The sequence below is a fragment of the Massilimicrobiota sp. An80 genome (genome assembly GCF_002159255.1).
GTDB classification, from domain to species: domain Bacteria; phylum Bacillota_I; class Bacilli_A; order Erysipelotrichales; family Coprobacillaceae; genus Allocoprobacillus; species Allocoprobacillus merdigallinarum.
On sequence record NZ_NFHI01000020.1, the window covers coordinates 1 to 42,447 of the forward strand.

Below are 42,447 nucleotides of genomic sequence, written 5' to 3' on the forward strand. Positions count from 1 at the left end.
GCTCTGTAGTATACCACCTCTCTTATAGGATACTATAAAAACGATTGGAGGGAAATGATTTTAATAAAATGTTTGTGTCCGACCGACAAAGGCGGACGGAAATGGAGGGAAATATGAAAAAAATTAAATTTTCGCTTAAAAAATATTGACTATACTCCAAAAAATTGATATATTAAATAAGCACTGTTGGGATATAGCCAAGCGGTAAGGCAACAGACTTTGACTCTGTCATTGCGCTGGTTCGAATCCAGCTATCCCAGCCATGTTGGAGGTTTAGCTCAGTTGGGAGAGCATCTGCCTTACAAGCAGAGGGTCAGCGGTTCGAGCCCGTTAACCTCCACCATTTATTTGCCGGCTTAGCTCAATTGGTAGAGCAACTGACTTGTAATCAGTAGGTTGAGGGTTCAAGTCCTTTAGCCGGCACCATATACGGGGAGGTAGCGAAGTGGCTAAACGCGGCTGACTGTAACTCAGTTCCTTTCGGTTCGGTGGTTCGAATCCGCCCCTCCCCACCATCTTTTGACCCGCTAGCTCAGTAGGTAGAGCATCTGACTTTTAATCAGAGGGTCAGGCGTTCGAGTCGCCTGCGGGTCACCATTAAAAGCACATATGCCCAGGTGGCGAAATTGGTAGACGCACAGGACTTAAAATCCTGCGGACCTTAAAATCCGTGCCGGTTCGACTCCGGCCCTGGGCACCATTCTTTTGCGGGTGTAGTTCAATGGTAGAACTTCAGCCTTCCAAGCTGACTACGTGGGTTCGATTCCCATCACCCGCTCCATACGCTTGAATAGCTCAGTTGGTAGAGCAATCGGCTGTTAACCGATCGGTCGTAGGTTCGAGTCCTACTTCAAGCGCCATTTTTATGGCCTGTTGGAGAAACGGTTAACTCACATGCCTTTCACGCATGCATTCACGGGTTCGAATCCCGTACAGGTCACCATTTTTCAAACAAACGATCTTATGATCGTTTTTTTATTTATATAAGCACATAATTTGTGATATGTCTGATACATGTTATAATATGAAACAGAAAAGGAGTAAGATATATGATACTTGATACACTTAAACAATTTAAACCCTATTCGATCTCACCAGGATATCATAGTGACATGATTCTATATGGGACTGAAAGCACAGATGAGCTCATCCCTCACACAACATATCCTTATCAACATGATACTGCTAAAGCTATACAAGGTATTGTTCATAGTCACTATCAACATGATTTTGTTTTTGTTTTTATCCATGAGCATTCTCTTTTATTTCAAATCATTCATCAAAATAAAATAGAAGCTTATTTAGAATATTCTTTTCATGAGCATCGTTTTATTATGGCAACTATCAATGAAGAAAGCGATAGTCTATATCGTTTACTTTTAACAGCTATTAATTACTTATATAATCAATATCAGATTGAAGAATTTGCTGATATTTATGAAAATTGGCGTCATATTGATATGTCACAACATGAGCATGGTCAACAATGGGATGCCAATGAATATAAATATGTTTTACATATAGCAAATAGGCTCATTGAACTTGTAAAAGAAATGATGAATCAACCTGACTGTTTCTTATCTTTACATTATGATTCTGTTGAAGAATTTATGCAACATCAACATATTACATTTAACACACAATCATTATGTGAAACCTTTCTGTTTCAAAAAGATCCTCAAAATCTCTTACTTGATTTACAATCTCAAGAAAAAATTTATGAGTCTTTATCTACAGCTTCTTATACTATTTTAGATATCAATCCTCTTTATAGTGATCAGGAAAAACAAAAGCTTCCATTATTTTTACAGGAATCTATCAAAGATAATGAACGTTTATATATGCAAAATCGTCATTTTTTAGATCAAAATGATTTTGATTTAATCAAATCATTTCAAAGAGGAAAAACTTGGTCTTGTTTATACTATGGTCCTTCAGGAACAGGTAAAACAACAAAATTACTTTGTGTTGCTGGGGCATTAGGTTTACCGTCACTGAAAATGGTAGGAAGTCGTTCTATTGATGAATCAACATTATTTGGTAAATATGTCTTAAGAAATGGTGAAACTGTTTTTGAATATGGTCCTTTAAGTTTAATGATGAAATATGGTGGAATGTTTATTTTTGATGAAATTAATATGGTTGATAGTGATATTATTTCTTCATTAAATGATGTTCTCGATGGTACAAAGCAAAAAATATTAGATAATGGTGAAATTATTCATGCACATCCTTTGTTTAGATTTGCTGAAAGTATGAATATTGGTTATGCTGGAACGAATGAAATGAACCTTTCTCATAAATCACGTATTCAAAATAAAATAAAAATCAGTCAATTACCTATTGATAAAATGGCACAAATTATTGTCAAGGAAACAGATATCGACTTAAAAACAGCAACTCAAATGGCATCATTACTCGATGCTTTCAATAATGTTATTATAAACGAAGGAAATGAAACAACACAAAGAATTGACTTGAGAACCTTATTAAACTGGGCTAATAAAACAGTTGACTTAGATGGTGATGTATTACGTGCCAGTCTAGTCACTATTATTTCTGAATTAGCTGAGGAAGATGATGAAATTCTTAATCTGGAAGATGTTCGTCAAATTTTATCAACAAACGGTGCTGCTTCTTCAGTGATGTCATTAATCGTTCATGAATTTGTTGAACAGGAAGCATAAAGGTATAAAATATGTTATCACAAGATGAAAAAAGAAAACTTAAAAAAAATGCTGCTCTCTATGCCAGAATGCCTGTTCAATTACAAATAGATACAAGCAATCAGCATTATTCACAAATCCAAAATCAAAAAGCACTCATTATTTTAGGCGAACAAGCCCCTTATCGTTATTTTGCAAACTTTCATCCTCAAGGTTATGCCATGTTTATGGAAGGTCTGGAATTACACGAACTGGCTTCTTTGTTATATACTGATTTTCAAGTGCTATCCCATGTCTATCAAAAAGCCACTGAAGCTTTAGATATGGCCAATCAAAGTGCCAAAGCATATTTAAATAAAGAAATCAAATATCGTGATTTGAAAGACATTCTTTTCCATTATGTCTATCAAACCAATCTTCCATTAGTCTTAAAAGCCATTGAAGAAGGTGCAGTTGAAAATGCTATGGGAATAGAATATCCTGAAACATGGAATGCTTTAATGTATGCCAGACAAGCCATCATACTGGCTTTTATGAAAGAAAACCATAATCATCATGACACCTCATTTCTTATGGATAAAATCATTAAAGAAATAATGGCTATCTGCACTTATGGTTATCGCTTTAAATTAAATGATAGCATTGTTTATCTGCCACGCTATTTGCATCAGCATTTTACTGAAATAAGAAAGCTGGCTATTAAGGGACGTTTACAAACCCATAATACAACTGAGCGTTTAGAAATAGCTCAAATGATTTTACAGCTCTGTTCACCTATTATGGAAGAAACTGTCAAAGAAATCATTGATACTATTCAAAACGGCTCTAAAATATCTGGCATCTCTAACAGTCTTTTTTCACAAATATCCAGTGAAATTGCTGTTCAATTTCAAAATAACACTTCTAATGATACTCAGCCACAAGAAACACCAACAAAATACAAAATGAATCTTTCTGATGAAGAATTTCAACGTATTGAATCTCTAGAAAATGAAGCAGAAAAAACAAATAATCATCAAATTTTACAAGATATTCATAGACGTGAAGAAAAACAAAGAAAACAATCAGAAAAAAGGCTTCAAACCCAAACATATCAATCAACTATTGAACAATCTATTGTTTTATCTCCTTTAGAAAGAACAACACCAACTCAATATGGTATTATTGCTTTAAGAAGTCAACGTGAAAGTATAGTCCGAAGTAATAAACTGGCAAGACTTTTTAAACGTGAAAGAATGTATGCTTCTAAAAGTCGTACAAAACATAGATTAGAATATGGTAGACATTTAGATCAGCAAAATCTTTACCGTGCTACTTTAGATGGTCGTGTTTTTAAGGAACATAAACAAGGCCAAAAGAAAGATTTATGCGTTTATATTCTTGTCGATACAAGTGAATCAATGAGCGGAGAAAAAATAATCAATACTATGAAAGGCTGTTTTGAACTGGCAAGAGTATTACAAACTTTAAAAATCCCCTTTTGCATCTCATCTCATAAAGCTTTAGGACAAACCAAAGTACAACTCACTGAAATTGTATCTTTTCAAGACTGTCAAAAAAGATATATGTTAGATCGTATCTTTGCAATGCATACATCTGGTGGAACACATGAGGATATAGCTTTGGAATATGTATTAAAAAAACTAGCTGACTATAAAAGGCAAAGAAAAGGTTTTGTTTTTGTATTATCTGATGGTGATACTCATGGTGTTGAACATATTCATGAATTAACACATCTTTATAAAAAAGATAAGAATATAGATGTCATTGGAATTGGTATTCAAACTGCCCCATTAATTACAAAAACATATCCTAATAGTTTATTTATAGAAGATATACAAACTTTACCTGATATGCTCATTAATAAATTAAAAGAAATTGCAATATAAAAACATCTCATTTGAGATGTTTTTATATTGCATATCCAATAACGAATAATGACATCATCACAACCAACAGCATTCTGATGGCTAACCAAATTGTTGGATAGCGACGAAATAAACGAAAATAAGTATATTCTACATTTGCAATACGACTTCCTCTTGCCCAAAAAGCATTGCATAATATGGAAAATATCCATATGATAATGACTAAATTCTGATGCGCTCCATGAAGCAATAAAAATATACCTGCTATCAAAATAATAAACCATTGTATCTTTATAAATAATTGATCTATTTTCCTATTCATTTTCCATAAACTCCTACATAAGAAATCTTTCCATTATTTTCCTGCATTCTTAAAATAACTTCTCCCTGTTTTTGGTTTTGATCTTTGAATTTAACTGTCAAAACTTGACTATCACCTTCTTCAATAGAAACAGATTGAATTGTGACAGGTAATGAATACGATGATAACTCATTCATGATAAATGTCACAATTTTTATTTGGACATCTTTAAGTGTATCTTCTTCCATGACATCTTGAAATTCAGCTTCCATATCCTGATAGATTTGTTCTTGTGATGCAATATCACTGGGATCTTCTTCTGCCTTTTGCATGACTTCTTGTGAATAACTGACTCATTTTTCTGCCACCTCTACCATATCAACCTGATTGTCATTGACTTGACATCCACTCATAGCAAAAGCTAAAACTGCACTCAATACAAACATTCCTATTCTTTTCATACCTTTTTCACCTACCTTATCTTTATAATATATTATTTGATATGAAAATAATTTAAATATTTAAAATAATATCTCTTCTCACTATCAGTATAACATATTCATTTTTATAGTAAAGCTATTTTATATTTTCAAAAAAAGTATTTAAAAAACGGAGTCATCACTCCGTTATTTTTGTAAATATGACATCAGTGGCTGTTTAACACCATTAACAACATAATTACTTCCACCACGACCTTTGACATCTTCTACCATTGTTGTAATGACAATTGGTTTTGATGAATCAGTAGAAGCAACAGATAACCATCCAAGCTCTGTTCCTGTTGTATCATCTTGTGAATCCTTAATCTCTCCAGTTCCTGTTTTTGCAGCTAACTGATATTGACTGTTATTTAAAGCATGTGCTGTTCCATTATTGTCTTCAACAACTTGAATCAAATCAGATTTGATTTCATCCGTTGTTTCTTTAGAAAATGGTTCTGCCCAAACTGATGTTTCTGTTGATTTCACAACATGTGGTGTCATCATTTTACCATCATTTATAAAAGAACTATAAATAGATGTCATTTGAACTGGATTCATAAGAATCTGGCCTTGTCCATATCCACTATCTGCAATTAGTATTTCATCATCAAATGAATCACTTGTATATTGTGATTTTGTAAGAGCCAATTCAAAAGGAATATCTTCTCCAATCATTAAAGATTTATATCCTTTTTCAAGATTATCTTTTCCAATTTCTAATGCTGCTTTCGCAAAATAAACATTATCAGAATAAATTAAAGCATTTCTTAAATTATTTGGATTTGGTGCATGTAAAGTTGTGACAAAATAATCTCCCCAACTAGAATCTTTTTGCCATTTCATTTCAGCTCCAAAATCTTTAGATGCATCTAAAGAATCAGTTTCCAATCCAATGGCTGCTGTTATAGCCTTCATTGTTGAACCAGGCACCCAAGTTGCTCTAAAACGATTTGTTAATGGTTGATCTTCATCATTGTTTAAAGCATCCCATTCTTCCGTTGAAAAACCATAAATAAAATCATTGCTGTCAAAAGATGGTGTGCTGACTAAAGCCAAAACTTCACCATTTGTTGGATTCATCGCAACTGATGCACTTTGATCTTCATCAAATGCATTATATAAATCTCTTTGTAAATCAATATCTATAGTTAATGTAATATCCTGTCCATCCTGTTTTTCCTGCGTAGCAACTGTACTCTTTGTACTTCCATTTTCATCAACAATAGAAATTGTTGCCCCATTTGTTCCTTTTAACTGTTTTTCATATGCTGCTTCAATACCGCTTCTTCCAATCATTGATGTTTCTGTATAACCTTCACCTTGATGTTTTTCTAAATCTTCAGCAGTTACCTGTTGCATATATCCAGTTAAATGTGATGTCACTTCACCATATGGATAAGTACGAACTTCAACTGTATTGAGCTGTACTCCTGGAATTTGTAGTAATTGGTTTTCTAACTGTGTATCTGTTGATGGAATTGTTGTTAATGGAACAAAAGAATCATCTTGAATCCATGATGCACTCATTGTTTTTTGAATGCTTTCTTTTGTTAAACCTAACAACTCAGCCAGTTGGTCGTAATCATTTTCACCATTCAGTTTACCTCTTACTAAACCAACAGAATAAGCTTCTCCTTGTCCTGCCAACATTTTTCCATTACGATCTAAAATTTGTCCTCTGATTGCTTCATCTTCTGAAACTCTCACTCTATCATTTTGTGTTAAATCTGGAAAAATAAATGAATCATCCCACACAATTTTTCCATCTTCAATCGTTGTTTTATTTTCAAAAGTAACTTCTCCAGCAATCGTATTCATTTTCACATTATATGTTAATTCATTATCAGTTTCATCTGTAACTTCAATTTGAAAATTACTTGCTTCAATACCTTCATAAATATTCTGATTTCTTTCCACAAATGTTTGCTGATCATAAGATTTCTGTGATTCGCTACTTAGACTATTGTACATATCTTCATATTTCTTTTCAGATATTTGTGCATAAAAGTTCTTTAATGTGGATTCATTATTATTCCCTGATAATAAAAAGAATAACACTACTGCCACAATCACAACAATCGCTACAAGACCTCCAATAGCAATATATTTCTTTCGATTACGATTCGTATATACGACTCCCATATCTTCTCCTCCTTTGCAAGCTTAGTATATCACTTTTCAAAAATAAAGAAAATATTTAGTCAATATTTCTAAAAGAATACAAAAATGACTAACAAAACTGTTAGCCATTGGTCTGTGGAGTATTCAAATTCGTAATAATTGCTAAAACTGTTAAAATATGTCCAAGCTTTGTATCAGAAATAGCTCTCACTGTTTCTCTAAACTCATTGTTACTTTGATTATATGTGAGTTTACGATATTCAAGATAAGAACTGATTTCAAGTTTCAATATTTCATTTAATACTGCCCTGTATCCTCCCTGTAAATTAATCTCTGGGACCATTGGATCAAAGTTAACACCATATTCTAACTTATAAAAATAATTCAAGTAATTGGCATTTGTTTCAGCATTTTGAGCAAAAGCCAATAATGCATTTTTTTCTTCCTGTGATGAAGCTAAAGCTGCTGCTCGACGATAAAGTTGAGCTAAAAATTTTTCTGTATAAATATAAGATTGAAGTTGTTCACGCATGTTTTACACCTCAATTTAACATATGTCAATAATCCATAAATGTGAAAAAAGATTTGTTTATTTCAACAAATCTTTAACAACTTCACTGGCAATTAAAAGTCCCGCACTAGAAGGTACAAAAGCTGTACTTCCTGGAATAGTTCTTTTATGGGTTATTTCATCTGATGCATAAGGTTTCATTGGTAATTCTTGAGAATAAACAACTTTTAAGTGTTTGACACGACGTTTCTTCAATTCTCTACGCATCACCTTAGCAAGTGGACAAACAGATGTTTTATAAATATCACTGACTTGTAATAATGCTGGATTCATTTTATTTCCTGTTCCCATTGAACTGATCAAAGGTATCTTTTGGTCACAACGAACAGCCAATTCTATTTTAGAAGTGATTGTATCTATGGCATCAACCACATAATCGTATTGTGATAAATCAATTTGATCAGCTGTTTCAGGTAAATAAAACATATCCAATGTTGTCACGTCACACTCAGGATGAATTGATAATATTCTTTTTTTCATCACATCAACTTTCTTTTGACCAATGGTTTCCTGTGTTGCGATAATTTGACGATTTAAATTCGACAAAGAAATAACATCATTATCTACTATTGTGATATGTCCAATACCACTTCTCACCAGTGCTTCAACAACATATCCACCAACACCACCAACACCAAATACAATGACATGAGCCTGATTTAACTTTTGGATATTATCTTCTCCTACTAATAATTCAAATCTTGAAAACATTTTATTCTCCTTTATCATAATCATCTAAAAAATGATGTCTTCCTGATTCATCGCTATATGAAATAATGGTTGCCAAATTCACATTTTCTACACTTTTAAAAACATTCTTTTTCACATTAGGATTCATTGTTTCTAAATATTTTAATAAGTTTTTCATTTCTTCTCGTTTAGAAGTATGATGCACTTCTCCTAATTCTTCCATTTCTTCAGTAAAACGACAGGCACATTGAATAAAAGATAAATCATTATATTTACACCAATTGATAATATCTTTTTCTTCTATTAAATACATCGGTCTAATTAATTCCATTCCTTCAAAGTTTGTACTATGTAGTTTAGGCATCATCGTTTGTATTTGTGAACCATAAAACATTCCCATAAGAATTGTTTCAATGACATCATCAAAATGATGTCCTAATGCGATTTTATTGCATCCTAATTCTTTGGCTTTCGCATATAAAAAACCACGTCGCATTCTTGCACATAAATAGCAAGGAGATTTCTCAATATTTGTGACAACCTTGAAAATATCTGATTCAAAAAACTGAACAGGTATTCCCATAATTTTTGCGTTCTCTTCAATTTTTTTACGATTTTTCTCATTATATCCTGGATCCATTGATAAGAAAACCAATCCAAAATCAAACTGTCCATGACGTTTAATTTCCTGTAATAACTTAGCCATTAACATAGAATCTTTTCCCCCAGAAATGCACACTGCAATATTATCACCTGGTTGAATAAGATCATATGTCTGAATAGCCTTCACAAATTTTCTCCATATTGGTTTTCGATATTTCTTTATAATACTTTGTTCAATCTGTTTTGTTCTATCCATGTATTTCTCCTTTAATTTCATACATCCAAACTATATCAAACATCTTACCATTTGACAATTTTTATTTATTTTTATTGTCACTAACTGGTAACGTTCCTTCTGGAAGCCAATCTTTATAAGAAGATTCATAAAGTGCATCAGATTTTTCCTTAGCCAAACGTTGTTCACTAGCAAAATCCAAATCCATTGTATCACCAAAGAATTGAAGTGTCATAGTATTAAAATCATCAGGAGATATATGCGTTATAATCGCACCTATGCATCTTACATTTTGATATCCTGCATTTCTATATTTTTCTCTTGCGTCTTCTACATTCTTTTTATATACTGGTTGAATTTCACCAGTCAATTGATGATCAACAGTTAAATCTTCTAATCCAAGTGTTTCAAATGGAATGTCTGCTTTTTTTAAATAGGGCGTTATCAGAGGAATTAATAAAATGGGTAAAAAATGTGTATAAACTGATTTTGTTTACGTTATATTTTCAAATGTAATCATCGTTTCACCTCTTTATTCTTTATATATTATATTTTGAAAATAATCAAATAAAAATGATTAAAGCATACGCTCTAATCACTTTTATTCTTTTCCATCCCAACAATAAGTACATAACTTACAAGGTTCAATACCAATAGATTCAATCAAATCATCTAAACGATGATATCTTAAAGAAGTGAATTTCAATCTCTTACAGATTTCATCTAACATTTGTTGATATTTTTCACTATCAGGATTTGCATATTCAGCTAATATTTCATCAGTGACATCACCTTGTTCTAAATCTTTAATCACACGACGTGTAATTAAATCTAATTCTGAATTAGAACGTGAGAAATTCAAGTATTTACATCCATATAAGATAGGTGGACAGGCTGGTCTCACATGAACTTCTTTAGCCCCAGATTGATATAAAAACTCTGTTGTTTCTCTTAATTGTGTTCCTCTGACAATAGAGTCATCAATCAATAATAAACTTTTATTTTTAATTAATTCTTTTACAGGAATGAGTTTCATTTTTGCGATTAAATTTCTTTGACCTTGACTTTGCGGCATAAATGAACGTGGCCAAGTTGGTGTATATTTAATAAATGGTCTTGCAAATGGAATTCCAGATTCATTAGCATATCCAATTGCATGCGCCAATCCTGAATCTGGTACACCAGCTACACTATCAGGTGTCACTGTTCCCTGATCACGTTTTGCGAGCATACTTCCACAATCATAACGCATTTTTTCAACATTCACACCTTCATATGTCGAAGTTGGATATCCATAATAAACCCATAAGAATGAACAAATTTTCATTTGATCGTTTGGTTTGACTTTTTGTGTAAATCCATGAGGATAAATAAAACCAATTTCTCCTGATCCTAAATCTTTATAATGATGATAACCAAGATTTAAGAAAGCAGAACTTTCAAAAGTGACACAATAAGCATCATCTTTTCTTCCAATAATAACAGGCGTTCTTCCTAATTTATCTCTTGCACAATAAATCCCTTCATTCGTCATTACCAATATACTCATTGATCCTTTGACTAATTTTTGAGCATGTTGAATTCCTTCCACAATTGACTCTTTTTGATTAATTAATGCAGCCACCATTTCTGTTGGATTGATTTCTCCCCCGCTCATTTCCAAGAAATGTGTCTTTCCCTGTTCAAAGCATAATGTTCTTAATTCATCTAAATTATTAATTCTTCCAACTGTTGTAATCGCAAATGATCCTAAATGCGAATTCACCAACAATGGCTGTGCCTCACTATCAGAAATACATCCAATTCCAATATTTCCAGCAAATTCTTCAACATCTTTTTCAAACTTTGTTCTAAAAGGTGAATTTTCTATATTATGTATAGAACGTTGAAAACCATCCTTTCCATAAACGGCCATACCACCTCTTCTTGTTCCTAAATGTGAATGATAATCTACTCCAAAAAACAAATCCATGACACAATCATTTTGTGACGCTACCCCAAAAAAACCACTCATACTGTTCCTATCTCCTTTGTCTTCTAATTTACACCCCTATTCTAATCAATTTCATAAAAAAAGTCTACAAACTTTCTATTATTTTACGACTTTTTTATCGCAACTAAAAAATAGTCATTTTTTTCATGACTATTTTGATAAAAAGATTCGACTACGTTTTTCTAATTCTTGAATAAACTCCTGCTTTTTAACTGGTGAAATCAAGACTTCACTATTTCCATTTCTTCCCTTTTGTGCTTTATATATGATATCAAGACGATCAAGTGATAAACCACAGGAACCCAGTGGATTATGCGTTTCTTTAAAAGAACGAATATCATAGTATGGAATATCCTCATGAAAGAAATAACCACTTCTGACTTCCAAATAATCATCATGAAACTCATAATATGTCCAAAAAGTACATATCACAAATAAAACATCAATAGGAATGAAAATGAGTAATGTTAACCACATACCCCAATCATCTAATCGCCATGTAACTAGCTTTAGTAACATATAATTGCACCAAACAATAACAGCGATAGCTATCATCCATATAACTCCAATCTTTGAATAATAACGCATATGTTATCCTCCTAGAAATAAGCATCTATTCCATCCGCAATACCCTGTGCACATTTTGTTTGAAAAGCATCATCATTTAAAAGTTGATCTTCTGTTGGATTCGTAATAAATCCCATTTCAATATAAATAGCTGGGACTTCACTCCAATTTAATCCAGACAAATCATTACGATAAGATACTCCACGACTTTTAATTCCTGTCTTGGCACAATAAGAGCTAATCACATTTTGAGCTAGTCTTGATGAAGCACTATAAATAGATGAACAATAAGGATTATCACTTGCAGGTGCAATCGTATGTGCTCCTCTAGCACTTGATCCAGCTCCATCACAATGTAAATGGATAACTGCAGCAGCATTATTGTTGTTACCAATCATAGCACGCTCTTTATTAGAAATATTAACACCTTGACTTGTTCTTGTCATAATGACAGTATAGCCTCTACTTTGTAATTCATTTCTTAATTTGAGACCAATTTCCAATGTTGTCTGTGATTCAGGAATACCTGTTGATGTTCCTGTTGCTCCACCAGCAACTTTTGCTTTCTTTGTTGATGCTCCTGGTCCAATAGGTTCTAAAGAGCTGTTCCCCTGTCCCTGATGTCCCGGATCAATGACAATCACTTTATTATTGGGTGAAGCGACATATTGTTTTGACGAAGATGAAGATGATGAAGAAGATGAGGTTGTTGATGATGAACTTTGAGGTTTTATTACTTCTTCTTTAACTTCCTCTTTTACTGTCACTTTCAATGTTTTTTCAGCTTTGTTTTGATTTTTATCGACTGCTTTCAAAACAACTTTATATGTTCCAGCCTTCTTTGTATTGACATTACTTTCATATGTATAGTAGTTGTTTTGATCATCTTTAACTTTATCTTGGCTGACATATGTTAAATCACCATCTACTTTATCCCTCACCGATTCAATATATTTTTTCATATCAAATTGATCACCATAATCAAGTGTTACAGACTCTTTTGTCAATTTAATTTCTGGCAACTGCGTATCCTTCACTTCTATTTCATGTGAAAATGTTTTACTTAATTCACCTTTAGAAACTTTATATTCTAAAGTCTGCTTTCCTATTGTCATTGTATCTATTTGAGGAGCTGATAATTGTCCACTTTGTTTAGCAACCAATTCCTCTGCCTGACAGTTAGTCCCATATTCTATAACTGTCTGATCTGTAAAAGTCAGTTGAATAGAATCTAATATTTTTTGTTTTTGATCATTTTGATACCAGATATATCCACCAATTCCTCCTGCAATAATAATCACAATGGATAAAATCAATATGATCCATTTCTTTTTCGTCATAATACCTTCTCCCTTCAGTATATTCATTTTATCATCTTTCCGATATAAAAAAAAGAGAGATGGATTATCTCTCAAAATCTTGTACAACACGTTTTAAATCCTCTCGAATTGGTAATTGTTGTGGACACATTCTTTCACATGCTCCACATTGCTGACAATGACTGGCCTTATCCCGATCTTCCATTTTCTCATATTTTCCTTTAAATAATTTTTCATCATCATAAACAAAACAATTATTCCAATATCTAAAGTTAGCAGGTATATCAACACCAAAAGGACAAGGCATACAGTATCCACAACCTGTACATCCATTTCTTGTACGAGCATGTAATGTATCTGCAACTTTTTGAACGATATTCATTTCTTCATCATTTAAATTCTGATAATCTTCAAAAGTTTTTAAATTATCTTCAACCTGTGATAATGTTGACATCCCACTTAAGATGACTTTTACACCAGGCAAAGTTCCTACATATCTTAATGCCCAAGATGCTAAAGTTCTGTTTGCATCATAATCCTTAAACATTTGTGTCACATCTTGTGGTAAAGTAGCCAAACTTCCACCCTTAATAGGCTCCATAACAACAATAGGTACTCCTAATTGGTTGGCTAAATCAACACCCTTTTGTCCAGCTTGAATATTCATATCCATATAATTTAACTGTAACTGACAAAAATCCCAATCATGAGCTTTTAATATTTTTTCAAAAACAGGATATTCATCATGGAAACTAAATCCTAAATATTTAATTTTTCCTTCCTGTCTTAATTGTTCACATAATTCAATAATATGATATTCTAATACTTTTTCCCATTTCTTTTCATCTAAAGCGTGCAACAAATAAAAATCTACATATTCCACATCTAATCTTTGTAGTTGTGATTCAAAGATTTCTCTGGCTTCCTGTTGACTATTGACATTCCAGATTGGCAATTTTGTCGCTAATGTATATTGATGTCTATCATATTTTTTCAAGACTTTCCCAACAAATGGTTCACTATCTCCATTATGATATGGATATGCTGTATCAATATAAGTGACTCCATTTGCAATCGCTATGTCTAACATCTGTTCAGCTTCTTTTTCTTCAATATTCCCATTTTCATCTAAAGGAAAACGCATGCATCCAAAACCTAGTAACGATGATTCAATCCCTAATTTTTTAAACTTCCTTTTTTCCATCCTATTTCACCTCTATGATTATCATACTATTTTTTTATCAAAACATATAGCTTTAGATTTTATTTTTTTATATGCCATATATATTTTCAAAATAAAGTTAACACTTTATAATCAATATCAATCTATTAAATATGAGGAGAAACTTTATGATGATACGTCATGCTCGTCTAGAAGATTTATCTATGCTTGTGCAAATATGTAATGAGTGTTATCCGCCTGAAGAAAGAATATCAGAAATTGAATACAAACACAGATGAGAAACATATCCTCAACACTTTTGGATTATGGAAGAGCAAAAAGAAATCCTTGCTTTTATCAATGGTCCTGTGACTGATCATTCTCGCATTCAGGATGTTATGTTTCATGATCCTCGTATTCATAATGAAAATGGAAAGTGGCAAGCTATTTTAGGTGTCAATACATCATTAAAGCACCAAAATCATGATTATGCTTCAAAGCTGATGTATCAGCTGATTGAGGATGCAAGAAAACAAAATCGCAAAGGTTGTATTTTCACTTGTAAAGAGGAACTCATTCATTATTATGAAAAGTTTGGATTTATGAATCTTGGTCTATCTCAATCAACACTTGCGAATGAAACTTGGTATGATATGGTTTTATATTTTGAATAAAAAAGATTCTAGATGAGATACTAGAATCCTTTTTCATAAATACCTGCATTTTGACAGTATATAACAACTGATAAGCCATAACATACAACAAAGAATATAGCAATGACGCCTACACTCAATATATTGACCGATAACAAATCAGTCTGCATCATATTAGCCAATGCATGCACTGAAAAATAAGAAGAAAGACTCATAAGTAAAAATGGGACAATATATGTCAATAACAATTCTTTTTGCACACCTGCTTTTAATGTTTTTGTACTAATCCCTATTTTTCTTAAAACACGATAACGTTCTTTTTCTTCAAAAGCATCATTATAAAGTTTCATAAAAATGATACTTCCACTCGCAAAAATAAAGACCATAAACATAAAGATACAAACAGGATAAAGCATTTGAATCCATTGATTAGAATCATTTTGCGGATCAATTTTAATGAGACCTACACAATCCTGATGTTGTTGAATATCATCAACAGATGCATTTAACATTTTGGTATTCTCAATCTTATAATTATAGACATATAAAGATGCTCCTGCAGATTTTAATCTTTCATATTCGTCATCACTGACACAATAGAAAGAAACCTGTTCCTGTAAATACCCTAAATAAGGGACAGTTGTTCTTTGAATTGTATCATAGACTTGATTTTGTATCTGTACATCTTCTAATTCATCAGTTGTAATTAATGACAGCAGATATTGATGAGCTAAATCAATCACTTCATCATCTTGTGGCTGTTTAAGTTCAAATGCCTGATGAGAATCCTGGGCTAATTTTTTGAGTTGAGAATAAGGAATCAAAGCAAATGTATTCTTTTGATGTGTTGTACTGGCATAACTTCCTTCAATCTGCAACATTTCAATATAGGAACTATATTGCACATCATTATGTTCTTCTATCACTTGCATAAATTCATTTTGGAGATTAGCCTGTTGAGAAAAAATCTGATACGTATAGACATTTTCAAAATCATGTATCATCTGACAACGTTCATGCATAGCTACACCTGTAGCTAATGCTGTGAGGGCACATATCATTAATACTGTCACAATCGCATAAGTACGATAATTTTTCTTCATACGAAAGATAATCTGATTGATCCATAAAGTTCTTTGTTTCTTGTATAGAAATCTTTTATTGGAAGCCAATGTCTGATAAATCAATGGAATGAAACCACCAAAGAGCAAATAGACACCAATGATGACCAAAATAACTGCTAATAAGGCATTAGCCATTGTTTCCATGCCACCTTCTTTAATGGCATAATAATATCCTAAAACCAGAATGATAATTCCAAGTATGGCTTTTAAAAAGAGAATCACTTTATTTTGTTTCACATATTCATTTTGACGATTGGCACTGACCATATCTAAAACACTGCTTCTTACTAAATTGATATATCCTTTGAAAACAAAAATCATATAAACAATAAAGTAAATCAAACTGCTCCATAAAACGGCTGACAATGAAATTTCAAAAGAAAGATTGACTTCGATATCAGAAATCGTTACTAAAGTCATTGTAAACAACTGAGATATTAAAATGCCAAAACCGATTCCCATAACCAAAGCAACAAGACCAATCAGCATTGTTTCCAACATATAAAGTTTTCCAATTCTTTGATTTGTGAGTCCCATAAACACATAGACACCAATTTCTTTTTTACGTTTGGTTAAAAAAACGTTTGTAGCATACCAGATAAAGAAAAACATAAAACAGCTTAAAACAACAATCACACATTGAATGACAATCTTTATATTTTGACTATTTATTTTTCCTAATGATTCCATAATAGAAGAATCCATAAGATTAAAGAAATTAAAAATAATAAGAACTGTAAAAGCTAATGATATAATCAGTGAAACATAGTTTTTAAAACTTGCTTTGAAGTTCATGATGGATAATTTGGCTAAGCTCATGAAAAATCACTTCCCATAGACACTTGCATATCAATGATACGATCATAAAATTCTTTACGAGAATCTCCTCGCGTTAAACGACATTTCATCATACCATCACTTAAAATATAGACATCTTTAGCATACGAAGCACTTAAAGCATCATGTGTTACCATTAAGATAGTGGCTTTTCCTTCATCATTGACCATTTTAAGACGTTCCAGTAAATCACGACTTGATTTTGAATCAAGAGCGCCCGTTGGTTCATCTGCAAATATGATTTCAGGTTCACTGATTAATGCACGACAAGTGGCTCCTCTTTGTTTTTGTCCGCCTGATAATTGGTAAGGATATTTCTTTAAATGCTCCTTTAATCCAAAAACCTGTGCTAAAGCCTGGCATTTTGATATACACTTCTGAGAAGAAACACCATTTAATGATAATGGCAAGGAAATATTATCTTGTAAAGTCATTGTATCCAACAAATTATAATCTTGAAAAATAAAACCAATCTTATCTCTTCGTATCTGAGATAATTCTTTATTTTTTAACTTTGTAACATCTTTACCATCCAATAGAACTGTTCCTTGTGTCGGTTTATCAATCGTTGATAAAATATTCAATAACGTTGTCTTTCCACTTCCACTCGGTCCCATAATCGCAATAAAATCATTTTCATAAATGGTTAAATCAATACCTTTTAAGACTCTTGTTTGAAAACCTCTTGTTCCATAGTTTTTGACTAATCCTTTGATTTCAACAACTTTTTTCTTATCCATAAATCATTCCTCCTAACACTTTCCATTTTAAGATATCATTGATGAGAAATCCTTACATCTTGATAACAATATCTATTTATATCTTACATTGACTGAAAGGTTAGCGATAAAAATAATCTCTTTGATCCTGAAATGTTATATGAACACGGGTAAACTTTTGAAAAACACTATCTACTTCAATAGAATGTCCTAATTGAGAAATGACTTTTTCCACCATATATAATCCCATTCCAGTAGATTTATATTGTCCATTATGATGATTTTGACCAGTAAATCCTTTTTCAAAAATTCTAGACAAATCTTGTGATTGAATACCTTCTCCATTGTCTTCAATATATAAATTGATCTGCTCTTCATGATGTTCACTCCAGATTTTTAATTGAGGTGACTCTTTGGCATATTTAATGGCATTATTAATAATCTGATCCAAGACATAGATGAGCCATGTTTTATCACTATATATCTGTAAATTCTCTACATTTACATCCATTTCAAAATGCTTATTAATCAAAAAGAATTGATTATTCTTGATGGATTGATAAACACTGTCTTTTAATGAAACAGGTTTAATGTATATATCATGAATCTGACTTTGAATACGACTCACTACCATGATTTGATTCAGATACTGGTTCATTTTTTCTAACTGTTCCTGCATATTTTGTTTTTGTTGATAATCTGTATTTTTCTGATTGATCAATAAACTAGCTGATAATGGAATTTTAATTTCATGGCACCATTTTGTCATATAATCCTGTAAATCATTATTGACTTGATATATTTCATCTAGCTGCTTTTGAAGAACATGAACATCGTGATAGGCAATATCAATATTATCAAAATGATCAAACTCAAAACAAATGACTTCTTTTGATTGTAAATAATCCTTTTTCTTATCTAAACGGTATTTTTCATGCATAAAGTCTAAAAAAATGAAAAAAAGAAGACATACCCCTACAACAACATCAAAATAAATCAGATATTGTGTATTAGCTCCAGGAACAAGATAAATAAAATAGAGATTATACGCCAATATAATCAAGGTTATGACAAGGATATAGCGACTATATTTTCGTAAATAAATCATGATATATAATATCCCTGTCCTTTCTTTGTACAAATAATATCCTGATGACATTCATCTTTTAATTTTGTACGTAATCTGGAAATAAGCACTGTTAGAGAATTATCTGAAATAAATTCATCAGTATTCCACAACGCTTCCATTAATGCCTGTCTTGTGACTATGGCTCCTTGAGATTCTAATAAAAGACAAACTATCTGACTTTCTGATTTTGTCAGATGAATCTCATGTTCATGATAAAACAAGCTGCCCTTTGTTTTATCATAATAAATATCGGCATTGATTCTCATTTGATCTTTAACTTTATATTGATATGTTCTTCTTAAAATAGCTTCAATCTTAGCCTTCAACAATTCCAAATGAAATGGCTTATCGACATAATCATCCCCACCTTGAAGAATGGCTCTGATTTTATCATGATCATCATTACGACTGCTTATAAAAATTAAAGGAACTTGTGATGTATTTCTAATTTGTGTACACCAGTAAAAACCATCATAATATGGTAAATTAATATCCATTAAAATAAGATGAGGTTTATAATTATAAAAATCTTCAACAATATTTTCAAAATGTGTTGCGATAACAGCATAATATCCCCATCTCATCAAAAAATCTTTTATTTCTCTAGCAAGTGTTTCATCATCTTCTACAATCATGATGTGCATTTTTTCCATTTCCATCACCTCTTAAAAATATTATATATTTTTCAAATCTTCACGAAAAGAAAAAAGCACAACATTACAAAAATGTAACATTATGCTAAGTCTATTCATATATCTTCTTGGCTATCAATATTGAAAATATAATAAGTTTCCTTTATCATGAATTTTCATTATATTTCAATAAAACATTAATATTTAATGCCACAAGATATGTGTGATGATTCTCGTCTTTAAATGTTATATATTGGTCAGTGTCATAGCCACTTAAAGCTGTTGTTTTTTGTAACTTGACATCTTGATTCAAGAAAACTTTCGCAAAAGTCTTTGCTGTTTCTTTGGCTTGCTGTTCGCTTGTCATACGTGTTGGTAATGTATCTAAAAAACCATATTCCTTATTAACAAATTGAACCAATTGACCATCCTGATAAGCAAAATCCAAGCGTAAAGTAGGGTTATTTTGATCATTGCCAATTGTGATAATATCATCTATTTCATGAACCACTTTTTTATTTGTTAACTCCTGATATATCTCTTCAGGCATTGTCTGTTTTATTCCATCCATAAGCTGTTTTATTTTTTCACTTTCTACACCTTTTTGTTTGTCATCTTGTTTGATTGATTGACTATTTTTTAACTGATCATCTTGAATTGTTTGTGTACATCCACTTAAACAAACAACAAGTCATACTAACAATAATTTTTTCATTTTTTATTCTCCCATCTTTTATACACTATGATTATAAGTCTTTGATGTGGATAATATATGAAAAAACTGTTAATCAGTTTAGAAATGAACAGTTTCTTTTTCTAATAATTACCAATTGTGGCTACCATGACAGCTTTAATTGTATGCATTCTATTTTCAGCTTCATCAAAAACAACTGATTGTGATGATCTGAAAACTTCATCTTCAACTTCTCTAATATCAATTCCCTGTTCATACTTAGCCTTAGCAACTTCTGTTTCAAAGTCATGAAATGATGGTAAACAATGCATAAAAAGTGTAGACTCTTTTCCCGTTTTTTTCATCATTTCTGTTGTCACTTTATAAGGTGATAACATTTTGACTCTTGGTTCATATAAAGCTTCATCTTCTCCCATGCTAACCCAAATATCTGTATAAATGACATCAGCATCTTTCACCGCTTCATCAACATTATCTAAAACCTCAATTTTTCCACCTGATTTTTGTGCTTCCTGTTGACAATACGCTAAAACTTCAGGATCAATTTGTAAATCTTTGGGTCCTAAACATACAAAATGCATTCCCATTTTCATTGCACCATACATCAGCCCATAACAAACATTATTTCTAATATCTCCTGTAAAAACAAATTTGACTTCTTCTAATGGTTTATTCAAATGTTCTTCAATAGTCATAAAATCAGCCAATGTCTGAGTTGGATGATCAACATCCGTTAATCCATTCCATACAGGGACACCTGAGTATTTGGCTAAATCTTCAACAGTCTTTTGTTCAAATCCTCTAAATTCTATACCATCATACATTCTTCCTAAAACTTTCGCTGTGTCTTCTAAAGATTCTTTTTTCCCCATTTGTGAATTGCTTAAAAAAGTCACATGTCCACCTTCATCAAAAGTGGCAACTTCAAAGGCACAACGTGTACGTGTTGATGTTTTTTCAAATAATAAGACTACATTTTTTCCTTTTAATGCTGTTCCAACTCTTCCATTTTTCTTTGCTTTTTTTAAACGATGTGCCATATCTAATAAATAACGAATTTCTTCTTTAGAATAATCTTTTAATGTTAAAAAGCTTCTATTTTTTAAATTGACCATATAATCCTCCTATCTTGTAAACATTGTTCCAATACCATCTTTAGATAACATTTCAATTAAAATAGAATGAGGAATACGACCATCAATAATCACTGCTTTTTTTACATTTTCGCGAATGGCCCTCACACAACATTCTACTTTAGGAATCATACCACCACTAATAATCCCTTTATCTGTTAATCCTTTCACTTCATAGACATGAACCAAAGGAATCAATGTTGATTCATCATCTTTATCCATTAATAATCCTGGTATATCACTCACCAAAATCATATTCTCTGCTTGGATTTGGGCTGCAATTTCAGCAGCTGCCGTATCAGCATTAATATTATAAGTTTGCCCTGTTTCATCAGTCCCCACACTTGAAACAACTGGAATATAGCCTTTATCTAATAAATCTATAATGATATGAGCATTAATTTTGACAATATCCCCTACATATCCTAGATCATCTTGAGATTCATGTTTTTTCGCAACTATTAGCTGGTTATCAATACCACTGATTCCTACTGCATTACCACCTTTTTGCATAATTAATTTTACAAGATCTTTATTTGTTTTACCAGCTAAAACCATTTGCACAACATTCATTGTTTCATCATCCGTATATCTTAAACCATGAATAAACTGAGATTCAATATTCATCTTCTTTAATGTCTGATTAATTTCTGGTCCACCCCCATGTACCAGAATGACTTTAATCCCAATTTCTGATAATAACACGACATCCTGAATCACATTCATCTTTAATTCTTCATTAATCATGGCATTGCCACCATATTTAATCACAACAACTTTATCATGATATTTTTGAATATATGGTAATGCCTGAGATAAAATTTCTGCTTTAATCACTGCGTTTTGATTCATAATTATTCCCCTTTATGTGCGATAATCGCCGTTAATTTTGACATAGTCATAAGTTAAATCACATCCCCAGGCAGTTGCCTGATCATCTCCATCATGTAAATCTATGATTATTTCTATCTCATCTTCACTTAAGATCTGAGCAGCTTCTTCCTCACTAAAAGGATATCCACCACCATTTTGACAAACACAAATTTTCCCCTTTTTACTTTTAAAATCAACATCAATTTTTTGAATATCATAATCAGCATCACTATAACCAATAGCACATAAGATACGACCCCAATTTGCATCTTCACCAAACATAGCAGCTTTCAAAAGTGAACTTGTAATAACAGATTTAGCAACAATCTTTGCATCCTTTTTTGTCTTTGCATGTAAAACGTTACAAGTTAAAAGTTTTGTTGCTCCTTCACCATCTTTCGCAATCGCTTGAGATAAGCATGTACAAATATACATCAATGCTTCTTTAAAGCACTGATAGTTTTCATCCTTTTGTGTAATTTCATTATTTTGAGCTAGACCATTACACATTAATGTCAACATATCATTAGTAGAAGTATCCCCATCAACACTCACCATATTAAATGTATCATCAACAACTTCATGAATGACTTCATTTAGCATCTCTTTAGAAATCGCAACATCACTTGTCACAAAAGCTAACATTGTAGCCATGTTAGGGTGAATCATCCCACTTCCCTTAGCGATTGCTCCAATATGACAAGTCTTGCCATCAAGTTCAAATTCAACCGCATATTCTTTTTTGACAGTATCTGTTGTCATGATTCCCTCACAGGCATCACTGCTGCCTTGTGTAGATAAAGATTGAACCAATTGTTCCATATGATTTTCAAACGGTTCAATACTTAAAGGTTGTCCAATCACACCTGTAGAAGCAACTACAATATCATCGCTATCAATGCCTAATGCCTGTCCACATAATTGACAAATTTGATCTGCTATTTCAATGCCATTAGGATTACATGTATTGGCATTACCACTATTACAAATAATAGCTTTGGCTTCAAGATTCTTTAAATGCTGTTGTGTGACATAGATGGGTGCCCCTTTCACCTTGTTTTGAGTATAGGTGCTCGCACAATGACACATAACATCACTGACAATTAAAGACAAATCTTTTTTACTTTTATTTTTTCTAATACCACAATGGATTCCAGAGGCTTGAAATCCTAGAGGGGCACACACCCCTCCATCAATATCTTTAAACATATATTTTCCCCCTTAAAATGATGCTGGTATCATCATCAAACCTTCTTTTTCATCAAAACCATACATCAAATTCATATTTTGGATAGCTTGTCCAGCTGCCCCTTTCACCATATTATCTATTGTTGAAACAACAATCAGCTGATGATATCTCTCATCATAATGTAAAGATATATCACAGAAGTTAGAGTATTGAACAAATTTTAAATCAGCCACTTGTCCTTTTGGCAAAACTCTTACAAAATACTCATCCTGATAAGTCTTTTGATAGATATCATAAACATTATCAAAATCAACATTATCTTTTAATGGAACATATATTGTTGAAATAATCCCACGATTAACAGGTAATAGATGTGGTGTAAACATGACATGAACAGCCTGATGAGCCATCTTTGATAATTCCTGTTCAATTTCAGGTGTATGACGATGACTTGCTATTTTATATGGATGAAATGATTCATTACATTTAGGAAAATGGGTATCTTCTGTTAAAGACTTTCCAGCTCCTGTTGTTCCAGATTTAGAATCAATGATAATCTTTTCATCTTTTTGCATATGATTTTTTAATAATGGATATAACCCTAAAGTAATGGATGTTGGATAACATCCTGGATTTCCGATAATTGATGCCTGTTTAATCTGTTCACGATTGACTTCACTTAAACCATAAACCTGTTTTTCATGTAATTGTGGATATTGATAATCATGTTGATACCATTGTTGATAATCTTTTTCTTGATCCAAACGAAAATCTGCACCTAAATCTATAAACTTCTTTCCTTGTTCATCACATTGTTTAGCATATTTTTCACTGAGACCATGAGGCAATGATGCAAAAATCATATCAGCTTTTTCAATGACTTCCTGATCATTCGTGAATGTCATATCAAAGACTCCATAAAATGATGGATATAAATGTGAAATCATCTTTCCTTCATAACTTTGAGAGCTGATTGCAACAATTTCAACATGTGGATGATTCAACAACAAACGATATAACTCTGCCCCAGCATATCCACTGGCACCAATGATTCCTACTTTAACCATGATTCAACGCCTCCAATTGTTTTTCCATTCTTTTGATTGCTTTTTGGCATGTTTGAGGAGCAGGTCCTCCATCAACAAGTCTATTTTCAACGCAAGTTAAAAGTGATATAGCCTGATAAACATCTTTTTCAAAAACTTCATCAAAAGATTTATAGATATCAAGTGGAAGAGTTTCAAGAACTTCATCATGATCAATACAATAAGCAACAAGCTCTCCTGTTGTTTTGTAAGCATCTCTAAAAGCTTTTCCTTTTTTCACAAGATAATCTGCACAATCCGTTGCATTAATAAATCCTTTAGCTGCACATTCTTGCATACGTTGTTTATTCACTTTCATTGTGTTGATCATATCACTAAAGACTGGTAAACATAATTTCACCTGATCAATCGCATCAAATAAAGTTTCCTTATCTTCCTGCATGTCCTTATTATAAGCAAGCGGTAAGCCTTTCATCATTGTCAGTAATGTAGAAACATCATTGATGACTCTGGCACTTTTTCCTCTGACCAGTTCAGCAATATCTGGATTTTTCTTTTGTGGCATGATGCTTGATCCTGTCGCATAAGCATCATCCAGTTCAATATATTTGAATTCCCATGAACACCATAAAATGATTTCTTCACTTAAACGTGATAAATGCATCATAATCATAGCCAAATCATTGGCCAGTTCAATTGCATAATCACGATCACTGACACCATCTAATGAGTTATACATAATATCATTCATATGAAGTTCCTGTGCTACAAAATGACGATCAATAGGATATGTTGTCGTCGCTAATGCCCCACTACCTAATGGTGAAACATTGAGTCGTTTCATGCAGTCATCCAATCTTGTATAATCACGATAAAACATTTCAACATAAGCCATTAAATGATGGGCAAATGTTATGGGTTGAGCACGTTGCAAATGTGTATAACCACACATAATGGTATGTGTATGCCCTTTAGCCTGATTGATAAGCACTTGCATCAATTCTATCAACATACCCTGAATATCTTTGATTTCATCACGTGTATATAACCTTAAATCTAAAGCCACCTGATCATTACGTGATCTGGCAGTATGAAGTTTTTTACCACTTTCTGGATATCGCTTTGTCAGTTCTGCTTCAATAAACATATGAATGTCTTCAGCATGAGGATCAAATAACAAATCACCATTTTCTAATTCACATAATATGTCATCCAATCCTTTTAATATTTCAGTTAAATTCTGCCTAGAAATAATGCCTTGTTTTGCGAGCATTTTAGCATGTGCCTGACTCCCCATAATATCATGTTTATACATTCTTGCATCAAATGATATGGATGAATTAAAAGCATTCACATCTGCATTAATCTCTTTTTTAAATCTCCCTGCCCATAACGCCATATTTTCAACTCCTATTTCTTTCTTTGTTGGTCTAATAAAGCTTTCACTTTAATAGGTAAACCATATAAATTAATAAATCCTTGAGAATCCATTTGATTATAATCTTCATCTTCTCCAAATGAAGCTGTCTGTTCACTATATAAAGTATCTGGTGAAGTCATACCAGCTCCCATAATATTTCCTTTATATAGTTTTAATTTCACGTCTCCATTGACTGTCTTTTGTGTTTCATCAATAAAAGCAAGTAATGCTTTTGTTAGTGGTGTATACCATTGACCGTTATATAAAATATCTGCTAGCTTTTGAGAAACCTGATATTTGAAATGTTGTGTTTCTTTATCAATTGTGATTTCTTCCAAATCAGCATGTGCTTTATAAAGAATTGTTCCACCTGGTGTTTCATAAACACCTCTTGATTTCATACCAACTAATCTGTTTTCAACCATATCAATGATGCCAATACCATTTTCTCCGCCAATTTTGTTTAAAGCAGTAATCAAATCAATACCATTCATTTTTTCACCATTTAAAGCAACTGGAATTCCTTTTTCAAAAGTAATTGTAATATATGTTGGCTTGTCTGGTGCTTTTTCTGGTGTGACACCTAATTCAAGAATCTTGTCATACATAGGTTCATTTGCAGGATTTTCCAAATCTAATCCTTCATGTGATAAATGCCATAAGTTTTTATCCTTAGAATAATTTGTTTCTTTATTAATTTTTAAAGGAATATTTCTCGCTTGGGCATATTCAATTTCATCTTCTCTACTCTTTAATTCCCATACTCTCCATGGTGCAATAATATCTAATTCAGGTGCAAAGGCTTTGATTGTCAGTTCAAATCTGACCTGGTCATTTCCTTTACCTGTACAACCATGACAAATGGCATCTGCACCTTCTTTTTTGGCAATCTCTACTAATTTTTTCGCAATGATCGGTCTTGCTAGAGAAGTTCCTAGTAAATATTTTCCTTCATAAACAGCATTGGCTTTGATAGCTGGAAAAATAAAATCATTGACAAACTCTTCCTTGCAATCAGCACAATAATATTTAGATGCTCCTGTAGCTAAAGCTTTTTCTTCTAATCCTTCAAGTTCATCTCCTTGACCAACATCACCAGCCACAGCAATCACTTCACAACCATAATTTTCTTTTAACCACGCTATAATAATTGATGTATCTAATCCCCCTGAGTAAGCTAATACGACTTTTTTATATTGTTTCTTTTCCATTGTTCATTCTCCTTTTCATTATTTTGTATTTCTCTTTTATTATATTTATTCATTTTTTCTATCAATCGCCGCAATTCAATCACCCTCTCTATAAACAAAAAACCTCTGGATTTCTCCAGAGGTGCATATACACGGTACCACTCTAGTTGTTAGAAAAACTAACCACTCTATCCCTTAACGCAGGTTACGTTCCATTATACTCCTATTTCCAATGGACTCTCACAGGTACGTTTCATTCCTTTCCACTTAGTAGTCTTCCACTCTGTACTACCTCGCTTGAAGCGTTCAAGAAATTACTTTTCCTGCTCAACGATTTTTAATATGCGTTAATCATACATGGATAGCTTTCTTTTGTCAATATATTTTTTTATTTTTTCCAAATATAACAAGTTTTTTTATGAAAATGCAAATTATATAATAATTTTTCTTTTAAACAATCCTTGAGAATCTTGCGTTTCCATCTCACAACACTCTTGATCATAATAATAACATTGGAAACTTGATAAAGATACCAATCGATCAATATTTTTTCTTGATGGTCGGTAATTAGGAGATAATGACCAAGCTGCACGATAATGTTTCATTGCTAGGGCTAAATCTCCTTGTTTTTCTGCTAAAATGCCTAGTAAATTCTGTGGTTGAGGTGCATGTGGATAATTCACTAATGCCTGAACAACTAATTCCTGACATTCAGAACGATCCTTTTCAATAAGACTTTTAACCTTTTCTCCTAATTTTTCTAAAACTATATATTCATTTCTATTTTGTCTCATATAACTCACTCCTTATCTTCACTATTATTATAAGAAATATATTGTGAAGTGAGTGTGAGAAAACAAAAGCTTGTGTGAGAATGCTGTGAGAATTTAATCACTCTTTTCAATCTTCACCATACGATAGCCTATCCCTACATGTGTCTGAATATAACTCACACCACTTTTTTCTGGTTCAATCTTTTTACGCAAATTAGCCATAAAAACACGTAACGAAGCGACATCACTATCAAAAGCACTTCCCCATATTTCTCGTGTTAAATAAGTATGCGTTAAAATTTTTCCGATATTTTTTGATAACAAATTTAATATCTTATATTCAATAGGTGTTAAATGAATTTCTTCTCCCTTAAGAGTCACACAACTTGAAGCATAATCAATTTTTAAATCTCCATTTTCAAATATATGGTTGTTTTTTGCATCACTATTCCATATATATTCTGTTCTTCTTAATGCGACACGCAATCGAGCCAATAATTCTTCTACCGAGAATGGTTTTGTCAAATAGTCATCTGCTCCAGCATCAAGAGCTGCCACTTTGTCACTTTCTTCTCCTCTGGCACTAAGAATAATGATTGGAATTTGTGATTTTTCACGAATTTTTTGAATCACTTCCATTCCATCTATATCAGGTAATCCCAAATCTAGAAGGATAACATCAGGATGTTCAGAGGCAAACTCTAGAAGAGCTGATTCTCCACTATCAGATAATATATATTTATAATTTCTTGTCTGTAATGTAATAGCAATCAAATTACGAACGGCTTTATCATCTTCCACAACTAATATTTTTGGACTATTCATGTATTTCTACCTCCTGTGCCGGTAAAGATATCTGAAAAACTGTTCCATGAGGCGAATTATCATAAACTTTAATTTCCCCATGATGTGCCTGTATAATGGACTGACAAAGAGATAATCCCAATCCTAAACTTCTGCGACTATCTGCGACTTGACGATTGGCAGTATAAAACATATCAAAAATATGTTCCTTATCTTTATCATTAATGCCATTTCCTTCATCAGCAATATCAATATAGATGTTTTTATCTTTAAGATAACTCTGTATAGTTATTGTTGTATGATCAGGTGTATATTTGATAGCATTATCTAAGATATTCATAATGACTTGAACAATCAGTCTAGCATCTATTTTAGCAAGTAATATATTTTCATCTTGAATAACTTGAATATGATGTTGTATTCTGCGTGTATTGATATGCTTAAGTGCTTCATTAATCACATCTTCTATTAATTCTACTTTTAGATTCAAATTCATTGATCCATTTTCTATACGGGTTACAGACAATAAATTTTCTACAAGATTAATAAGCCATAAAGAATCATCATAAATATCGCTGTATAACTGCTTTTTTTTATCTTCATCTAAGATTGTACCCGTACTTAATAAAATTCCTGCATTACCAGAGATAGAAGTCAGAGGAGTTCTCAAATCATGAGATATAGAACGTAAAAGATTAGCTCTGAGTTGTTCATTTTTGGCTTTTAAATCTGCGGTTGCTTTTTCCTTAATAACACTTTCATTTTCTAAAGAAAGAGCTAATTCTCCTAAGATAGAAAGCATAATATTATTTTCATATGAATCTAAGGGTTTGTCATCTATATATATACCGATAATACCATAAATTTTTTCTCCAATACGTACTGCTAAATAAAGGCATAATGCATTGGATAATGTTTTCGTTGTCGCTCCAGCATGTTTATTATTTTTGAGAACCCATTTTGCAACAGCTTCTTCATTTTGAAATATGGATGTATCCTTTGGCGATTGGCAAAAAATAAGTGGTTTTTCTAAATTATTCTTTGAAACAGGATAGAAAATAATATCCCTTTGTAATAATTTCATAAGTGAATGACATGTTACAGAAATAATTCCTTCTTTATTTTTTTCCTTCTGTAGTTTCTGATTTGTTTCTAATAATATTTTCATACGATAAGCATTTTGTGCTGAATCTTTTGCACTTGTTTGTAACTTATTTGTCATACTGCTTGTAATAAAAGCAACAATAAACATGATTATAAATGTCACGATATACCTTGAATCATAAGCTCTCAATGTTAATCTTGGACTTGTAAAAAGAAAATTAAAAATCAAGACACTAATGAATGAAGATGCTAAACTATAAATTCTTCTTGTCGTAATCAATGCAGTCATTAAAACACCTAAAATATAAATCAGTATAATATTAGATTCTTTAAAATCAAGATAGTAAAAGATTCCACCAATCAATGTGGACAAAATCAACATACCTGCTGTTCGCATGAAATCTTGACGATTAAGTGTTAATTGTGGTCTTACTAACTTAAAAATAGACCTTTCATCAATATAAGGTATAACATATATTTCTAGTTGTGGTGCTAATCGAACTAATTGCTCAGATAATGAAGAACGTTGAAAAAAATGCGTTGGACTTTGACCTAGCACAATTTTGGTAACCCCAGAGATTCTAGCATATTCAGCTATTTCAAATACAACCTTATTATCATTAAGCACTTCAATTTGTGCTTGTAAGTCTTTTGCTAGAGATATATTTTCTTGTAGATACTGATATTCTTTTTTAGAAAGCTTTTTATCCAATGGTGCAATATATAAAGCTGTTAATCTTGCTTGATATGTATTTGCAAGTTTTGCTGCTGTTCTTATGACTTTCGCATTTGAAGGTGATGGTGACAAGCAGACTAAGATATGCTCAGAATTTATAAAATGAGATTTAGAAGGTAAGGAAGTTAACTTTTTTATTCTTTGTGCACAACATTTGATTGCTAACTCTCTTAATGCTTTTAAAGTTTCTACTGAATAATGATGCTCATATTGTGGCTCATTATCAATAAACTTAACTTGATGTGCTTGTTCAAAAAGATAATCAGGTATTGTTTCACTTGAATGCTCTCCTGTTATCTTATTAATATCATCTTGTAAGCTCACTATATCTTGTACATTGGCAGTTGTATAAACATCAATTCCTGCTTCAAGTATTTCAAGAATATCTTGATAACGTTTTAAATGCCTAGAGCCATTTCTATTTGTATGAGCCATATGATCAATCAATACTATATGTGGATGTCTCGCTAAAATAGCATCTATATCTACCTCTGGTGAAGATAGCATTAACTGACGATTGGGAACACATTCCAACCCCTTTAAAATCGTCTCTAACCCTTCTACATTTTCTATATACCCCACAACCACATCATTAGACATATCCGTCAATTCCTTAGCTTCTTGTAACATTGCATATGTTTTTCCAGTATGCATTGCATAGCCAAAAAATATTTTTAAACGCCCTTGATGTTTTTTTTCTTCATTCATGAATATTATTCACCACTCTTTTTTTGTCTAACCATACGATAACCAATACCTATATGCGTTTGAATATATTTTTGATCATCCGCATACTGTTTATCAATCTTTTTTCTTAATGTTGTCATATAAACACGTAATGAGGACAAATCTGATTCCAATGCATTTTTCCATATTTTATCTAAAATAAACTGATAAGTTAAGACTTTACCAACATTTTTTGCTAAAAGGCAAAGCAAATTATATTCTATTGGCATTAAATGTATTTCTTTTCCTTTTAAAGATACTGTCGCTGATAAATAATTAATTTTTAAATCACCATTTTCAAAAACCGTTTCTTCTTGAGTCGTCATATTTTGTAAATATTCAGCTCTACGTAAAGTTGAACGAACTCTTGCTAAAAGTTCATCAATATTAAATGGTTTTGTTAAATAATCATCTGCTCCTGCATCCAATGCAGCTATCTTATCTTCATTACTACTTCTTGCACTTAAAACAATGATGGGAATAACCGAAAACGTACGAACTGTTTTGATAATATCTATACCATCTTGATCAGGTAATCCTAAATCTAATAAAATAATATCGTAATGATGTGATGTCATAGCCAATAAAGCACTCTCACCATTAATCATAGCATCAAATTGATATCCATGTGTCTGCAAAGTTGTAGACACAAGATTTCTAACTGAATGATCATCTTCTACAACCAATATATTCGCCTGCATATTTTCTTCCTTTTCCCCTTTAAATATATTTATATTTTACTATATAGCTATTACGAAAAAAAGTCTTTTCTATATAAACAAGACCAAAAAACTCCACTTGGATAAAGTGGAGTTTTTCATTAAATCATATCTATTTCTTGTGCAACCATTAAGTTTAATTTTAAAACATTGACAGTTTCTTCTCCAAAAATACCTAAGAATTTTCCTGAAGTATTTTCTTCAATCATTTTTTCTAATTGTTCTTGAGATAAACCTGTATTTTTAGCAACTCTATCCATTTGTACTTTAGCAGCTTCTACTGAAATATGTGGATCTAATCCTGATCCTGATGCAGTAATAATGTCAGAAGGAATATCTTCTTTGCTTACTGTAGGATTTTCTTCTAAGAATTTTTCAATATCTTCATCTAATCTTTCTTTCAAAGCAGGATTACTTGGTGCATAGTTGTTACTTCCAGATGATAAACCTGCATATTCTCCACTATCTTTTTGTTCTTGTGTATAAGTATTGTAGTTGTAAGCTGAAGGTCTGCAATGGAACAATCTTTCATCAGTAAAATCTTGTCCAACAATTTCAGAACCCACTGCTTTTCCATCTACTTCAACAAGACTTCCATTTGATTGACTTGGAAATACAACTTGTGAAACTCCTGTTAATACCATGGGATAAATAAATCCACATATCACAAACATTGCTATTGCAAATAGAAACGCCAATCTAAAGTGTCTTAAAAACTTTTTCATAGTTTACCTCCTATAATCCTAATAAAACTAATAATGGTGCAATAATCATATCAATAATCTTAATTCCTAAAAATGGACAAATCACTCCACCTAATCCATAGATTAGCATATTTCTTCCAAGCATTTTAGATGCACTCATAGGTTTATACTTAACACCTTTCATTGCTAGTGGAATCAAACATGGAATAATCACTGCGTTAAAAATCAATGCAGATAAAATAGCACTTTCAGATGTTTGTAATCCCATGATGTTAAGAACACTTAATTGTGGTATAACAGCTTGGAACATGGCTGGTATAATTGCAAAGTATTTTGCAATATCATTAGCAATTGAGAAAGTCGTTAATGATCCTCGAGTAATTAACAACTGTTTACCAATTTCTACAACTTCCAAGATCTTTGTAGGGTCAGAATCTAAATCAACCATGTTTGCAGCTTCTTTGGCAGCAGATGTCCCACTATTCATAGCAATACCAACATTAGCTTGGGCAAGTGCTGGTGCGTCATTTGTTCCATCACCAGTCATGGCTACAATCTTTCCTTCAGATTGTTCTTTTTTAATTGCTTCAATTTTATCTTCTGGTTTACATTCCGCAATATAACCATCAACACCTGCTTCAGCAGCAATAGTCGCAGCAGTTAATGGATTATCTCCAGTACACATAATAGTTTTAATACCAATTTTACGCAAACGTTCAAAACGTTCTACTAAACCAGGTTTTACAGTATCTTTTAAATAAATAACACCTAAAATTCTATAATCTGCACATACAACCAAAGGTGTTCCACCAAATTTTGAAACTTCATCTACTTTTAATGTTAAGTCATCTGGTACCTTACCACCATTTTCTTTAACATATTGAATTATAGCGTCACCGGCACCTTTACGAACAACATGTCCATCAGTCGTATTCACACCACTCATTTTACTAGCAGCAGTAAATTCAATAAATTCAGCATTTTCATAATTTTTTCTTTGTAATTGACAACCGAATTTTTCTGCCAATTCAACAGTAGATTTTCCTTCAGGTGTGTCATCACCTATAGATGCAATCCAAGCGTATTCAGTGAGTTCTTCTTTTTTAATACCTGATACAGGGATAAAATCACTAGCCAAACGATTTCCAAAAGTAATAGTTCCTGTTTTATCAAGAATCATTGTATCAACATCACCACATGCTTCAACTGCTTTTCCTGACATAGCAATAACATTAAAACGTGTTACTCTATCCATTCCCGCAATTCCAATAGCACTTAATAAAGCTCCTATTGTTGTAGGAATCAAACATACAGTTAATGCGATTAATGTTGAAATTGGTATTTGTACTTCTGAATAATTAGCCATTGGATAAAGTGTTACAATAACGATTAAGAAAATAATTGTTAATGAAACTAATAATGTGTTTAGAGCTATTTCATTAGGTGTTTTTTGACGTGAAGCCCCTTCAACTAAAGCAATCATTTTATCCAAGAATGAATGCCCTGGTTCAGAAGTAATTTCCACTTTAATCCAGTCTGAAACAACCGTTGTTCCTCCAGTGACTGAAGCAAAATCTCCCCCACTTTCCTTAGTGACTGGTGCCGATTCACCTGTAATCGCAGATTCATCAATACTCGCAATTCCTTCGATGATTTCACCATCATTTGGAATTAATTCTCCAGCTTTTACGAGAACAACATCACCTTTTTGTAATTCACTAGCTGAAATCATTTCTTCTGATCCATCCTCGTGGATAAGACGAGCTTTTGTATCTTTCTTTGTTTTCTTTAATGTTTCAGCCTGTGCTTTTCCTCGTCCTTCTGCAACAGATTCAGCAAAGTTAGCAAACAATAAAGTAATAAACAAAATAATCGCAACAATCGCATTATATAAACTTAAATTATCTCCCTTATCATTAAATAAATGTGGGAAAAAGACAAGAATCGTACAAATGACAAATCCAACTTCAACAACAAACATAACTGGATTTTTCATCATATACATAGGATTTAATTTTACAAAAGCCCCTTTGATAGAAGAACCAAGAATATCTTTTGTAATAAATTTTGTTTTTTCTTGACGACTCATATATTAAACTAAACCCCTTTCTATAGACCTAAGGTCAATCCCTCTGAAATTGGTCCAAGAGCTAAAGCTGGTAAGAATGTTAATGCTGCAAAAATATAAACAACAAAAACTAAGATAATAGCGAAAGTCCAAGTATTTGTTTTTAATGTACCAATTGACTCGTTCACATCAATTTTATTAAATAAACTTCCAGCAATAGCTAATTGAATAATAATTGATAGATAACGTCCTAAAAACATAACTAAACCACAAGTAACATTCCAAAATACTGTATTATCCGCTAATCCTTCAAATCCAGAACCATTGTTAGCTGCAGATGATGTAAATTCATACAATACCTGTGTTAATCCATGAAAACCAGGATTTGTAATTCCATCTAATCCTGCTTGAACTGAAACAGCTAAAGCACTAAATCCTAATATTAATAAAGGATGAATAATAATACATAGTGCTGCTAATTTCATTTCTTTTCCTTCTATTTTTTTACCTAGATACTCTGGTGTTCGTCCAATCATTAAACCACAAATAAATACACCAATAATTGCATAAATCAGCATATTCATAAGACCTACACCAACACCACCAAAGACAACATTTAACATCATATGCAATAATGGAACTAATCCACCCAATGGTGTTAATGTATCATGCATATTGTTAACTGTTCCTGTTGTAAATGATGTCGTTACAGTTGTAAAGAGCGAAGACTGGGCAACTCCAAATCTTACTTCTTTACCTTCCATATTTCCAATTGTTTGAGTAATTCCAGCTGATGCAACTGCACTATTTCCTTGACTTTCACTAAAGAAACATAGTGCTAAACCAATAACAAACAAAATTGACATTGCCGCAAAAATTGTACGTCCTTCTTTACCTAACCAAACTTTAGAACTTGGTTTATCAAATTCTTTTGAAGCTGTTGTATCCAATTTTTTAGCTTTTCTTTCTTGATATTTATCATAAACCATATGACCAAATGTGAATACACAAGCTGCTGGTAAGAACATCATTGAATATAATTCAGCAATATTTGATAAAACTGTTGGATTTTCAAGTGGTGTTGATGAGTTTGCCCCTAAGAAACCTCCACCATTTGTTCCTAAGTGTTTAATTGATTCCAGTGCCGCTATTGGTCCAGAAGCAATATCTTGCAATTTTCCTTCAATTGTTGTTAGTGTTATATTTGGACTCAAATTTTGAGGTACTCCTTGAGATACAAGGAACAATCCAACAATGAAAGCCATAGGAATCAAGAAACGTGTTGTAATTCGTGTCACATCACAATAGAAGTTACCCATTCGTTTACCTAAGATTCCTCGAACCATTGCAACACATGCAGCATATCCAGTTGCTGCAGATGTAAACATCATCATAATGATGACAAACATTTGTGATAAATAAGATAAACCTGATTCACCAGAATAATGTTGTAAATTTGTGTTTGTCATAAACGAAATAATTGTATTGTAAGATAATGTTGCTTCCATCCCTTCAATACCATTAGGATTGAATATACCTATTGATTGAATTCTTAAAATAAGATAACCAACAAAAACTAAACATGCATTAAATAACAATAAAGATAATGCATACTTTTTCCACCCCATATTTGATGTATCAATTTTTAATATCTTATATATTCCATTATCAATACGATCAAAAAGTGGATCTGCAAATGTCTTCTTGTGAGTTGTTATATGATAAACATACTTTCCAATAGGAAAAATAATCACCATGAAGACAAGTAATGTACATACTATTTGTAACATAAACTCTCCTCCAAATTAAAATTTCTCAGGATTGATCAACGCATAAACCAAATAACTTGCTAATGCTACAATCACAATCGCTAATAACCACATATTCTTCCCTCCGTTACTTTTTATTGATCTGTTTATCATTCCAATCTACAAAAAGTTTCATAAGCAGAAAACCTATAGCTAATACAGCTACCATAATTATGTCCATCATCATAGCGTTTCCCCCTTTTGTCTTTTTTAGACGTATATATCTTAGCATAGATAAAATAAAGAAAGTGTTAAAACACCAAGCCCCCATATTAAAATCATATTAAAATTTTTATTAAAACTTTTTTATTTATAAAATTTATGTACAATAAAAAATAAGGAAGTGGTAGGTATGGAAACAATAAAAAAAGGACGTCTAAAAATATTTTTCGGTTATTGTGCTGGTGTCGGTAAAACATTTGCGATGCTTGAAGCTGCTCATCAAAAATCTGTACAAGGTGTTGATGTTGTTATAGGGTATATAGAGCCGCATGATCGTAAAGAGACTACCGATCTTATTTATGGTCTAGAACAGATTCCTAAAAAGAAAATTATTTATCGCGATCGTCTTTTCTATGAATTTGATTTAGATGGTGCTTTAAAAAGACATCCTCAACTTATTCTAGTCGATGAATTAGCTCATACCAATGTTCATGGTTCAAGACATCAAAAACGTTATAGTGATATTGAAGAATTATTAAGAGCGGGTATTGATGTTTATACAACAGTGAATGTACAACATTTAGAAAGTCTACATGATATTGTTGAAAGTATTACAAGAATCAAGGTTAATGAAAGAATACCTGATCATGTTTTTGATGATGCTGATGATGTCAAATTAGTAGATATTGAAATTGATGATTTAATTGAGAGATTAAAAGAAGGGAAAATCTATCATAAACAACAAGCCAAAAGAGCTTTGGAACATTTCTTTATTAGAGATAATCTGACAGCTTTAAGAGAGATTACATTAAGACGTTGTGCTGATCGTGTTAATATCGTAACAGCCAAACAAAATCAACCTTTTGCTAAAGAGCATATTCTTGTTTGCATTGGAAGTTCTCCAACTAATCAAAAAGTTATTCGTACAGCTTCACGTATGGCTCAGGCTTTTCATGCAGATTTTACAGCTTTATATGTTGAAACTTCAAAAAGTAATAATCTCTCTAAGAAAGCCTTAGCTCAACTTCAGTCGAATTTAAATTTAGCCAAACATCTCAAAGCAGATATTGTTTCTACATATGGGGATGATGTTGCATTTCAAATAGGTCAATATGCCAAAACAAGTGGTGTCTCTAAATTAGTGTTAGGTCGCTCTTATCAAAAACCAACTTTAATCAAAAGAAGTACCATTGTCGATCAATTAACGATGAATGCTCCAAACCTAGAAATTTATATTATTCCAGATCATCGTTCAACGGCACAAAAGAAATCTGTAGATTTATCAAAATTTATCAAATTTCCATTAAAAGAAACAATTTTAGCTCTATCTATTTTTCTCATTACTACATTACTAGGTTTTATTTTCTATGAAATACATGTCAATACAACAAATATTATTTTACTCTATGTTTTAGCTTCATGTTTCATTGGTATTGTCACATATTATCCAATATACAATCTCATCTCAACCTTTTTAAGCATTATTGCTATTAACTACTTCTTCATAGATCCAAGATTTACCTTTAATATGTCCTCATCTGATTATCCATTCATTTTTATTGTCATGTTCATTGTATCAATATCCATTAGTACAATGGCTCACAAATTAAAGAAAGAAAACCTTTTAGCCTCTATTCATGCACATAGTATGGATATTCTATTAGAAACAAGTCAAAATTTACAAACGAGCAATTCTTATCAAGATATTATGAATATTACATGTTTTCAACTATATAAAATGTTAAATCGTATAATTATTTTTTATCCCGTTAAGAACAACACACTCCAAAAACCTATGATTTATGGTCCACATATCACTTCAGATATTAAAAGAGAATACATTAATCATAAAGAGTTAGCTGTAGCCCAGTGGGTTCTTGTCAACAATAAAAATGCCGGTGTTTCAACCAGCACTCTTCCCGCTGCTAAAGGATTATATCTTGCTGTTAGAAAAAAGGACAATATTTTTGCAGTGATTGGTATTGCTATGGAACAAGGTGAGGATTTAGCACCTTATGAAAAAGCTTTATTGAAAGCTATTTTAAATGAAATCGCTTTAGCTATTGATGCAATTTATAAACAAGAATCTCATAATGAAATGATTTTAAAACAACAATTAAATGAATCTTTGGAACATGAAGATATGTAACATCATAACCATATTCTTAAATATTCTTCTCAAGATAATTCTATTATAAAATCATTAAGCCAATAGACACTATAAAAACGTCAATAACAATCTTTTATGATATTTACTGACGTTTTTATAATACCTTCATTGTTTTATTGTAAATAATCATTATAAACTTAGCCAAATATACTTTCATTTATACATACAGTTATTCATCAACCATTCTATATCCAACACCTATTTCTGTAAGTATATATTGTGGTGTTGCAGGATTTTTTTCAATTTTTCTTCTTAATCCTGCCATAAGAGCTCTCAGTGCCTGTGTATCATGTCCATACCCTTTTCCATATATTTCTTCAATAATCATATCTGTTGTTAGAACTTTTCCTGCATTCTTAAAAAATAAAACAAGTAATTGATATTCTAATGGTGTTACATGAATAGGTTGATCATTTAAATAGACTTGCCTTTTATCTAAGTCAATAGATAAATCCTTGACTTTATAATATGTTTGAATTTGAACTTGATTATAACGATAAAAATGTCTAAAAGCCACTTTAATCCTTGCCACTAATTCCGTTGCTGAAAAGGGTTTGGTTAAATAATCATCTGCCCCTAATTCTAATGCATCTGCTTTGTCTTTGTCTTTATCTCTAGCAGAAACAACAATAATAGGAATTTCTGAGAATTCTCGTAATCTTTGAATAATATCTACTCCATCCATATCTGGCAATCCCAAATCAAGTAATATTAAGTCTATATTTTCGTAAAAAATTTTTCGTAACGCATCTTGTCCGTTGCTGGCAGTAATGTATTGATAATTGTTATTTTCTAAACAATAACAAATAAATTTTCTAATTTGTACATCATCTTCAACAACTAATATTGTTTGATTCATATTCATCCTCCATTGGTAATGTTATTATAAATTGTGCTCCTTGATGATTCAGACACTCTTTGGCTTCAATAGTTCCTTGATGTGCCTCTATAATAGCTTTACATATTGTTAAACCAAGTCCTACTCCCTTAAAGGAATCAGAATAAGACTGATGTTGTGTATAGAACATTCCAAAAAGTTTTTGAGGATCCTCACCAAGAAAACCATCCCCGTAGTCCTCTACAACAAGATAACATTGATGATCTTGTTTGTAAGCATTAATGACTATTTTTTCATTATTTGAAGTATGTTTAAAGGCATTATCCAGTAAATTAATAATGACTTGCTGAATCAGTTGTGCATCCATTGGAACCATCATGACTTCGTCAGGAACATGAACCTCAATCTGCCTCTCAGACATATTTTTTTGTACATGGGAAATAGCACTTCCTATAACTTCTTCTATCGCTTCATATTCTTTATGAATCACAAGTTTTCCTTCTTGTACTTTAGTTAAACTCAAAATATTTTGTACCATAAGATACAACCAATCAGCCTCTTGATAAATATCCTGTGCTAAATGATATGAGGAACTTGTTGGTTGGTTGATTCCCATAATCATTTCTGACGTTCCCATAATACCAGATAACGGTGTTCTTAAATCATGAGAAATGGAGCGTAAAAGATTGCTGCGATAATGTTCTTTAATACTTGCTTCATTTAATTTTAACTGTTCCTCTATTGAATAAATACGATCTAAGGCTAATGAAATATTATCTATCATAAGATAAAAGATATGTTTTTGGGTTTCATCCATATGTTGAAAATTATCATCTTTAAAAAAGAGAATTCCCAATAATCGTGAAACACCATATAAAGGAAAGAAAATATACATATCTTTGATAATATATTTTTGATTTTCATTACGAAAACAGTCAATAATATCTTGATGTTTATGTTCATTATGATAATCTAAAAAGATGAAATCTATTGGATAATGAAAATATTGATTTAATATATGATAGACTTCATCATAAAGTCTCTGTTTGTCTGTAATCTTTGAAAGATGATTTGTCAATTCATAAAGCATTTTCATATTTTGAGCATTTTTATATGCCTGATTCTGGGAAAGTTGGATACGTGAGGTTAATGTACTGACAATAATAGAGGTCAATGTCATAGATATAAAAGTTATAAAATATCTGGAATCATAAAATAATAATGTATAATAAGGTGCTGTAAAGAAATAATTAAATAAAAATGTTGCAATAATAGAACTAATTATTCCATAGATATATCCTTTTGTTAATAAGGAGATGATCAGTATAGAAATAATATAAATTAAAACAATCGTTATTTCAGACCAGTCTAAATATTGAAAGAACAAGCCTACACAGGATGCTATAACTAATAATATAACTGTAATCAACAATGAGTGAATATAAGACTTGAATTTCATTTTCATTTTCACCTCTTGCTTTTATTAAATAACATATATCCATAGAAAGCAATCTTTTTATGATTATCTTTCCACGCAAAAAAGAATCACAATATTTTTATAAGTGATTCTTTTTTTTAGTAATAGATTGTTATGTATCATTTCATAATAATTGTAATAAATCTATTGGTTTATCAAAAATATAAGTATAATAATCAATTCCTATATCTGATGTACTCCCTCCTCCACTTCGCATATTCAAAATCAATGTGAGCATTCTTTGAAGCTAATTATATAAATGACTTCATCTGGCTATAATTTTAATTTCTTTAAACATTCCAATAATGGTGCAGGATTTGGTTTATGATTATCTGTATCTTCTGCTAATACCTTTGCTTTCATATATTTATCTTCATCAATCATCGATCCAATATTTGATTCAATATCGTTGAAGTCAGACAAAAAATGTTACAATATTCAGATTTTTCCACTGATGAAATAAATGGAAAAATCTGATTTTCAAACATCAAGTTACTTTGGAAAAATATTTCATCAAAACACAGGTATGACTCCCTCACAATATAGATCAACTCGATAAATTCATTTTCAAGATAAAAGAAGCTGTTACAAAAAAACAGCTTCTATCATTTTTGATATGCTCATTTTTAATATAAAAAAACGAGCACATATATAAAGATCCTATTCTTCTAATTCATATCCTATATCTGTTAAAGTCATCTGTAATTTTTTTCTTTTGTTGTATTGATTATAGTGAAGATAATGTGCATAAAGTATGTCAATCATAATCAATGCTGGTATTTGTGGCGATATCTTATCTGAAACTGCCAAATTCTTTAGACCACTCATCAAAATAAATTCATCATAATAATCACGATACTTATATCTATTATAAGCTGACAACATGACTATTTTCGCTCCAATGTCATTAAGTTAAGATGACAATATTTAACCAGGAATTGTATGGAAATATATTTTTCCTGGTTTTTAATATTTACTCAAGCTCAAAAAGTTTAGTCTTGAAACTACATCTGTCAAGGTATATAAACTATGTTAGTTATATCTATAGTTAAAGCATACGACAGTCTTTGGCTTGACATGTCGCTTGTATTTTCTGTTGGGTCGAATTGGCAGAATCTCTTTAGCTATCAGATACTCTACA

The 42,447-nt window shown here is 31.7% G+C and carries 37 protein-coding genes, 9 tRNA genes, 1 pseudogene and 1 other annotated feature; of the genes and pseudogenes, 14 read left to right on the plus strand and 33 right to left on the minus strand.

Annotation, left to right across the window (positions count from 1 at the left end):
• Window positions 1-187: 187 nt before the first annotated feature.
• The 11 genes from B5G32_RS06895 to B5G32_RS06945 all read left to right on the plus strand — a co-directional run bounded on the left by B5G32_RS06895 (window position 188) and on the right by B5G32_RS06945 (window position 4,555).
• Window positions 188-263 (plus strand) — tRNA-Gln (locus B5G32_RS06895).
• Window positions 264-267: 4 nt separating this feature from the next.
• A tRNA-Val gene (locus B5G32_RS06900) sits at window positions 268-343 on the plus strand.
• 7 nt (window positions 344-350) lie between these two features.
• Window positions 351-426, plus strand: a tRNA-Thr gene (locus B5G32_RS06905).
• Between the two features lie 5 nt (window positions 427-431).
• A tRNA-Tyr gene (locus tag B5G32_RS06910) sits at window positions 432-515 on the plus strand.
• Window positions 516-521: 6 nt separating this feature from the next.
• Window positions 522-597: transfer RNA gene (locus B5G32_RS06915), tRNA-Lys, on the plus strand.
• 14 nt (window positions 598-611) lie between these two features.
• A tRNA-Leu gene (locus B5G32_RS06920) sits at window positions 612-700 on the plus strand.
• Between the two features lie 7 nt (window positions 701-707).
• Window positions 708-781: transfer RNA gene (locus tag B5G32_RS06925), tRNA-Gly, on the plus strand.
• Between the two features lie 3 nt (window positions 782-784).
• A tRNA-Asn gene (locus tag B5G32_RS06930) sits at window positions 785-860 on the plus strand.
• Window positions 861-867: 7 nt separating this feature from the next.
• A tRNA-Glu gene (locus tag B5G32_RS06935) sits at window positions 868-943 on the plus strand.
• A 106-nt stretch (window positions 944-1,049) separates the two neighbouring features.
• The gene (locus tag B5G32_RS06940; RefSeq protein WP_087936247.1) at window positions 1,050-2,687 is read left to right on the plus strand and encodes an AAA family ATPase; all 1,638 of its coding nucleotides are present in this window, start codon (window positions 1,050-1,052) and stop codon (window positions 2,685-2,687) included.
• Between the two features lie 11 nt (window positions 2,688-2,698).
• Window positions 2,699-4,555 carry a vWA domain-containing protein gene (locus B5G32_RS06945; RefSeq protein ID WP_087936248.1) on the plus strand — a complete coding sequence of 619 codons (1,857 nt, stop codon included), beginning with the start codon at window positions 2,699-2,701 and terminating at the stop codon, window positions 4,553-4,555.
• Between the two features lie 22 nt (window positions 4,556-4,577).
• Here the strand turns inward: B5G32_RS06945 and B5G32_RS06950 are convergent, their stop codons facing one another.
• From B5G32_RS06950 to B5G32_RS07000, 11 genes are all read right to left on the minus strand, one after another.
• A complete protein-coding gene (locus B5G32_RS06950) occupies window positions 4,578-4,856 on the minus strand; it encodes a hypothetical protein (protein ID WP_087297761.1) in 279 nt (92 codons plus the stop codon).
• Window positions 4,853-5,167 (minus strand): hypothetical protein, encoded by a 315-nt coding sequence (locus tag B5G32_RS06955; RefSeq protein WP_087297760.1) that lies wholly within the window; start codon window positions 5,165-5,167, stop codon window positions 4,853-4,855. Before B5G32_RS06955 ends, B5G32_RS06950 begins: the two co-directional genes overlap by 4 nt.
• A gap of 294 nt (window positions 5,168-5,461) precedes the next feature.
• Window positions 5,462-7,459, minus strand: a complete 1,998-nt coding sequence (locus tag B5G32_RS06960) for a penicillin-binding transpeptidase domain-containing protein (RefSeq protein WP_087936249.1) — start codon at window positions 7,457-7,459, stop codon at window positions 5,462-5,464.
• 100 nt (window positions 7,460-7,559) lie between these two features.
• Window positions 7,560-7,970, minus strand: coding sequence for a hypothetical protein (locus B5G32_RS06965; protein WP_087243703.1), 411 nt, complete (start codon window positions 7,968-7,970; stop codon window positions 7,560-7,562).
• Between the two features lie 57 nt (window positions 7,971-8,027).
• Window positions 8,028-8,720, minus strand: coding sequence for a tRNA threonylcarbamoyladenosine dehydratase (locus tag B5G32_RS06970; protein WP_087936250.1), 693 nt, complete (start codon window positions 8,718-8,720; stop codon window positions 8,028-8,030).
• Window position 8,721: 1 nt separating this feature from the next.
• Window positions 8,722-9,558, minus strand: a complete 837-nt coding sequence (locus B5G32_RS06975) for a tRNA 2-thiocytidine biosynthesis TtcA family protein (RefSeq protein ID WP_087243701.1) — start codon at window positions 9,556-9,558, stop codon at window positions 8,722-8,724.
• A 61-nt stretch (window positions 9,559-9,619) separates the two neighbouring features.
• Complete coding sequence (locus B5G32_RS06980) at window positions 9,620-9,907, minus strand: hypothetical protein (RefSeq protein ID WP_087936251.1); 288 nt, start codon at window positions 9,905-9,907, stop codon at window positions 9,620-9,622.
• A gap of 231 nt (window positions 9,908-10,138) precedes the next feature.
• On the minus strand, window positions 10,139-11,551 hold the full coding sequence (locus B5G32_RS06985; RefSeq protein WP_087243700.1) for an amidophosphoribosyltransferase: 1,413 nt from the start codon (window positions 11,549-11,551) through the stop codon (window positions 10,139-10,141).
• A 129-nt stretch (window positions 11,552-11,680) separates the two neighbouring features.
• Window positions 11,681-12,118 (minus strand): PH domain-containing protein, encoded by a 438-nt coding sequence (locus B5G32_RS06990; RefSeq protein WP_087936252.1) that lies wholly within the window; start codon window positions 12,116-12,118, stop codon window positions 11,681-11,683.
• 11 nt (window positions 12,119-12,129) lie between these two features.
• Window positions 12,130-13,437 carry an N-acetylmuramoyl-L-alanine amidase gene (locus B5G32_RS06995; protein ID WP_087936253.1) on the minus strand — a complete coding sequence of 436 codons (1,308 nt, stop codon included), beginning with the start codon at window positions 13,435-13,437 and terminating at the stop codon, window positions 12,130-12,132.
• Window positions 13,438-13,501: 64 nt separating this feature from the next.
• Entirely contained in the window at window positions 13,502-14,620 is a 1,119-nt protein-coding gene (locus tag B5G32_RS07000; RefSeq protein WP_087936254.1) for an aldo/keto reductase, read from the minus strand.
• A gap of 278 nt (window positions 14,621-14,898) precedes the next feature.
• On the opposite strand from B5G32_RS07000, the pseudogene B5G32_RS07005 reads away from it, so the two are divergent.
• Window positions 14,899-15,252: pseudogene (locus B5G32_RS07005) on the plus strand (GNAT family N-acetyltransferase); the annotation flags it as partial.
• A 20-nt stretch (window positions 15,253-15,272) separates the two neighbouring features.
• Here the strand turns inward: B5G32_RS07005 and B5G32_RS07010 are convergent.
• From B5G32_RS07010 to kdpF, 19 genes are all read right to left on the minus strand, one after another.
• Window positions 15,273-17,174 (minus strand): FtsX-like permease family protein, encoded by a 1,902-nt coding sequence (locus B5G32_RS07010; RefSeq protein WP_087936256.1) that lies wholly within the window; start codon window positions 17,172-17,174, stop codon window positions 15,273-15,275.
• Window positions 17,171-17,932, minus strand: a complete 762-nt coding sequence (locus B5G32_RS07015) for an ABC transporter ATP-binding protein (protein ID WP_087936257.1) — start codon at window positions 17,930-17,932, stop codon at window positions 17,171-17,173. Before B5G32_RS07015 ends, B5G32_RS07010 begins: the two co-directional genes overlap by 4 nt.
• Window positions 17,933-18,032: 100 nt before the next feature.
• On the minus strand, window positions 18,033-19,019 hold the full coding sequence (locus B5G32_RS07020) for a sensor histidine kinase (protein ID WP_158093988.1): 987 nt from the start codon (window positions 19,017-19,019) through the stop codon (window positions 18,033-18,035).
• Window positions 19,016-19,693: a response regulator transcription factor gene (locus B5G32_RS07025; RefSeq protein ID WP_224762493.1), complete on the minus strand. Its 678-nt coding sequence runs from the start codon at window positions 19,691-19,693 to the stop codon at window positions 19,016-19,018. The genes B5G32_RS07020 and B5G32_RS07025 overlap by 4 nt, the downstream gene beginning before the upstream one ends.
• A 145-nt stretch (window positions 19,694-19,838) precedes the next feature.
• Window positions 19,839-20,243 (minus strand): hypothetical protein, encoded by a 405-nt coding sequence (locus tag B5G32_RS07030; RefSeq protein ID WP_087936259.1) that lies wholly within the window; start codon window positions 20,241-20,243, stop codon window positions 19,839-19,841.
• A 245-nt stretch (window positions 20,244-20,488) separates the two neighbouring features.
• Entirely contained in the window at window positions 20,489-21,481 is a 993-nt protein-coding gene (gene argF, locus B5G32_RS07035; protein WP_087936260.1) for an ornithine carbamoyltransferase, read from the minus strand.
• Window positions 21,482-21,490: 9 nt separating this feature from the next.
• Complete coding sequence (gene argB / locus B5G32_RS07040; protein WP_087243690.1) at window positions 21,491-22,351, minus strand: acetylglutamate kinase; 861 nt, start codon at window positions 22,349-22,351, stop codon at window positions 21,491-21,493.
• A 12-nt stretch (window positions 22,352-22,363) separates the two neighbouring features.
• Window positions 22,364-23,581: a bifunctional glutamate N-acetyltransferase/amino-acid acetyltransferase ArgJ gene (argJ, locus tag B5G32_RS07045; protein ID WP_087936261.1), complete on the minus strand. Its 1,218-nt coding sequence runs from the start codon at window positions 23,579-23,581 to the stop codon at window positions 22,364-22,366.
• Window positions 23,582-23,593: 12 nt separating this feature from the next.
• Window positions 23,594-24,628: an N-acetyl-gamma-glutamyl-phosphate reductase gene (argC, locus tag B5G32_RS07050; protein ID WP_087936262.1), complete on the minus strand. Its 1,035-nt coding sequence runs from the start codon at window positions 24,626-24,628 to the stop codon at window positions 23,594-23,596.
• The gene (argH, locus tag B5G32_RS07055) at window positions 24,621-26,006 is read right to left on the minus strand and encodes an argininosuccinate lyase (RefSeq protein ID WP_087936263.1); all 1,386 of its coding nucleotides are present in this window, start codon (window positions 26,004-26,006) and stop codon (window positions 24,621-24,623) included. The genes argC and argH overlap by 8 nt, the downstream gene beginning before the upstream one ends.
• 11 nt (window positions 26,007-26,017) lie before the next feature.
• Window positions 26,018-27,238: an argininosuccinate synthase gene (locus tag B5G32_RS07060; RefSeq protein ID WP_087936264.1), complete on the minus strand. Its 1,221-nt coding sequence runs from the start codon at window positions 27,236-27,238 to the stop codon at window positions 26,018-26,020.
• A 114-nt stretch (window positions 27,239-27,352) separates the two neighbouring features.
• Window positions 27,353-27,557 (minus strand) — a binding site (T-box leader).
• Between the two features lie 91 nt (window positions 27,558-27,648).
• Complete coding sequence (locus B5G32_RS07065) at window positions 27,649-28,011, minus strand: tetratricopeptide repeat protein (protein ID WP_087936265.1); 363 nt, start codon at window positions 28,009-28,011, stop codon at window positions 27,649-27,651.
• 93 nt (window positions 28,012-28,104) lie between these two features.
• The gene (locus B5G32_RS07070; RefSeq protein ID WP_087357078.1) at window positions 28,105-28,815 is read right to left on the minus strand and encodes a response regulator transcription factor; all 711 of its coding nucleotides are present in this window, start codon (window positions 28,813-28,815) and stop codon (window positions 28,105-28,107) included.
• Complete coding sequence (locus B5G32_RS07075; RefSeq protein WP_087936266.1) at window positions 28,808-31,342, minus strand: sensor histidine kinase; 2,535 nt, start codon at window positions 31,340-31,342, stop codon at window positions 28,808-28,810. The genes B5G32_RS07070 and B5G32_RS07075 overlap by 8 nt, the downstream gene beginning before the upstream one ends.
• Before the next feature lie 5 nt (window positions 31,343-31,347).
• On the minus strand, window positions 31,348-32,061 hold the full coding sequence (locus B5G32_RS07080; protein ID WP_087243682.1) for a response regulator transcription factor: 714 nt from the start codon (window positions 32,059-32,061) through the stop codon (window positions 31,348-31,350).
• Between the two features lie 119 nt (window positions 32,062-32,180).
• Window positions 32,181-32,804 (minus strand): potassium-transporting ATPase subunit KdpC, encoded by a 624-nt coding sequence (kdpC, locus tag B5G32_RS07085; RefSeq protein WP_087243681.1) that lies wholly within the window; start codon window positions 32,802-32,804, stop codon window positions 32,181-32,183.
• A gap of 10 nt (window positions 32,805-32,814) precedes the next feature.
• A complete protein-coding gene (gene kdpB, locus B5G32_RS07090) occupies window positions 32,815-34,872 on the minus strand; it encodes a potassium-transporting ATPase subunit KdpB (RefSeq protein WP_087936267.1) in 2,058 nt (685 codons plus the stop codon).
• A gap of 20 nt (window positions 34,873-34,892) precedes the next feature.
• The gene (locus tag B5G32_RS07095; RefSeq protein WP_087304610.1) at window positions 34,893-36,641 is read right to left on the minus strand and encodes a potassium-transporting ATPase subunit KdpA; all 1,749 of its coding nucleotides are present in this window, start codon (window positions 36,639-36,641) and stop codon (window positions 34,893-34,895) included.
• Between the two features lie 15 nt (window positions 36,642-36,656).
• Window positions 36,657-36,773, minus strand: coding sequence for a K(+)-transporting ATPase subunit F (gene kdpF / locus B5G32_RS14385; protein ID WP_087243678.1), 117 nt, complete (start codon window positions 36,771-36,773; stop codon window positions 36,657-36,659).
• A gap of 238 nt (window positions 36,774-37,011) precedes the next feature.
• Between kdpF and B5G32_RS07105 the strand changes: the two genes are divergently transcribed.
• Window positions 37,012-38,970 carry a DUF4118 domain-containing protein gene (locus B5G32_RS07105; RefSeq protein ID WP_239386220.1) on the plus strand — a complete coding sequence of 653 codons (1,959 nt, stop codon included), beginning with the start codon at window positions 37,012-37,014 and terminating at the stop codon, window positions 38,968-38,970.
• 190 nt (window positions 38,971-39,160) lie between these two features.
• Here B5G32_RS07105 and B5G32_RS07110 read toward each other — a convergent pair whose 3' ends face one another.
• Both B5G32_RS07110 and B5G32_RS07115 read right to left on the minus strand, forming a co-directional pair.
• On the minus strand, window positions 39,161-39,850 hold the full coding sequence (locus tag B5G32_RS07110) for a response regulator (RefSeq protein ID WP_087243677.1): 690 nt from the start codon (window positions 39,848-39,850) through the stop codon (window positions 39,161-39,163).
• The gene (locus B5G32_RS07115) at window positions 39,825-41,288 is read right to left on the minus strand and encodes a sensor histidine kinase (protein WP_158093989.1); all 1,464 of its coding nucleotides are present in this window, start codon (window positions 41,286-41,288) and stop codon (window positions 39,825-39,827) included. Before B5G32_RS07115 ends, B5G32_RS07110 begins: the two co-directional genes overlap by 26 nt.
• Before the next feature lie 481 nt (window positions 41,289-41,769).
• Between B5G32_RS07115 and B5G32_RS14390 the strand changes: the two genes are divergently transcribed.
• Window positions 41,770-41,865, plus strand: coding sequence for an AraC family transcriptional regulator (locus tag B5G32_RS14390; protein WP_143746613.1), 96 nt, complete (start codon window positions 41,770-41,772; stop codon window positions 41,863-41,865).
• Window positions 41,866-41,966: 101 nt separating this feature from the next.
• On the opposite strand, the gene B5G32_RS07120 is transcribed toward B5G32_RS14390, so the two are convergent.
• On the minus strand, window positions 41,967-42,191 hold the full coding sequence (locus B5G32_RS07120) for a hypothetical protein (RefSeq protein WP_224759491.1): 225 nt from the start codon (window positions 42,189-42,191) through the stop codon (window positions 41,967-41,969).
• Between the last annotated feature and the right edge of the window lie 256 nt (window positions 42,192-42,447).

Excerpts from the sequence above, each read along its gene's own strand:
- B5G32_RS06940 (WP_087936247.1), top strand. The coding sequence starts at position 1,050 with ATGATACTTGATACACTTAAACAATTTAAACCCTATTCGATCTCACCA.
- B5G32_RS06945 (WP_087936248.1), top strand. The coding sequence starts at position 2,699 with ATGTTATCACAAGATGAAAAAAGAAAACTTAAAAAAAATGCTGCTCTC.
- B5G32_RS06950 (WP_087297761.1), bottom strand. The coding sequence starts at position 4,856 with ATGAATAGGAAAATAGATCAATTATTTATAAAGATACAATGGTTTATT.
- B5G32_RS06955 (WP_087297760.1), bottom strand. The coding sequence starts at position 5,167 with ATGCAAAAGGCAGAAGAAGATCCCAGTGATATTGCATCACAAGAACAA.
- B5G32_RS06960 (WP_087936249.1), bottom strand. The coding sequence starts at position 7,459 with ATGGGAGTCGTATATACGAATCGTAATCGAAAGAAATATATTGCTATT.
- B5G32_RS06965 (WP_087243703.1), bottom strand. The coding sequence starts at position 7,970 with ATGCGTGAACAACTTCAATCTTATATTTATACAGAAAAATTTTTAGCT.
- B5G32_RS06970 (WP_087936250.1), bottom strand. The coding sequence starts at position 8,720 with ATGTTTTCAAGATTTGAATTATTAGTAGGAGAAGATAATATCCAAAAG.
- B5G32_RS06975 (WP_087243701.1), bottom strand. The coding sequence starts at position 9,558 with ATGGATAGAACAAAACAGATTGAACAAAGTATTATAAAGAAATATCGA.
- B5G32_RS06985 (WP_087243700.1), bottom strand. The coding sequence starts at position 11,551 with ATGAGTGGTTTTTTTGGGGTAGCGTCACAAAATGATTGTGTCATGGAT.
- B5G32_RS06990 (WP_087936252.1), bottom strand. The coding sequence starts at position 12,118 with ATGCGTTATTATTCAAAGATTGGAGTTATATGGATGATAGCTATCGCT.
- B5G32_RS06995 (WP_087936253.1), bottom strand. The coding sequence starts at position 13,437 with ATGACGAAAAAGAAATGGATCATATTGATTTTATCCATTGTGATTATT.
- B5G32_RS07000 (WP_087936254.1), bottom strand. The coding sequence starts at position 14,620 with ATGGAAAAAAGGAAGTTTAAAAAATTAGGGATTGAATCATCGTTACTA.
- B5G32_RS07010 (WP_087936256.1), bottom strand. The coding sequence starts at position 17,174 with ATGAGCTTAGCCAAATTATCCATCATGAACTTCAAAGCAAGTTTTAAA.
- B5G32_RS07015 (WP_087936257.1), bottom strand. The coding sequence starts at position 17,932 with ATGGATAAGAAAAAAGTTGTTGAAATCAAAGGATTAGTCAAAAACTAT.
- B5G32_RS07020 (WP_158093988.1), bottom strand. The coding sequence starts at position 19,019 with ATGATTTATTTACGAAAATATAGTCGCTATATCCTTGTCATAACCTTG.
- B5G32_RS07025 (WP_224762493.1), bottom strand. The coding sequence starts at position 19,693 with ATGGAAAAAATGCACATCATGATTGTAGAAGATGATGAAACACTTGCT.
- B5G32_RS07030 (WP_087936259.1), bottom strand. The coding sequence starts at position 20,243 with ATGGATGGAATAAAACAGACAATGCCTGAAGAGATATATCAGGAGTTA.
- argF (WP_087936260.1), bottom strand. The coding sequence starts at position 21,481 with ATGGTCAATTTAAAAAATAGAAGCTTTTTAACATTAAAAGATTATTCT.
- argB (WP_087243690.1), bottom strand. The coding sequence starts at position 22,351 with ATGAATCAAAACGCAGTGATTAAAGCAGAAATTTTATCTCAGGCATTA.
- argJ (WP_087936261.1), bottom strand. The coding sequence starts at position 23,581 with ATGTTTAAAGATATTGATGGAGGGGTGTGTGCCCCTCTAGGATTTCAA.
- argC (WP_087936262.1), bottom strand. The coding sequence starts at position 24,628 with ATGGTTAAAGTAGGAATCATTGGTGCCAGTGGATATGCTGGGGCAGAG.
- argH (WP_087936263.1), bottom strand. The coding sequence starts at position 26,006 with ATGGCGTTATGGGCAGGGAGATTTAAAAAAGAGATTAATGCAGATGTG.
- B5G32_RS07060 (WP_087936264.1), bottom strand. The coding sequence starts at position 27,238 with ATGGAAAAGAAACAATATAAAAAAGTCGTATTAGCTTACTCAGGGGGA.
- B5G32_RS07065 (WP_087936265.1), bottom strand. The coding sequence starts at position 28,011 with ATGAGACAAAATAGAAATGAATATATAGTTTTAGAAAAATTAGGAGAA.
- B5G32_RS07070 (WP_087357078.1), bottom strand. The coding sequence starts at position 28,815 with ATGAATAGTCCAAAAATATTAGTTGTGGAAGATGATAAAGCCGTTCGT.
- B5G32_RS07075 (WP_087936266.1), bottom strand. The coding sequence starts at position 31,342 with ATGAATGAAGAAAAAAAACATCAAGGGCGTTTAAAAATATTTTTTGGC.
- B5G32_RS07080 (WP_087243682.1), bottom strand. The coding sequence starts at position 32,061 with ATGCAGGCGAATATATTGGTTGTAGAAGATGATCATTCAGTTAGAAAT.
- kdpC (WP_087243681.1), bottom strand. The coding sequence starts at position 32,804 with ATGAAAAAGTTTTTAAGACACTTTAGATTGGCGTTTCTATTTGCAATA.
- kdpB (WP_087936267.1), bottom strand. The coding sequence starts at position 34,872 with ATGAGTCGTCAAGAAAAAACAAAATTTATTACAAAAGATATTCTTGGT.
- B5G32_RS07095 (WP_087304610.1), bottom strand. The coding sequence starts at position 36,641 with ATGTTACAAATAGTATGTACATTACTTGTCTTCATGGTGATTATTTTT.
- kdpF (WP_087243678.1), bottom strand. The coding sequence starts at position 36,773 with ATGATAAACAGATCAATAAAAAGTAACGGAGGGAAGAATATGTGGTTA.
- B5G32_RS07105 (WP_239386220.1), top strand. The coding sequence starts at position 37,012 with ATGGAAACAATAAAAAAAGGACGTCTAAAAATATTTTTCGGTTATTGT.
- B5G32_RS07110 (WP_087243677.1), bottom strand. The coding sequence starts at position 39,850 with ATGAATCAAACAATATTAGTTGTTGAAGATGATGTACAAATTAGAAAA.
- B5G32_RS07115 (WP_158093989.1), bottom strand. The coding sequence starts at position 41,288 with ATGAAATTCAAGTCTTATATTCACTCATTGTTGATTACAGTTATATTA.
- B5G32_RS14390 (WP_143746613.1), top strand. The coding sequence starts at position 41,770 with ATGGAAAAATCTGATTTTCAAACATCAAGTTACTTTGGAAAAATATTT.
- B5G32_RS07120 (WP_224759491.1), bottom strand. The coding sequence starts at position 42,191 with ATGTTGTCAGCTTATAATAGATATAAGTATCGTGATTATTATGATGAA.